Source organism: Pseudomonas sp. D(2018) (assembly GCF_005502555.1).
In the GTDB taxonomy this organism is placed as follows: domain Bacteria; phylum Pseudomonadota; class Gammaproteobacteria; order Pseudomonadales; family Pseudomonadaceae; genus Metapseudomonas; species Metapseudomonas resinovorans.
In genome coordinates, this window is the sequence record NZ_SCOK01000031.1 from 1 (window position 1) to 54,722 (window position 54,722).

At 60.9% G+C, this 54,722-nt stretch carries 57 protein-coding genes and 1 pseudogene (1 of these 58 running past the window's edge); 22 read left to right on the forward strand and 36 right to left on the reverse strand.

Going from position 1 to position 54,722, the window contains the following annotated elements; translation table 11 throughout:
- The 3 genes and pseudogenes from FFS60_RS18760 to folE all read left to right on the forward strand — a co-directional run.
- Positions 1-183: pseudogene (locus tag FFS60_RS18760) on the forward strand (hypothetical protein); the annotation flags it as partial.
- A 50-nt stretch (positions 184-233) separates the two neighbouring features.
- Positions 234-818, forward strand: a complete 585-nt coding sequence (locus FFS60_RS18765) for a Smr/MutS family protein (protein WP_028627818.1) — start codon at positions 234-236, stop codon at positions 816-818.
- 101 nt (positions 819-919) lie between these two features.
- A complete protein-coding gene (gene folE, locus FFS60_RS18770) occupies positions 920-1,468 on the forward strand; it encodes a GTP cyclohydrolase I FolE (protein ID WP_028627819.1) in 549 nt (182 codons plus the stop codon).
- Between the two features lie 72 nt (positions 1,469-1,540).
- Here folE and FFS60_RS18775 read toward each other — a convergent pair whose 3' ends face one another.
- From FFS60_RS18775 to FFS60_RS18785, 3 genes are all read right to left on the reverse strand, one after another.
- On the reverse strand, positions 1,541-1,888 hold the full coding sequence (locus tag FFS60_RS18775) for a GFA family protein (protein WP_028627820.1): 348 nt from the start codon (positions 1,886-1,888) through the stop codon (positions 1,541-1,543).
- Positions 1,889-2,007: 119 nt separating this feature from the next.
- Positions 2,008-2,610 carry a glutathione S-transferase family protein gene (locus FFS60_RS18780; protein WP_028627821.1) on the reverse strand — a complete coding sequence of 201 codons (603 nt, stop codon included), beginning with the start codon at positions 2,608-2,610 and terminating at the stop codon, positions 2,008-2,010.
- Between the two features lie 18 nt (positions 2,611-2,628).
- Positions 2,629-3,795 carry a PLP-dependent aminotransferase family protein gene (locus tag FFS60_RS18785; RefSeq protein ID WP_028627822.1) on the reverse strand — a complete coding sequence of 389 codons (1,167 nt, stop codon included), beginning with the start codon at positions 3,793-3,795 and terminating at the stop codon, positions 2,629-2,631.
- An 82-nt stretch (positions 3,796-3,877) separates the two neighbouring features.
- Between FFS60_RS18785 and FFS60_RS18790 the strand changes: the two genes are divergently transcribed.
- Positions 3,878-4,333, forward strand: a complete 456-nt coding sequence (locus tag FFS60_RS18790; protein ID WP_036997150.1) for a MarR family winged helix-turn-helix transcriptional regulator — start codon at positions 3,878-3,880, stop codon at positions 4,331-4,333.
- On the opposite strand, the gene FFS60_RS18795 is transcribed toward FFS60_RS18790, so the two are convergent.
- The gene (locus tag FFS60_RS18795) at positions 4,330-4,959 is read right to left on the reverse strand and encodes a hypothetical protein (protein WP_137822808.1); all 630 of its coding nucleotides are present in this window, start codon (positions 4,957-4,959) and stop codon (positions 4,330-4,332) included. The two genes, FFS60_RS18790 and FFS60_RS18795, sit on opposite strands and share 4 nt — an antisense overlap.
- A gap of 148 nt (positions 4,960-5,107) precedes the next feature.
- Here FFS60_RS18795 and FFS60_RS18800 point away from each other — a divergent pair, with 148 nt between their 5' ends.
- Entirely contained in the window at positions 5,108-5,725 is a 618-nt protein-coding gene (locus FFS60_RS18800; protein ID WP_028627824.1) for a LysE family translocator, read from the forward strand.
- Positions 5,725-6,939, forward strand: a complete 1,215-nt coding sequence (locus FFS60_RS18805) for a benzoate/H(+) symporter BenE family transporter (RefSeq protein ID WP_137822809.1) — start codon at positions 5,725-5,727, stop codon at positions 6,937-6,939. The genes FFS60_RS18800 and FFS60_RS18805 overlap by 1 nt, the downstream gene beginning before the upstream one ends.
- 69 nt (positions 6,940-7,008) lie before the next feature.
- On the opposite strand, the gene FFS60_RS18810 is transcribed toward FFS60_RS18805, so the two are convergent.
- Positions 7,009-7,770 (reverse strand): SDR family oxidoreductase, encoded by a 762-nt coding sequence (locus FFS60_RS18810; protein ID WP_137822810.1) that lies wholly within the window; start codon positions 7,768-7,770, stop codon positions 7,009-7,011.
- Between the two features lie 225 nt (positions 7,771-7,995).
- Here FFS60_RS18810 and FFS60_RS18815 point away from each other — a divergent pair, with 225 nt between their 5' ends.
- On the forward strand, positions 7,996-9,000 hold the full coding sequence (locus tag FFS60_RS18815; RefSeq protein ID WP_137822811.1) for an NADP-dependent oxidoreductase: 1,005 nt from the start codon (positions 7,996-7,998) through the stop codon (positions 8,998-9,000).
- A 46-nt stretch (positions 9,001-9,046) separates the two neighbouring features.
- Here FFS60_RS18815 and pyrF read toward each other — a convergent pair whose 3' ends face one another.
- The 3 genes from pyrF to FFS60_RS18830 all read right to left on the reverse strand — a co-directional run bounded on the left by pyrF (position 9,047) and on the right by FFS60_RS18830 (position 11,482).
- Complete coding sequence (gene pyrF / locus FFS60_RS18820) at positions 9,047-9,745, reverse strand: orotidine-5'-phosphate decarboxylase (protein WP_137822812.1); 699 nt, start codon at positions 9,743-9,745, stop codon at positions 9,047-9,049.
- 64 nt (positions 9,746-9,809) lie between these two features.
- Positions 9,810-10,553: a ZIP family metal transporter gene (locus FFS60_RS18825; RefSeq protein WP_028627829.1), complete on the reverse strand. Its 744-nt coding sequence runs from the start codon at positions 10,551-10,553 to the stop codon at positions 9,810-9,812.
- 53 nt (positions 10,554-10,606) lie between these two features.
- Entirely contained in the window at positions 10,607-11,482 is an 876-nt protein-coding gene (locus tag FFS60_RS18830) for a LysR family transcriptional regulator (protein ID WP_137822813.1), read from the reverse strand.
- A gap of 90 nt (positions 11,483-11,572) precedes the next feature.
- Between FFS60_RS18830 and FFS60_RS18835 the strand changes: the two genes are divergently transcribed.
- The 3 genes from FFS60_RS18835 to FFS60_RS18845 all read left to right on the forward strand — a co-directional run bounded on the left by FFS60_RS18835 (position 11,573) and on the right by FFS60_RS18845 (position 13,130).
- Positions 11,573-12,046, forward strand: a complete 474-nt coding sequence (locus FFS60_RS18835; protein WP_137822814.1) for a multidrug/biocide efflux PACE transporter — start codon at positions 11,573-11,575, stop codon at positions 12,044-12,046.
- Positions 12,047-12,154: 108 nt separating this feature from the next.
- Positions 12,155-12,322 (forward strand): DUF2897 family protein, encoded by a 168-nt coding sequence (locus FFS60_RS18840; protein WP_137822815.1) that lies wholly within the window; start codon positions 12,155-12,157, stop codon positions 12,320-12,322.
- A gap of 52 nt (positions 12,323-12,374) precedes the next feature.
- A complete protein-coding gene (locus FFS60_RS18845; protein ID WP_137822816.1) occupies positions 12,375-13,130 on the forward strand; it encodes a CPBP family intramembrane glutamic endopeptidase in 756 nt (251 codons plus the stop codon).
- Here the strand turns inward: FFS60_RS18845 and FFS60_RS18850 are convergent.
- Together FFS60_RS18850 and FFS60_RS18855 are read right to left on the reverse strand one after the other, a co-directional pair.
- On the reverse strand, positions 13,081-13,902 hold the full coding sequence (locus FFS60_RS18850; protein WP_137822817.1) for an ABC transporter substrate-binding protein: 822 nt from the start codon (positions 13,900-13,902) through the stop codon (positions 13,081-13,083). The genes FFS60_RS18845 and FFS60_RS18850 overlap by 50 nt on opposite strands.
- Before the next feature lie 108 nt (positions 13,903-14,010).
- Positions 14,011-14,640: a TetR/AcrR family transcriptional regulator gene (locus FFS60_RS18855; protein ID WP_218570605.1), complete on the reverse strand. Its 630-nt coding sequence runs from the start codon at positions 14,638-14,640 to the stop codon at positions 14,011-14,013.
- Positions 14,641-14,834: 194 nt separating this feature from the next.
- On the opposite strand from FFS60_RS18855, the gene FFS60_RS18860 reads away from it, so the two are divergent.
- The 8 genes from FFS60_RS18860 to FFS60_RS18895 all read left to right on the forward strand — a co-directional run bounded on the left by FFS60_RS18860 (position 14,835) and on the right by FFS60_RS18895 (position 26,167).
- A complete protein-coding gene (locus FFS60_RS18860; RefSeq protein ID WP_137822818.1) occupies positions 14,835-16,622 on the forward strand; it encodes an acyclic terpene utilization AtuA family protein in 1,788 nt (595 codons plus the stop codon).
- Positions 16,623-16,633: 11 nt separating this feature from the next.
- Entirely contained in the window at positions 16,634-17,509 is an 876-nt protein-coding gene (locus FFS60_RS18865; protein WP_137822819.1) for an SDR family oxidoreductase, read from the forward strand.
- Positions 17,509-19,125: a geranyl-CoA carboxylase subunit beta gene (atuC, locus tag FFS60_RS18870; protein WP_028627837.1), complete on the forward strand. Its 1,617-nt coding sequence runs from the start codon at positions 17,509-17,511 to the stop codon at positions 19,123-19,125. The genes FFS60_RS18865 and atuC overlap by 1 nt, the downstream gene beginning before the upstream one ends.
- A 23-nt stretch (positions 19,126-19,148) precedes the next feature.
- Positions 19,149-20,309, forward strand: a complete 1,161-nt coding sequence (gene atuD, locus FFS60_RS18875) for a citronellyl-CoA dehydrogenase (RefSeq protein WP_137822820.1) — start codon at positions 19,149-19,151, stop codon at positions 20,307-20,309.
- Between the two features lie 112 nt (positions 20,310-20,421).
- A complete protein-coding gene (locus FFS60_RS18880) occupies positions 20,422-21,219 on the forward strand; it encodes an enoyl-CoA hydratase/isomerase family protein (RefSeq protein WP_137822821.1) in 798 nt (265 codons plus the stop codon).
- Positions 21,220-21,283: 64 nt separating this feature from the next.
- The gene (atuF, locus tag FFS60_RS18885; protein ID WP_137822822.1) at positions 21,284-23,269 is read left to right on the forward strand and encodes a geranyl-CoA carboxylase subunit apha; all 1,986 of its coding nucleotides are present in this window, start codon (positions 21,284-21,286) and stop codon (positions 23,267-23,269) included.
- 64 nt (positions 23,270-23,333) lie between these two features.
- Positions 23,334-24,158 (forward strand): NAD(P)-dependent oxidoreductase, encoded by an 825-nt coding sequence (locus FFS60_RS18890; protein WP_137822823.1) that lies wholly within the window; start codon positions 23,334-23,336, stop codon positions 24,156-24,158.
- Positions 24,159-24,343: 185 nt separating this feature from the next.
- Complete coding sequence (locus FFS60_RS18895) at positions 24,344-26,167, forward strand: long-chain-acyl-CoA synthetase (protein WP_137822824.1); 1,824 nt, start codon at positions 24,344-24,346, stop codon at positions 26,165-26,167.
- A gap of 110 nt (positions 26,168-26,277) precedes the next feature.
- On the opposite strand, the gene FFS60_RS18900 is transcribed toward FFS60_RS18895, so the two are convergent.
- The 4 genes from FFS60_RS18900 to FFS60_RS18915 form a co-directional block, all read right to left on the reverse strand.
- On the reverse strand, positions 26,278-26,793 hold the full coding sequence (locus FFS60_RS18900) for a hypothetical protein (RefSeq protein ID WP_137822825.1): 516 nt from the start codon (positions 26,791-26,793) through the stop codon (positions 26,278-26,280).
- A 76-nt stretch (positions 26,794-26,869) separates the two neighbouring features.
- Positions 26,870-27,535, reverse strand: a complete 666-nt coding sequence (locus tag FFS60_RS18905) for a hypothetical protein (protein WP_137822826.1) — start codon at positions 27,533-27,535, stop codon at positions 26,870-26,872.
- A complete protein-coding gene (locus FFS60_RS18910; protein WP_137822827.1) occupies positions 27,532-28,122 on the reverse strand; it encodes an RNA polymerase sigma factor in 591 nt (196 codons plus the stop codon). The genes FFS60_RS18905 and FFS60_RS18910 overlap by 4 nt, the downstream gene beginning before the upstream one ends.
- Positions 28,123-28,899: 777 nt before the next feature.
- Positions 28,900-29,439, reverse strand: a complete 540-nt coding sequence (locus FFS60_RS18915; RefSeq protein ID WP_137822828.1) for a recombinase family protein — start codon at positions 29,437-29,439, stop codon at positions 28,900-28,902.
- A 434-nt stretch (positions 29,440-29,873) separates the two neighbouring features.
- Here FFS60_RS18915 and FFS60_RS18920 point away from each other — a divergent pair, with 434 nt between their 5' ends.
- Entirely contained in the window at positions 29,874-30,587 is a 714-nt protein-coding gene (locus FFS60_RS18920) for a hypothetical protein (protein WP_137822829.1), read from the forward strand.
- A gap of 195 nt (positions 30,588-30,782) precedes the next feature.
- Here FFS60_RS18920 and FFS60_RS18925 read toward each other — a convergent pair whose 3' ends face one another.
- The 15 genes from FFS60_RS18925 to FFS60_RS18995 all read right to left on the reverse strand — a co-directional run bounded on the left by FFS60_RS18925 (position 30,783) and on the right by FFS60_RS18995 (position 45,123).
- A complete protein-coding gene (locus tag FFS60_RS18925; protein ID WP_137822830.1) occupies positions 30,783-31,814 on the reverse strand; it encodes a hypothetical protein in 1,032 nt (343 codons plus the stop codon).
- A 105-nt stretch (positions 31,815-31,919) separates the two neighbouring features.
- Complete coding sequence (locus FFS60_RS18930) at positions 31,920-32,213, reverse strand: hypothetical protein (RefSeq protein ID WP_137822831.1); 294 nt, start codon at positions 32,211-32,213, stop codon at positions 31,920-31,922.
- An 87-nt stretch (positions 32,214-32,300) separates the two neighbouring features.
- Positions 32,301-34,676 carry a tape measure protein gene (locus FFS60_RS18935; RefSeq protein WP_137822832.1) on the reverse strand — a complete coding sequence of 792 codons (2,376 nt, stop codon included), beginning with the start codon at positions 34,674-34,676 and terminating at the stop codon, positions 32,301-32,303.
- A 3-nt stretch (positions 34,677-34,679) separates the two neighbouring features.
- Positions 34,680-34,916: a hypothetical protein gene (locus FFS60_RS18940; RefSeq protein ID WP_137822833.1), complete on the reverse strand. Its 237-nt coding sequence runs from the start codon at positions 34,914-34,916 to the stop codon at positions 34,680-34,682.
- Entirely contained in the window at positions 34,916-35,404 is a 489-nt protein-coding gene (locus tag FFS60_RS18945; RefSeq protein WP_137822834.1) for a hypothetical protein, read from the reverse strand. Before FFS60_RS18945 ends, FFS60_RS18940 begins: the two co-directional genes overlap by 1 nt.
- Before the next feature lie 216 nt (positions 35,405-35,620).
- The gene (locus FFS60_RS18950) at positions 35,621-35,893 is read right to left on the reverse strand and encodes a hypothetical protein (RefSeq protein WP_137822835.1); all 273 of its coding nucleotides are present in this window, start codon (positions 35,891-35,893) and stop codon (positions 35,621-35,623) included.
- Between the two features lie 142 nt (positions 35,894-36,035).
- Positions 36,036-36,446 (reverse strand): hypothetical protein, encoded by a 411-nt coding sequence (locus FFS60_RS18955; RefSeq protein WP_137822836.1) that lies wholly within the window; start codon positions 36,444-36,446, stop codon positions 36,036-36,038.
- A gap of 74 nt (positions 36,447-36,520) precedes the next feature.
- Complete coding sequence (locus tag FFS60_RS18960) at positions 36,521-36,742, reverse strand: hypothetical protein (RefSeq protein WP_137822837.1); 222 nt, start codon at positions 36,740-36,742, stop codon at positions 36,521-36,523.
- A 209-nt stretch (positions 36,743-36,951) separates the two neighbouring features.
- Positions 36,952-37,149 carry a hypothetical protein gene (locus FFS60_RS18965; RefSeq protein ID WP_137822838.1) on the reverse strand — a complete coding sequence of 66 codons (198 nt, stop codon included), beginning with the start codon at positions 37,147-37,149 and terminating at the stop codon, positions 36,952-36,954.
- A 1,042-nt stretch (positions 37,150-38,191) separates the two neighbouring features.
- The gene (locus tag FFS60_RS18970; RefSeq protein ID WP_137822839.1) at positions 38,192-39,688 is read right to left on the reverse strand and encodes a recombinase family protein; all 1,497 of its coding nucleotides are present in this window, start codon (positions 39,686-39,688) and stop codon (positions 38,192-38,194) included.
- 51 nt (positions 39,689-39,739) lie between these two features.
- On the reverse strand, positions 39,740-41,440 hold the full coding sequence (locus FFS60_RS18975) for a VWA domain-containing protein (RefSeq protein WP_137822840.1): 1,701 nt from the start codon (positions 41,438-41,440) through the stop codon (positions 39,740-39,742).
- Positions 41,441-41,539: 99 nt separating this feature from the next.
- Positions 41,540-42,973: a PLP-dependent aminotransferase family protein gene (locus FFS60_RS18980; RefSeq protein WP_028627847.1), complete on the reverse strand. Its 1,434-nt coding sequence runs from the start codon at positions 42,971-42,973 to the stop codon at positions 41,540-41,542.
- 154 nt (positions 42,974-43,127) lie between these two features.
- Positions 43,128-43,940, reverse strand: a complete 813-nt coding sequence (locus FFS60_RS18985; protein WP_137822841.1) for an OmpA family protein — start codon at positions 43,938-43,940, stop codon at positions 43,128-43,130.
- Positions 43,937-44,293: a DUF4398 domain-containing protein gene (locus FFS60_RS18990; protein WP_028627849.1), complete on the reverse strand. Its 357-nt coding sequence runs from the start codon at positions 44,291-44,293 to the stop codon at positions 43,937-43,939. The genes FFS60_RS18985 and FFS60_RS18990 overlap by 4 nt, the downstream gene beginning before the upstream one ends.
- Before the next feature lie 14 nt (positions 44,294-44,307).
- Complete coding sequence (locus tag FFS60_RS18995; RefSeq protein WP_137822842.1) at positions 44,308-45,123, reverse strand: ABC transporter substrate-binding protein; 816 nt, start codon at positions 45,121-45,123, stop codon at positions 44,308-44,310.
- A 115-nt stretch (positions 45,124-45,238) separates the two neighbouring features.
- Here FFS60_RS18995 and FFS60_RS19000 point away from each other — a divergent pair, with 115 nt between their 5' ends.
- The gene (locus FFS60_RS19000) at positions 45,239-46,168 is read left to right on the forward strand and encodes an alpha/beta fold hydrolase (protein WP_028627851.1); all 930 of its coding nucleotides are present in this window, start codon (positions 45,239-45,241) and stop codon (positions 46,166-46,168) included.
- A 59-nt stretch (positions 46,169-46,227) separates the two neighbouring features.
- Here the strand turns inward: FFS60_RS19000 and FFS60_RS19005 are convergent, their stop codons facing one another.
- Complete coding sequence (locus tag FFS60_RS19005; RefSeq protein ID WP_137822843.1) at positions 46,228-47,157, reverse strand: electron transfer flavoprotein subunit alpha/FixB family protein; 930 nt, start codon at positions 47,155-47,157, stop codon at positions 46,228-46,230.
- Positions 47,157-47,906 (reverse strand): electron transfer flavoprotein subunit beta/FixA family protein, encoded by a 750-nt coding sequence (locus tag FFS60_RS19010; protein ID WP_028627853.1) that lies wholly within the window; start codon positions 47,904-47,906, stop codon positions 47,157-47,159. Before FFS60_RS19010 ends, FFS60_RS19005 begins: the two co-directional genes overlap by 1 nt.
- Positions 47,907-48,225: 319 nt before the next feature.
- Between FFS60_RS19010 and FFS60_RS19015 the strand changes: the two genes are divergently transcribed.
- Entirely contained in the window at positions 48,226-49,890 is a 1,665-nt protein-coding gene (locus FFS60_RS19015; protein ID WP_028627854.1) for an electron transfer flavoprotein-ubiquinone oxidoreductase, read from the forward strand.
- Positions 49,891-49,942: 52 nt separating this feature from the next.
- Here FFS60_RS19015 and FFS60_RS19020 read toward each other — a convergent pair whose 3' ends face one another.
- The 4 genes from FFS60_RS19020 to FFS60_RS19035 form a co-directional block, all read right to left on the reverse strand.
- On the reverse strand, positions 49,943-50,512 hold the full coding sequence (locus FFS60_RS19020; protein ID WP_137822844.1) for a DUF1285 domain-containing protein: 570 nt from the start codon (positions 50,510-50,512) through the stop codon (positions 49,943-49,945).
- 10 nt (positions 50,513-50,522) lie between these two features.
- Positions 50,523-51,125 carry a DUF4823 domain-containing protein gene (locus tag FFS60_RS19025; RefSeq protein WP_028627856.1) on the reverse strand — a complete coding sequence of 201 codons (603 nt, stop codon included), beginning with the start codon at positions 51,123-51,125 and terminating at the stop codon, positions 50,523-50,525.
- Between the two features lie 66 nt (positions 51,126-51,191).
- Positions 51,192-52,160: a GTP 3',8-cyclase MoaA gene (locus FFS60_RS19030; protein ID WP_137822845.1), complete on the reverse strand. Its 969-nt coding sequence runs from the start codon at positions 52,158-52,160 to the stop codon at positions 51,192-51,194.
- An 89-nt stretch (positions 52,161-52,249) separates the two neighbouring features.
- On the reverse strand, positions 52,250-52,888 hold the full coding sequence (locus FFS60_RS19035; protein WP_028627858.1) for a TetR/AcrR family transcriptional regulator: 639 nt from the start codon (positions 52,886-52,888) through the stop codon (positions 52,250-52,252).
- Positions 52,889-52,962: 74 nt separating this feature from the next.
- On the opposite strand from FFS60_RS19035, the gene FFS60_RS19040 reads away from it, so the two are divergent.
- On the forward strand, positions 52,963-54,096 hold the full coding sequence (locus FFS60_RS19040) for an aminotransferase class V-fold PLP-dependent enzyme (protein WP_137822846.1): 1,134 nt from the start codon (positions 52,963-52,965) through the stop codon (positions 54,094-54,096).
- Positions 54,097-54,342: 246 nt separating this feature from the next.
- Here the strand turns inward: FFS60_RS19040 and FFS60_RS19045 are convergent, their stop codons facing one another.
- On the reverse strand, positions 54,343-54,722 hold the 3' portion of the coding sequence (locus tag FFS60_RS19045) for a TatD family hydrolase (RefSeq protein ID WP_137822847.1). Its footprint extends 403 nt past the window's final position; only the last 380 of its 783 coding nucleotides appear in the window; the start codon falls outside the window, past its right edge; it ends in the stop codon at positions 54,343-54,345.

Here is a 54,722-nt window from a genome sequence, read left to right on the forward strand (position 1 = left end):
CTCCTTGGCCGCCCGCCCGCCCTCGGCCCCCTCAACGACAGCACCGGTGCGGCGATCGTATTGCTGCTCTTCGGCCTGCTCTTTCTCTGGATCGGCGTACTCGCCTGGCGCCTCTGTCGACGGTGGTCCCGACGCCGCAACGGCCTGAGCATGTCACCTCACCTCATGAAGAAACGCGACTGAGCCCCACACGGGGTATTTGGGTAAACTAGCCGCCCTTCGCGGAGGCCAGTATGCAAGACGATACCCACGACAACGCCCAAGTAGACGACGATAGCTCCCTGTTTGCCGAACAGATGCGCGGCGTGAAGCGCATCCGGAATGATCGCGCCGATACCGGCAAGGTACGCGCCGACCACAAACAGCTGGCCAACCGCAGGCAGAACGCCACCCTGAGCGTCGCCAGCGTCAAGGTCGACGGCCTGTCCGATCAGTTCGTCATCGACGTCGGTGCCGAAGACGAGCTGCACTGGGCCCGCGACGGCGTTCAGGAAGGCCAGATGCGCAAACTCAAGCAGGGTCAGATCGGCTTCGACGGCAGTCTCGACCTGCACGGCATGACTGTGGAGAAGGCCCGCGAAACCCTTTGGGATTTCATCGCCGAAGCCACCCGATTCGAAGTGCGCTGCGTACGCGTAACCCACGGCAAGGCGGCACGCCTGGACGGCAAGCGCCCGCTGATCAAGAGCCACGTCAATACCTGGCTGCGCCAGCACCCGCAGGTGCTGGGCTTCACGTCCTGCCTGCCGAAGCACGGCGGAACTGGCGCGGTCTATGTGATGTTGCGCCGAACCATGCTGGACGGCCGCGACGAGTAAAACACCCGGCGTCAAGACAGGCCTTCAGCGCAACCCACCCTTGCCAGCCGCCCGTTCGCGCCCTACCCTGCGCTTTTGCGTAAATCCCCACAGGAATTTCCATGTCCCTGGAACAGCATTACACCGCGATCCTCGGCCAGCTCGGCGAAGACGTTTCCCGCGAAGGCCTGCTCGATACCCCGAAGCGTGCCGCAAAGGCGATGCAGTACCTCTGCCGCGGCTACCAGCAGACGCTGGAAGAAGTCACCAACGGCGCCCTGTTCAGCTCCGATAACAGCGAAATGGTGCTGGTGAAGAACATCGAGCTGTACTCGCTCTGCGAACACCACCTGCTGCCGTTCATCGGCAAGGCCCACGTGGCCTACATTCCTAACGGCAAGGTGCTGGGCCTGTCCAAGGTCGCCCGCATCGTCGACATGTTCGCGCGCCGCCTGCAGATCCAGGAAAACCTCAGCCGCGAGATCGCCGAAGCCGTTCAGCAGGTCACCGGCGCCCTCGGCGTGGCCGTGGTCATCGAGGCCCAGCACATGTGCATGATGATGCGCGGCGTGGAAAAGCAGAATTCCTCGATGGTCACTTCGGTGATGCTCGGCGAGTTCCGTGAAAACGCCGCCACCCGCAGCGAATTCCTCAGCCTGATCAACAACTGAGTTTCCATCCCCACGAAAGAGCCGGCGCCAGCCGGCTTTTTCGTTTCTGCGCTCTGCGCGAAGGCATCCGGGCTAGAAGCTCTTCCCGTCGACCTTCACCACCTTGAGATTGTCCAGCGGGACATCTTCCAGGCAGCGCACGTTCACGGCCGCCATGGCCTTACCCTTGGGATCGCTGGCTTCGCCATAGGGCGCGCAGCCGCAGTGGGCGCAAAAGTGATGGGCAATATGCATGCGGTTGAAGCGGTAGGTGGACAGGTCGGACTCCGGTGTAGAGAGCCTCAACTGTTCTCGCGGGACGAACCAGAGCAGGTAGCCGCGCCGGCTGCACAGCGAGCAATTGCACTCCATGGCCTGTTCCAGGGTGCCCTCGACCTCGAAGGCGATCTTCCCGCAATGGCAACTGCCTCGGTATTTCATGGGCGACACTCCGGATTGCGCTCGTTGGCGGGCTGAAGCGTCCAACTTAGTACAGGCCCGGAAGACCCGCCATCACGAAAAAGCCGGCTTACGCCGGCTTCGTCGCTGCTGAGAGGACCTCAATCGAACATGCCCACATGACGCGGATGGCTGGCCACGCGCTCCATCCAGGCAAGAATCGCCGGATAGCCGGACAGGTCGAAACCGCCTTCGTGGGCCACATGGGTGTATGCGTACAGCGCGATGTCGGCAATGGAGTAATGGTCACACACCAGATACGGCGTACGCTGCAGCTGCTTCTCCATCACCTTCAAGGCCTTATGCCCGCGCACCTGGCAAACCTTGTACTCCTCCAGGCGATCTTCCGGCATGCCCTGGTAGAGCTGGATGAAGCGCGCGACGGCCACGTATGGCTCGTGGCTGTACTGTTCGAAGAACTGCCACTGCAGCACCTGGGTGCGCAGACGTGGCTCGGCGGGCAGCAGGTCGCTGCCGTCGGCAAGGAAGTTCAGGATGGCATTGGACTCCCAGAGGGTGGTGCCGTCTTCCAGCTCCAGGACCGGGATCTTGCCGTTGGGGTTCTTTTCCAGGAACTCGGGGCTCTGGGTTTCACCCTTGAGGATGTCCACCGGCACCCACTGATACGGTAGGCCAAGCAGGTTGAGGGTCAGCTTGACCTTGTAGCAGTTGCCGGATTTGTAGTCGCCGTAAACCTTGTACATCGCTCTCCTCCCCTGTGATCAGGCAGCTTCGGCTGCCTGGGCCTGACGAATGACGCCAGCAAGACGCTTCAGACCTTCGCCGAGACGCTCAGGTGCCACGTGACTGAAGTTCAGGCGCAGATGGCCCGGGTGCTTGTCCGGATCGATGAAGAACGGCTCGCCCGGCATGAAGGCGACGTTCTGCTCCAGCGCCGGCTTGAGCAGGGTGCGGGTGTCCAGTGGTTGTTTCAGGGTCAGCCAGAAGAACAGTCCGCCCTGCGGGATTTCCCAGGTGGCCAGCTCGCCGAAGTGTTCCTCCAGCTCAGCCTGCATGGAGTCGCGACGCGCACGATAGAAATCACGCAGTTCGGCCAGATGCTGGCGGTACTGCTCGGTGCCGAACCATTGCAGCGCCTGCCACTGGCCGATGCGGTTGGTATGCAGGTCGGCAGACTGTTTCAGGCGCAGCAGGTGCGGGAACAGGTCCGGCGTTGCGATCAGGAAGCCCACACGCAGCCCAGGCAGCAGGGTCTTGGACACAGTACCGGTGTAGATCCAGCTGGCCTTCTTCAGGCGGCTGACGATGGGGGTGGCGCTGCTTTCGTCGAATACGAGCTCACGGTAGGGCTCGTCTTCGATCAGGGTCACGCCGAACTCGTCCAGCAGCGCGGCGACCGCGTCACGCTTGGCCTCGCTGTAGCGCGTGCCGGACGGATTCTGGAAAGTCGGGATCAGATACGCGAAGGACGGCTTGTGCCGCTCCAGGCGCTGGCGCAGGGCAGCGATCTCGGGACCGTCGGCTTCCTGGGGTACGGCGATGCAATCGGCACCGAACAGCTGGAATGCCTGCAGGGCCGCCAGGTAGGTCGGTGCTTCCAGCAGCACCTCGGTGCCCGGATCGATGAACAGCTTGGAGGCCAGGTCCAGGGTCTGCTGGGAGCCGCTGACAATCAGTACCTGACTCGCCTCGCAGGGCACGCCGAGAGCACGCGCTTCGGCGGCGATGGCTTCACGCAGCGCTGGCTCGCCTTCGCTCATGCCGTACTGGCCCATGCTCGCCGGCATCTCTGCCCAGTCGACCTTCGGCAGCATTGGCTCGGCTGGCAAGCCTCCGGCGAAGGACATCACTTCCGGACGCTGGGCGGCGGCAAGGATTTCGCGGATCAGGGAGCTTTTCAGGCGGGCGATGCGTTCAGAGAAGGCCATGGATTGTCACCGGGTGCGGAAGCGAGGAAATTAAGTCAAACTGCTTGACCGAAACTACGACGACCGCCACAGATACGTCAATATGCTTGACCTGAAAAACTCCGCCGTTCAGCAAGCAGCCATGGAAGCGTTCTTCTTCGGCTACCAGGCCTTCACCAGCAAGCCGGACGAAATTCTCGCCCGCCGCGGACTGTCGCGAGTGCATCACCGCATCCTGTTCTTCATCGCCAAGTATCCCGGCTTGAGCGTCAAGGAACTGCTCGGCTACCTGGGGGTAACCAAGCAGGCGCTGAACACCCCTTTGCGGCAGCTGATCGAGATGAAGCTGGTGGAGAGCGTCGCCGCCATCGATGACAAGCGTAAGCGCCAGCTGGGTTTCACCGTAGAAGGTGCGAAGCTGGAACAGGCCTTGCGCCGGGAACAGGCGCGCCTGTTGCAGCGCGCCTTTGGCGAAGCCGGGGAAGAAGCGGTGCGCGGCTGGCTGGAGGTCAACCAGGCGCTCTGCACCGCAAGGCAGAACGAAGACGCGGAAGGTTAGGCAGCAGGCTCCAGTTCCCGCGCACCGCGGAAAAACACCAGCATCAGTGCCACGTTGCTGGCGATCAGCGGCAGTAGGCCGAGCATCATCAAGACGATAGTGGCCATCATGATGCCGCCCACCAGGTCCAGCCATCCCATGACCCGCAACGCCGGATAGGCGTTCTGCACCTTGAGCAGGCGCACGCCCAACCAGGCGGTCAGGGCGCCGAGCATGGCCACCAGACCGAAGTAGAACAACATCGGCCAGCCCGGCTGGGTACTGGCATCGCCTATCAGAAAGCCCAGCGCCTCGATCACCAGGCTGCCGATGATCACTGCCCAGACCGGCGGCGCCAGCCCCTCGGCCGAGAATCGCGCCTCGGCGAACAGCTTGAAACGGATCAGCAGGTAACAGCCCAGCAGGGTCATGGCCACGCCGAACCAGTCGGACAGGTTGGTCATCAGCGGGTCTTCGGTAGCGCCGGCGGCCACAGCAAGTCCGGTCAGAATGAGCGTACTCACCGCACAGACCAGGCTCAGCCAGGCGAGCAGCCTGAGATGGCCGGGCGTCCAGCCGCTCATCTGCCGCGGTCCTGCTTCTTCCACCAGATCCACCCGCGGGGCGGCATAGGGGTTCTCATCCATGTGCATGGCTCCAGGCAGCAAAAGCATCACAGTAGCCGCTGATCTGCAGGGTGCCAATCGACTGTAATGCTCAACGCGCGCATTGCTGTATCGGGACGTTGCACAGTGCCTGGCTTTAGTCTGCGGACACAACGACAAGGTGACCGCCATGAGCCTGGAACTGATCTTCGCTTTCATCCTCTTTGCCTTCGTCACCTCCGTGACGCCCGGCCCCAACAACATGATGCTGCTCGCCTCGGGTGTGAACTTCGGCGTGCGCCGTAGCGTGCCGCACATGCTCGGTATCAGTATCGGCTTCATGATCCTGGTGATGGCCGTGGGCCTGGGCCTGTCCCAGGTCTTCCAGCAGGTTCCCGAGCTGTACATCGCACTGCGCTACATCGGCGCCGCCTACCTGCTTTACCTCGCCTGGAAAATCGCCGGCTCGGGCGCCCCGGATGCGGACAGCACTGAAAAACGACCGAAGCCGTTCACCTTCCTCCAGGCCGCCGCCTTCCAGTGGGTCAATCCCAAGGCCTGGGTCATGGCGATAGGCGCCATCACCACCTACACCCCGCAGGAGAACTTCGTCGTCAACGTGGTACTGATCGCCGCGCTATTCGCCCTGGTGAATTGCCCCAGCGTCGGACTCTGGACCGTGGCCGGCAGCCTGCTGCGCCGCTGGCTGGCCGAACCGCGCATACTGCGCCTGTTCAACATCGGCATGGCCCTGCTGCTGGTAGCCTCGCTCTACCCCATCCTGGCCGACGCGCACGGAAAGATCTGATGACCCCCACTTCGGAAACCCCGGCCAACCCGCCGCGCCTGCGTCCCCTGGCCGACTCGTCGCCCTCGGCCGTGGTGGCGGGCTTCATCGCCATGCTCACCGGCTACACCAGCTCCCTGGTGCTGATGTTCCAGGCTGGGCAGGCCGCGGGCCTGAGCAATGCGCAGATTTCCTCCTGGATCTGGGCCCTGTCCATCGGCATGGCCCTGACCACCATCGGCCTGTCGCTGCGCTACCGCACGCCCATAGTCGTCGCCTGGTCCACGCCTGGTGCAGCCCTGCTGATTACCAGCCTGCCCGGCGTGAGTTACGGCGAGGCGATCGGCGCCTTCATCGTCTGCGCCGCGCTGCTCGCGCTGGTGGGGCTGACCGGTGGTTTCGAGCGCCTGATGCGGCGCCTGCCCGCCTCGCTGGCCGCCGCCCTGCTGGCCGGCATCCTGTTCAAGATTGGCAGCGAAATCTTCATCGCAGCCCAACATCGCACCGCCCTGGTGCTGGCGATGTTCTTCAGCTACCTGGTGTTCAAGCGCCTGCAACCCCGCTATTCCGTGCTGGTGGCACTGCTGGTGGGCTGCGTGGTGGCGGCTGCGCTGGGCCTGCTGAATTTCAGCGGCTTCGAGTTCGCCCTGGCGGAACCTGTCTGGACGACGCCTGACTTCTCTGTCACGGCGGTGATCAGCATCGGCATTCCGCTGTTTGTCGTCGCCATGGCTTCGCAGAACATCCCCGGCATTGCCGTGCTGCGCGCCGACGGCTACCAGGTGCCGGCTTCGCCGCTGATCTCGATCACGGGGATCGCCTCACTGCTGCTGGCGCCCTTCGGTTCCCACGGCATCAACCTGGCGGCCATCAGTGCCGCCATCTGCACCGGCCCCCATGCCCACGAGGACCGCAGCAAGCGTTACACCGCCGCGGTCTGGTGCGGGATTTTCTACGGTATCGCCGGTACCTTTGGCGCGACCCTGGCAGCGCTGTTCGCCGCCCTGCCCAAGGAGTTGGTGCTATCCATCGCCGCCCTGGCGCTGTTCGGATCCATCAGCAACGGCCTGACTGCCGCCATGCAGGAACCCAAGGAGCGCGAGGCGGCGCTGATCACCTTCATGGTCACCGCCTCGGGCATGACCTTGCTGTCCATCGGCTCGGCCTTCTGGGGCCTGATCGCCGGCGTGCTGACGCTGTTGATCCTCAACGTGGACAGCGGCAAGGACAAATGAAGAAAGGCGCCGATTGGCGCCTTTCTCTTTTGCTCGTTGTGAGCGAATTGAAATTCCCCAACAGCTGCTTCAGATCGCGGTAGCTCCACCATCCACCGCGAGCGCGTGGCCAGTGGTGAAACCGGCCGCATCGCAGCAGAGGTAGAGCACCGCCGCAGCGATTTCCTCCACCTTGCCGATGCGTCCCACCGGGTGCATGGCCGCGGCGAACTCGCCTTTCTTCGGGTCTGCCTCGTAGGCGCGGCGGAACATATCGGTGTCGATCACTGCAGGGCACACGGCATTCACCCGCACTTTCTTCTTTGCATACTCGACGGCCGCCGACTTGGTCAGCCCGATCACGGCATGCTTGGAAGCCGCATAAATGCTCATCTTCGGCGCCGCGCCCAAGCCCGCCACCGACGCGGTGTTGACGATGGCGCCTCCCCCCTGGGCCAGCAACAGCGGGATCTGGTGCTTCATGCAGAGCCAGACGCCCTTCACGTTGACGCCCATGATGGCGTCGAACTCCGCCTCACTGCCCTCGGCCAACTTACCCTTCTCGATCTCGATGCCGGCGTTGTTGAAGGCGTAATCCAGACGGCCATAGGCGGCTACGGTGCCCTCCATCAGCGCCTGGACCTCCGCGTCGCGGGTCACGTCACAGCGGATGAACTGCGCGTCGCCACCGGCGGCACGAATCAACTCCACGGTGCCTTCACCACCGGCGACATCCACATCGGAAACCACCACCTTCAGGCCCTCGGCGGCGAACGCCAGGGCAGTGGCGCGACCGATACCGTTGGCAGCGCCGGTTACCAGGGCAACCTGGCCGGAGAACTTCATGCTCATCTGTGCATCCTCGACGGGAATGGAAACTGCAGCGCAGTCTAGTCATCCGCCATGGCACGGCGTCAGCATCATCAAGGCTCTGGTGGACACACCATCCAGCCCACTGATGAAAGCCAGACCACTGAATCATTGACATGGATGACGGCACATTCCGCCCCGCCACCGAACTTGCCACTGCCGCCCCGCGCGACTATCACCAGAGCTTTCCCTTTCGGAGTTCCTGCCATGTCCCAGCTCAACCGCCAGTTCCTCCTCGCCCAGCGACCGGTCGGCCCGGCCACCCGCGACACCTTTTCCTACGTGGAAACCCCGACAGGCGAACCCGCCCCCAGCCAGGTACTGGTGGAGAACCTCTACCTGTCCCTGGACCCGGCCATGCGTGGCTGGATGAATGACGCCCGCTCCTACATCCCCCCCGTCGCGATTGGCGAGGTGATGCGCGCCCTGGGCATAGGCAGGGTGGTGGCGTCTCAGCACCCCGATTACCAGGTAGGCGACCATGTCTGTGGCGTGGTGGGCGTGCAGGACTACTTCCTCGGCGAGCCGCGCGACTTCCACAAGGTGGACCCCAACCAGGCGCCGCTGCCCCTCTACCTGTCCGCTCTTGGCATGACCGGCATGACCGCTTACTTCGCCCTGCTCGACGTGGGCCAGCCCAAGGCTGGAGAAACCGTGGTGATTTCCGGTGCCGCCGGGGCGGTGGGCGGAGTGGCCGGGCAGATCGCTCGGATCAAGGGCTGCCGCGTTGTGGGTATTGCCGGCGGCGCCGACAAATGCCGTTATCTGGTGGAAGAACTGGGCTTCGACGGTGCCATCGACTACAAGGCCGAAAACCTCCACGCCGCGCTCAAGCGCGAATGCCCCAAGGGCGTGGATGTCTACTTCGACAACGTTGGCGGCGATATCCTCGATGCCGTGCTCACCCGCATCAACCGCAAGGCACGCATCGTCATTTGCGGCGCCATCAGCCAGTACAACAACAAGGAAGCAGTGAAAGGACCGGCCAACTACCTGGCGCTGCTGGTGAACCGCGCGCGCATGGAAGGCATGGTGGTGTTCGACTACGCACCGCGCTTCGGCGAGGCGGTCAAGGACATTGCCAGCTGGCTGGCCAGCGGCGAACTGAAGAGCAAGGAGGACGTGGTGAGCGGGCTGGAAACTTTCCCGGAAACCCTGGGCAAGCTGTTCAGCGGGGAGAACTTCGGGAAACTTGTGCTGAAAGTGCGTTGATCGGCGCAAATAGTGCGCTGCCTGCCAGGGCAGCGCACCAACGACGTCAGGCCAGTTCGGCCACGACAGCGGCCAGGGCCTTGGCCGGGTCGGCGGCCTGGCTGATCGGGCGGCCGATCACCAGATAGTCGGAACCGGCATCCAGGGCCTGGCGCGGCGTGAGGATGCGGCGCTGGTCGTCCTGGGCGCTGCCGGCCGGACGGATACCCGGAGTCACCAGTTGCAGGCGCGGATAGGCAGCCTTGAGGTCCGAGGCTTCCTGGGCCGAACACACCAGGCCGTCCATGCCGGCCTTGTCGGCCAGGCCTGCCAGGCGCAGCACCTGCTCCTTGGGCTCGATGTCCAGACCGATGCCGGCCAGGTCCTCGCGCTCCATGCTGGTCAGCACAGTCACACCGATCAGTAGCGGCTTGGGCCCGTTGAACTTGTCCAGGGTTTCACGGCAGGCCGCCATCATGCGCAGGCCACCTGAGCAATGGACGTTGACCATCCACACACCCATCTCGGCAGCAGCCTTCACCGCCATGGCAGTCGTGTTGGGAATGTCGTGGAATTTCAGGTCAAGGAAGACTTCGAAACCCCGATCACGCAACGTCGAGACGATTTCCGCAGCGCAGCTGGTAAACAGCTCCTTGCCCACCTTGACCCGGCACAGCCTGGGGTCCAACTGGTCGGCCAGCCGCAGGGCAGCGTCACGGGTGGGAAAGTCGAGGGCGACAATGATCGGCGTCTGACAGGCGGACATGGGGCAATCTCATACGAATCGGAAACGGCGCGCATTGTAGCGGAAGCCAACGCGCGCCGCTGCCTTACACGATGTGGTCCAGCGCGAAGGCTGTCATGAATCCGGCCAAGGTGATCAGCCCGGTCCAGGCGTGGGTACTCTCGAAGGCTTCGGGAAGCAGTGTGTCCACCAGCATGCAAAGCACGGCCCCCGCCGAGAATCCCAGGGCGAAAGCCAGCCAGGTCGGCGACAGCCCGGCGAATAGCCCCGGCCCGGCCATGGCAGCCAAACCCGACAAAAGCGCGATGACACCCCAGAGGCCGAACACCAGCCAGCCGCTACGCTTCTCCTCGCGCAGGCCAGCGGCGCTGGCCAACCCCTCGGGCAGGTTGGCAAGGAAAATGGCCACCAGCATCAGCAGGCTGACCTCACCACCGTCCAGCAGGCCCAGTCCCAGGCCAAAGGACTCGGGGATACCGTCCAGGAAGGCACCGACGGCTATCAGCAAGGCGACCATGCCGTTTCCACCATTCGCAGCCTTGCTGCGGTGATGTTGCTCCAGGTGATCGATGTACTGGTCGGCCAGGACGAACACGATGCCACCGGCCAGCAAACCGCCCAGAGTCGGCCAGAGTCCGCCAAGGCGTTCGGCCTCCGGGATCTGGCCGAAACACAGCGCGGCAATCAGCACCCCACTGCCGTAGGCCATGATCGAGGCAACCACCTTCTGCGGCAGCTTGGTGAAGAAACCAATGGCGGCTCCAATGAGCAGGCTGCTAGCGGCCAGCCAGCCCCACAAGCCGGCCTGGATAGTGACGGGTATCTGCACGAAGTCCTCCTTGATCGATGCGCCCGGTCCGGCGCGCCGTTTCCACGGCCAGCCTATCGGCCCAACAGCCGTTCCAGCAACCAGCTTGCCGCCGGGCCCAGTGGGCGCTGCCGGGACCAGACCACATCCACCGCCTGGCTGCGCGGCCAACCGGGTACCTGCAGCTCCTTCAGGCGCCCGTTGGCGTAGCCGCTGACCAGCCAGCGCGGCAACTCCGCCCAGCCGAATCCCTGGATGGCCATTTCCAGCAACATCAGGTAGCTCGGCGCCGACCAGCAGCGCCCGCTGCTGTCCGGCAGACCATCGTCAACCGCCACGGCATCACCCAGGGTGTTCAGGCGCAACAAGCGCCATCCGGACAGGTCGCTCACGCGCACATCCACCCGCTGCGCCAGGGGATGGTCAAGGGCCACGAACAGTCCGAAGTCAGCGCGCTCGGCCACCATCGCCGAGCCCAGCTCTGGCGGGTAGCTGCCCTGAGCGGCCAGCAACCCCAGCGTGGCGCGCCCCTGCGCAACCAGTTCGATCACATCGCGATCCTCGGCGATCAGGCATTCGAACTCGAGATCGGGGTAGCGCTGATCCAGCTCAGCCAGGCGTTCCTCGTACTGCGTCGACTGGTAGGCATCCGAAAGCGCGAGGCTGACGCGGGGCTCCAATCCTCCAGCGAGTTGAGCCGCCGCATGCTGCAAGCGATCTGACGCCGCAAGAATTGCCTCGACCCGCCCCAGCAGGGCGCGTCCAGCATCGGTCAGTTGGGCCTGGCGGCTGCTTCGGTCGAAGAGGGTCAGCCCCAGGTCGATTTCCAGCCGCGCAATGGCCTCACTGACGGTGGACTGGCTCTTGCCCAGCTTTCGCGCGGCGGCGCTGAACGAGCCAAGGGAGACGACCTGGGCAAAGGCTTCAAGTGATTCAGGCGAGTAGTTCATATCGGCTTTCCCGATGACATCTAACTTAACCCTATCCCAACAACCGATGAGAATACAGGCCATACCTTCATACGGAGCCTGGAGATCGTCATGCCTCGGACCACCACCACCGCCCTGAACAAGTCCTTCAAGGAGCGGGTACTCCACGCCCTGGCCTTCGAAGGCCTGGCCGTCCTGTTGACTGCCCCGGTGCTGTCCCTGGTGCTGGACAAGTCGCTGGCGCACATGGGCGCGCTGACCCTGATGTTCTCCACTGTGGCGATGCTCTGGAACATGCTCTTCAACAGCCTGTTCGACCGGGCCCAGCGGTGCCTTGGCTTCCAGCGCACCCTACCGGTGCGCCTGGCCCACGCCGTGCTGTTCGAACTGGGTCTGATCGTGGCTCTGGTTCCGTTGGCGGCCTGGTGGCTGTCGATCGGACTGGTGGAGGCCTTCCTGCTGGATATCGGCCTGTTGCTGTTCTTCCTGCCTTACACCCTGGCCTTCAACTGGACCTACGACACGCTCCGCGCGCGCCTGCTGGACACCCGGTCGAAGGCGACCACCGGCTGCGGCGCCCGCTGAACCAGCGGCGGCCTCCTTCAGTCGGCGCTGGCGAATCGATGATTCTCGGGAACGTGGAAAGGCGCGCACAATCGAATACAGTAACGCCCCTTTCCACTGGAGATGATCATGCCCTGGTATGCCTGGCTGATACTGGTCCTGGCCATCGGCTCCATAGTCGGTAGCCTGATGCTGTTGCGCGACACGGCGAAGAAACTGCCGCTGACGGAGGAGCAGCTCAAGCGCATCCGCGAGCGCAATGCCGAGATGGATGCCAAGGACGCCAAGGACCGCTGACCCCGTGCCCGCCCCCGAACAAAGGACCGCTGGATCAGCGCAAGGAAGCGTCATGCCGCTTCACCTGCAACTGCTGTTCCCGCTGATTGTCCTCGCGCTCGGCCAAGGACTGGGCGGCGTGCAGGTAAGCGCCCTGCTGGCGGGCGTCGCCTATGCGGGCTGGGTCCTCGCCGATCGCCAACTGCCAGCATGGATCTGGCTGCCAGTCACCCTGCTCTCCTCCGTAGCCCTGGCCGCCCACCTGGTGCCCGGCTTCAGCCCGTTGCCTCTGGGCGAACCGCAGCGCCTGAGCCCCGATGCAGCCCCCTACGCCCTGCGCCTGTCCTGGGACAAGCTGCTGGTGGGTATGACGTTACTCGCCTGGTGGCTGGGCCGCCCGACACCGCCGGCACCTTCCGCGCAGCGAGCGTGGCTCGCGATACTGGCAACCCTGCTGCTGGTACCCGCGCTGGCCATGGCAACTGGCCTGGTAGCTTGGCAACCGAAATGGCCGGCGATGCTCTGGGAATGGCTCGCAGTCAATCTGCTGGCCACGGTGCTGGCGGAGGAGCTGGTGTTTCGTGGACTGCTGCAACCGGCGCTGGTCGTCAGGCTGGGGGCTCGCAACGGCGTCCTGCTTAGCGCGGCAATTTTTGGCGCCGTCCACCTGCCCTTCAGTCCGCTGTTCGCCCTACTGGCGGCGGTAGCCGGCCTGGGATATGGCCTGGCCTTCCACTACAGCGGCCGGCTCGCGGTGGCCGTGGCGCTGCACCTCGGCGTCAATCTCTGCCATCTGCTGTTGCTGAGCTATCCGCTGCGACTGGCCTGACTACGATGCCATAGCGCCCGAAGATCTGCTGCAACTGTCCACCGGCGCGCAACCTTTCAAGCAAGGCGGAAAACTGCGCCGCCGTGATGGGGGCCCCAGGCCGCAGCAGGGCGTAATGGTGGTAGCGCTGGTCCAGCCGATCGCTGGCCAGGAAGCTGCCGGCCTGCTCCGGGTTCTGTTCCAGGTAGGCGTTGAAATAGGAACGGGTCACCAGGGCGATGTCTGCGCGCTCCTTCAGCAGCATTCTCAGATTGCTGTCGTGGGAATAGGTGAGCTTCGCGTTGAACTCGCGCTGGAGGAACTCAGGGTCGGGATTGAACCCCGCAAAACCGTAGTGATAACCGTTGTAGAGCGCCAGGCGTTTACCGGCCAGCTCGAAGAAGTAGTGCTGGCTGCGCTCCGGCTGGGCCTTGGCGACGAAGATTTCCGCATCTTCCAGCCCCATGTCGATCCGCGCCCCGGGAATGCCTTGCCAACCCCAGTCCGGATTCTCGAACACGGCCAGGTCGATCCGCCCGTCCTGGAAGTCCTTGAAGCGCCGTGGAATTGCAGTGGGGCGCACGACGAAACGGTAGTCCGCCTGCAACTCATTGAGCGCCGCGAGCATGTCCAGCAGCAAGCCACTGGCCTCGGCCGATTCCGGTTTGATTACGTAGGGTGGAAAGTGCGCGCCGGCGACCTGGACGGTCTGCGACGCCATCACGGGCGCTGAAACCAACAGAACTACGGAGTACCACAAGGCTTTCAGGGACAACCCCCTGCCAACTTCCATCTCTACCGCTGCTCCCTGCAGATACGGCCCTGCGCCGCAGAGTACGTGATTAAAGTTACAGCCACCCAGGTTCAGCCGCGCAGGCTGTGACAGAGTTCACGTTTGCCGTCAGGCGTCCTTGATCACCAGCGACAAGGCCTGCTCGGCCAGTTGGTCGAGGCTCATCGGTCCTTCCGGACGGAACCAGGTGGTGGTCCAGCTCAGGGCACCGGTGAGGAAACGCCGCAGGATGAACGGATCAGCGGTGAAGTAGCCCTCGGCCCGCGCCTCGCCCAGCACCTGCAGCCAGATCTGTTCGTAGCTGTCACGCAGTTGGAGGATGTATTCCTGGCTTTCTTCCGACAGCGAACGCCATTCGTACACCAGCACCCCCATGGCTTCGCCGGTACCGCCCATGATCGATTGCAGCTCGCAACGAATCAGCGCCAGCACCCGCTCGCGCAGGTCACTAGCGTCGGCCAGGGACGCGCGCATCAGCGCCGTGTTGTAGAGGACGGTTTCCTCCATGACCGAACGGAGGATCTCATCCTTGCTTTTGAAGTGATGGAAGATGCTGCCGGACTGGATGCCCACGGCACTCGCCAGGTCGCGCACCGTGGTGCGCTCGTAACCCTTGCTGCGGAACAGGTGGGCAGCGGTCTGCAACAGCTTGCCACGGGCGCTTTCGGGGTCGGTGATCTGGCCGCTGGCTACCAGCTCGTGCATCACCGCTTGGGCTTTTTCATCGTCAACGCTCATTGGCATCCCCGCTGCAGTCAGCCACTCCAACTTAAGAATGGTCTGCAAGTCTCTGTCTTGATTAACGAAATCTATGCTGGGCAATGCGCCCAAGCAAGCGCTCGGGCGAAAAAAGAACTGAACCGGGACTTTTCAACCAAGCGCTTGCTTGGTAGTGTTCGACCTATCACCCCACAGTGCTGCGGAATAATCCAATGACAAGAACCGTACGCATCGGCTGCGCCTCTGCCTTCTGGGGCGACACCTCCACTGCCGCCGCCCAACTGGTGCATGGCGCCACGCTGGATTACCTGGTCTTCGATTACCTGGCCGAGATCACCATGTCGATCATGGCTGGTGCTCGCCTGAAGGACCCGAATGCCGGCTTCGCCACCGACTTCGTCGAGGTCCTGGCCCCCCTGCTGCCAACAATCGCGGAGAAGAAAGTCCGCGTGATCAGTAACGCCGGCGGGGTCAACCCGGTGGCCTGCGCCAGCGCGCTGGCCGCCGCCTGCGAAAAGGCCGGTGTGTCCCTGAAGATCGCCGTGCTGCATGGCGACAACCTGCAGCCCAGGCTGGGCGAACTGGCCAAGTCCGGCATCCGCGAAATGTTCAGTGACGCACCGCTGCCGCCCATGTGCGTTTCGGTGAACGCCTACCTGGGCGCGCCCGGCATAGTGGCTGCCCTGGAACAGGGTGCCGACATCGTCATTACCGGCCGGGTGGTGGACAGCGCAGTGGTCAGTGCCGCCCTCGTTCATGAGTTCCGCTGGGCCTGGAGCGATCACGACAAGCTGGCCCAGGCCGCCCTCGCCGGTCACCTGATCGAGTGCGGTGCCCAGTGCACCGGCGGCAACTTCACCGATTGGGAGTCGGTACCGGATTACGAACACATCGGTTTCCCCATCATCGAAGTCGAGGCCGATGGCAGTTTCTGCGTGACCAAGCCGGATGGTTCCGGCGGCCTGGTCACGCCTTTCTCGGTCGGCGAGCAAATGCTCTACGAGATCGGCGACCCACGCGCCTACCTGCTCCCCGACGTGGTCTGCGACTTCACCCGGGTCACCCTGGAGCAGGCCGGCCCGAACCGTGTGCGTGTACTCGGCGCCCGCGGCCTGCCGCCGACACCGCAATACAAGGTGAGCGCCACCTACCCGGACGGTTTCCGTTGCACGGCCAGTTGCCTGCTGGCCGGCATTGATGCGGTGAAGAAGGCCGAGCGGGTCAGCCGCGCCATCATCGCCAAGACCGAGGAAATCTTCGCCGAACGCGGCTGGGGGCCCTACCGCGAGGTGAACATCGAGCTGCTGGGCAGTGAAGCCACCTACGGCCCCCATGGCCAGCGACAGGACAGCCGCGAGGTGGTGATCAAGATCGCCGTCAGTCACAGCCGCAAGGATGCCCTGGTGCTCTTCTCCCGCGAGATTGCCCAGGCTGCCACCGGCATGGCGCCGGGCCTGACCGGCATCGTTGGCGGCCGTCCCACCGTTTACCCGGTGATCCGTCTGTTCTCCTTCCTGGTGGACAAAGCCGCCTGCCACCTGGACGTGGAAATGGACGGCCAGCGCCGCCCCTGCGACCTGCCAAACCTGGAAGGCTTCGACGTCGCCGCCCTCGCCGACGACCTTCAACCGCCTGCCGCCGATGGCCTGGCCAGTGCCAGCGTGCCTCTAGTGAAACTGGCGGTGGCGCGCTCGGGCGACAAGGGCAACCACAGCAATATCGGCGTGATGGCGCGCAAGCCGGAGTACCTGCCCTGGATTGCCGAAGCCCTGACACCGGAAGCGCTGGTCGACTGGATGGGCCACGTGCTCGACCCACAGCTCGGGCGCGTCGCGCGCTGGTACCTGCCGGGCAGCCATAGCCTGAACTTCCTGCTGGAAAACGCCCTGGGTGGCGGCGGTGTCGCCAGCCTGCGCATCGACCCGCAAGGCAAGGCCTTTGCCCAGCAACTCCTGGAATTCCCGGTGCCGGTGCCCCAGGCCCTGGCCGACAGCCTCTGAGGACGCAATCCATGGCATACGATTCGGTATTCAAGCCCGGCCTGTTCAGCGACCAGACCATCATGGTCACCGGCGGCGGCAGCGGCATCGGCCGTTGCACCGCCCATGAGCTGGCGGCCCTCGGTGCCCACGTGGTGCTGGTCGGTCGCAAGCCGGAGAAGCTGGAGAAGACCGCTGGCGAGATCATCGAAGACGGCGGCAGCGCCAGTTGGCAGGCCTGCGATATTCGCGACGAAGAAGCCGTGAAGGCGATGGTCGCTACCGTGCTGGCGGAGCGCGGCGCCATTCACCACCTGGTCAACAACGCCGGCGGCCAATACCCCGCCCCACTCGCCTCGATCAGCCAGAAAGGCTTCGAGACCGTAGTGCGTACCAACCTGGTGGGCGGCTTCCTGGTAGCCCGCGAGGTGTTCAACCAGGCCATGAGCAAGGCCGGCGGCAGCATCGTCAACATGCTGGCCGACATGTGGGGTGGCATGCCCGGCATGGGCCATTCCGGCGCCGCCCGCGCCGGCATGGAGAACTTCACCAAGACCGCCTCCATCGAGTGGGGCTACGCCGGGGTGCGGGTCAACGCCGTGGCACCGGGCTGGATCGCCTCCAGCGGCATGGACACCTACGAAGGCGCCTTCAAGGCCATCATCCCCACCCTGCGCGAACACGTACCACTCAAGCGCATCGGCAGCGAATCGGAAGTGGCCGCTGCCATCGTCTTCCTGCTCTCCCCCGGCGCCGCCTTCATCAGTGGCAACACCATCCGCATCGACGGCGCCGCTAGCCAGGGCAGCCGCGCCTTCCCGCTGGCCAAGGCCAGGCCCGGCCAGAGCAAGGCCTACAACGGCTTCCACCGGGCCTATCTGCCCGACGTGCTGAAGGACCAGGAATGATGGCCGTGATCCAATCCGAACTCGACGCCCTGGGCGAAGACTTCGCCAGGAACCGCGAGGCCATGTTGGCCGCCATCGCCAGCTTCCGCGAGATCGAACAGAAGGTGCTGGACAAGGCGGCCGAGGCCAAGCCGAAGTTCGAAAAGCGCGGCCAACTCCTGCCCCGCGAGCGTCTGAACCTGCTGCTGGACCCGGGCAGCCCTTTCCTCGAACTCTGCTCCCTGGCCGGCTACAAGCTGCACGACGACAAGGACGGCACCCAAGCAGGTGGCGGCATCATCGCCGGCATCGGCTACATCGCCGGCACCCGCTGCCTGATCAGTGCCAGCAACAGCGCCATCAAGGGCGGCACCATCTCCCCCACCGGGCTCAAGAAGACGCTGCGTCTGCAGCAGATCGCCATGGAGAACAAGCTGCCGATGGTGGCCCTCACCGAAAGCGGCGGCGCCAACCTCAACTACGCGGCGGAAATCTTCGTCGAAGGTGCTCGCGGCTTCGCCAATCAGGCGCGAATCTCCGCCATGGGCATCCCCCAGGTCACGGTGGTGCATGGCTCCAGTACTGCCGGCGGCGCCTATCAGCCCGGACTGTCGGACTACGTCATCGTGGTGCGCGGCAAGGCCAAGATGTTCCTCGCCGGCCCTCCCCTGCTCAAGGCGGCTACGGGTGAAGTGGCCACAGACGAAGAACTGGGTGGCGCCGAGATGCACGCGCAAGTGGCCGGCACTGCCGAATACCTGGCGGAGAACGACGCCGATGGCCTGCGCCTGGCCCGCGACATCCTCGCCATGCTGCCCTGGAACGCCCAACTGCCAGTCCGCGCCAAGCCCGAATGGCACGAACCGCTGTACAGCACCGAGGAGCTGCTGGGCGTGGTTCCGGCCGACCCGAAGAAGCCTTACGACGTGCGCGAGATCATTGCCCGCATCGCCGATGGCTCGGAGTTCCTCGACTTCAAGAACGAGTTCGACAGCCAGACCGTCTGCGGCCACCTGCGCATCGAAGGCCGGCCCTGTGGCCTGATCGGTAACAACGGCCCGATTACGCCGCAAGGTGCGTCCAAGGCGGCGCAGTTCATCCAGTTGTGCGAACAGGCCAACGTGCCGCTGCTGTTCCTGCACAACACCACCGGTTTCATGGTCGGCACCGAATCCGAGCAGCTGGGCGTGATCAAGCACGGTTCGAAGATGATCCAGGCCGTTGCCAATGCCCGTGTACCCAAACTCACCCTGGTCGTGGGCGGTTCCTACGGAGCCGGCAACTACGCCATGTGTGGCCGGGGTCTGGACCCGCGCTTCATCTTCGCCTGGCCAAACAGCCGCACGGCCGTGATGGGCGGCGCCCAGGCCGGCAAGGTGCTGCGCATCGTCACCGAGGAGAAGCATGCCAAGGAGGGCAAGGAGCCCGACCCGAAGATGCTCGACATGCTCGAACAGATGACCGCGCAGAAGCTCGACAGCCAGTCCACCGCCCTCTACGGAACCGCCAACCTCTGGGATGACGGCCTGATCGACCCCCGTGACAGCCGACGGCTGCTGGGCTATCTGCTGGATATCTGCGCGGAGGCCGACGCCCGCCCGCTCAAGGCCAACAGCTTCGGCGTGGCCCGGTTCTGATGATTCGATAAGGAGAACAACACATGATCTTCACCCAGGAACACGAAGAACTCCGCCGCACGGTGCGCAATTTCGTCGACAGGGAGATCAACCCCCACGTCGACCAGTGGGAGAAAGAAGGCCGCTTCCCCATCCACGACATTTTCAGGAAGGCCGGCGAGCTGGGCCTGCTGGGCATTTCCAAGCAGGAAAAATTCGGTGGCATGGGCCTGGACTACAGCTACTCGATCGTCGCAGCCGAAGAGTTCGGCACCATCCATTGCGGTGGCATTCCCATGTCCATCGGCGTGCAGACCGACATGTGCACGCCGGCCCTGGCCCGTTTCGGCTCCGATGAGCTGCGCGAGGAGTTCCTGCGCCCGGCCATCACCGGTGAAATGGTCGGCTGCATCGGGGTCTCTGAAGTAGGCGCCGGCTCAGACGTGGCGGGCATGAAGACCACCGCCCGCAAGGACGGCGACGACTACGTGATCAACGGCAGCAAGATGTGGATCACCAACTCCCCCAGCGCCGACTTCATCTGCCTGCTGGCCAACACCTCGGACGACAAGCCCCACGTCAACAAGTCGCTGATCATGGTGCCGATGAACACCCCCGGCATCACCCTCAGCGCCCATCTGGACAAACTCGGCATGCGCAGCTCCGAGACCGCCCAGGTGTTCTTCGACAACGTCCGCGTGCCGCAGCGCTACCGCATCGGCCACGAGGGCGCCGGCTTCATGATGCAGATGCTGCAGTTCCAGGAAGAACGCATGTTCGGCGCGGCCAACATGATCAAGGGCCTGGAGCACTGCGTGGACGTCACCATCGACTACTGCAAGGAGCGCAAGACCTTCGGCAATCCGCTGATCGACAACCAGGTGATCCACTTCCGCCTGGCCGAGCTGATGACCGAGATCGAAGCCCTGCGCGCGCTGGTCTACCAGGCCGTGGAACTCTACGTCAGCGGCAAGGACGTCACCCGTCTCGCCTCCATGGCCAAGCTCAAGGCCGGCCGCCTCGGCCGCGAAGTCACCGACGCCTGCCTGCAGTACTGGGGCGGCATGGGCTTCATGTGGGACAACCACGTCTCCCGCGCCTACCGCGATACGCGACTGGTTTCCATCGGCGGCGGCGCCGACGAAATCATGCTCGGCATCATCTGCAAACTGATGGGCATTCTGCCCGGCAAGAAAAAGGGCTGAAGGCCTGCAGGATGGGTGGAGGCGCGTCGCGCCGATACCCATCGCCCCATGATGGGTATCGCTCCGCTCCACCCATCCTACAGCCCACGGACGAACCAACGAGGACAGCGGCATGAGTGGATTGCCGAACTGCGAAACCCTGCTGCTGGAACAGGCCGGTGGCGTGCTGCATGTCACCCTGAACCGGCCGGACAGCCGCAACGCCATGAGCCTGGCCATGGTCGAGGAACTGCGCGAGGTGCTGGCCGCCACGCGCAATGACGCCAATGTGCGTGCCTTGGTGCTGCGCGGTGCCGGTGGCCACTTCTGCGCCGGGGGCGACATCAAGGACATGGCCAGCGCGCGGGCGACCGGCAGTACCGCCTACCAGGCGTTGAACCGCGCCTTCGGCCGCCTGCTGGAGGAAGCCCAGGCACAACCCCAGGTGGTGATTGCGGTGTTGGAAGGCGCAGTGCTCGGTGGTGGATTCGGCCTGGCCTGCGTCTCGGATATCGCCATTGCCCTGCAAGGCGCCCAGTTCGGCCTGCCGGAAACCAGCCTCGGCGTGTTGCCGGCACAGATCGCACCGTTCGTGGTCAAGCGCATCGGCCTGACCCAAACCCGCCGTCTGGCCCTGACCGCCGCGCGATTTGACGGCTCCGAAGCCCTGCGCCTGGGCCTGGTGCACTTCGCCGAGGCCGATAGCGCCGCCCTGGAGCAGCGCCTGACTGAAAGCCTCGAGCAGGTTCGCCGCTGCGCCCCTGGCGCCAACGCCCGGACCAAGGCCCTGTTGCTGGCCACCGAAAGCGAGCCTATTGGCCCGCTGCTGGACAGCGCAGCAGAGCAGTTCGCCCTGGCCGTCACCGGCGCCGAAGGCACCGAGGGCACCCTGGCCTTCGTGCAAAAACGCAAACCCAGCTGGGCCGAGTAACCAGCGCCCATACCGAACAGCCCCCTCTTCCTTCGGGAAAGGGTTGGGGAGAGGGAAACAGTCCATGCCCAGCTTCAACAAGATCCTGATCGCCAACCGCGGCGAGATTGCCTGCAGAGTGATGCGCACCGCCCAAGCGCTCGGCTACCGCACGATCGCGGTCTACAGCGAGGCCGACGCTGATGCGCGCCATGTGCAGCTGGCGGACGAAGCGGTTTGCATTGGCCCGGCGCCGGTCGGTCAGTCGTACCTGTCGATCAACGCCATCATCGGTGCCGCACAGAAGACCGACGCCGACGCCATTCACCCCGGCTATGGCTTCCTCTCCGAAAACGCCGACTTCGCCCGTGCCTGCGAAGCTGCCGGTATCAGCTTCATCGGCCCGACGGTGGAAGCCATCCACCTGATGGGCAGCAAGCGCCTCTCCAAACTGGCCATGCTGGAGGCCGGCGTGCCCTGCATTCCCGGCTACGAAGGCGCCGAACAGGACGACAGCACCCTGGCACGCGAGGCCGAGCGCATCGGCTATCCGCTGATGATCAAGGCCAGCGCCGGTGGCGGCGGACGCGGCATGCGCCTGGTGAAGGGCCCTGGAGAACTGGCCACACAACTTCGTACCGCCCGCTCGGAGGCACAGAACGCCTTCGGCAGCGCCGAGCTGATTCTGGAGAAGGCCGTCCTGCAGCCTCGCCACGTGGAAATCCAGGTGTTCGGTGACCAGCAGGGCAACCTGGTCTATCTCGGCGAACGCGATTGCTCCGTGCAGCGCCGCCACCAGAAAGTCATCGAAGAAGCCCCCTGCCCGGTCATGACCCCCGAGTTGCGCCAGGCGATGGGCAAGGCTGCCGTCGAAGCCGCCCGCACCGTCAATTACGTCGGCGCGGGTACGGTGGAGTTCCTGCTGGATGCCAGCGGCGACTTCTACTTCCTGGAAATGAACACCCGCCTGCAGGTGGAGCACCCGGTCACCGAGCTGATCACCGGCCAGGACCTGGTCGCCTGGCAGATCCGCGTCGCCGAAGGCCAGCCGTTGCCACTGCAGCAGGATGAAATCCGCCTGGACGGCCACGCCATCGAGGTTCGTCTCTATGCCGAGGACCCCGCTGCTGGCTTCTTGCCCCAGACCGGCAATGTGCTGCGGTGGGAGCCGGCGGAGCTTCCCGGCATTCGCATCGATCACGGGCTGGAGGAAGGCCAGGCCGTTACGCCGTTCTACGACCCCATGCTGGCCAAGGTCGTCGCCTGGGGAGCCACCCGCGATGAAGCCCGACGCAAACTGGCGCGGGCGGTGGAGGACTGCGTATTGCTGGGGGTCAAGGCTAACCAGCGTTTCCTTGCCAACCTGCTCAAGCACCCAAGCTTTGCCGCCGGTAACGCCACCACGGCCTTCATCGGCGAAGAATTCAGCAACGATGCCAGCCTGAGCAGCCAACCCGCCTCGCCGGGCGAACTCGCCATCGCCGCTGCCCTGCTCTACCAAGCCTCGGCATCGGCCAGCGCCCACCAGGGCGGGCTGGCAGGCTGGCGCAGCTCCGGCAACGCACCCTGGCGCCTGGTGCTGCGTCACGGCGAGCAGAAGCACGAAGTGGAGCTGTCGGTACAGGAGTCCGGCGTGCAGCCACAACTGCTGGCCAACGTGGGCGAGGCTGAAATCGCCATCCGTCTGCTGCGAACCGATGGCCGCTGGGCGGTGGTGGAACTGGACGGTATCCGCCGCCGTGTTGCCTACCATCAACAGGCACAGCAACTCTGGCTCTTCGGCCACAACGGCAACCTGGAACTTCAGGACATCACCCACGAGCCGGCCGGTGGCCAGTCTGGTGCCGGCTCGGGCATGGTCAAGGCACCGATGGACGGCGCCATCGTCGAGGTGCTGGTGACCGAAGGCGAACGGGTCAGCAAGGGCCAGCTGTTGGTCGTCCTGGAAGCCATGAAGATGGAGCACCCGCTGAAAGCCGGCGTGGACGGGGTGATCCGCCGTGTCCAGGTCACCCGCGGCGATCAGGTCAAGAGCCGTCAGTTGCTGGTGGAAGTCGAAGAGGCCCTGTAAGGGCAAGTTCATTCGCCAAGGGCCGCATCGCGGCCCCATGACAACAAAAACCAGGAGCACTGCAATGTCACTGTCCGGCAAAACCCTGTTCATCACTGGCGCCAGCCGCGGTATAGGCCGCGAGATCGCGCTGCGCGCCGCCGTCGACGGCGCGAATATCGTCATCGCCTCCAAGAGCGCGGAAGCCCACCCCAAGCTCGCGGGTACCATCTTCAGCGTGGCAGATGAAGTGGAAGCCGCCGGCGGCAAAGCCCTGCCCCTGCAACTGGACGTGCGCGACGAGAACGCAGTGCGTGAGGCCATGGCCAAGGCCGCCGAGCACTTCGGTGGCATCGATGCCCTGGTCAACAACGCCGGGGCCATCCGCCTCACCGGCGTCGAGCATCTGGAACCCAAACGCTTCGACCTGATGTATCAGATCAACACCCGCGCGGTGATGGTCTGCAGCCAGGCCGCCCTGCCCTACCTGAAGCAAAGCGCCAGCGGCCACATTCTCAACCTTTCGCCGCCGCTCAACCTGGCACCAAGGTGGTTCGCCCAGCACGGCCCCTACACCATCACCAAGTACGGCATGAGCATGCTCAGCATCGGCATGAGCGATGAGTTCAAGAAGTACGGCATCAGCGTCAACTCGCTATGGCCCAGAACCATCATCGCCACCGCCGCCATCGAGTTCGAGCTGGGTGGCCGTGACGCCTTCAAGCGCGCCCGCACCCCCGCCATCATGGCAGACGCAGCCCACGCCATCCTCTCCAGCACCGACCGCAGCATTACCGGCCGCCTGCTGATCGACGAAGAGCTGCTGCGCGAACAGGGCCAGACCGAGTTCGAGCAATACCGCTACGACCCGCAAGGCGGCTCGCTGGTGCCGGACCTGTTCCTGGATTGAGAACACCCCCGGTTGGCGAAACACACCTGTGGGGGCGGATTCATTCGACCCCACAGAGATCTCTCCCCCTCCGCTGATTTGCCCATCTGCCTTCATCCCGCCGCGCCAGGGTCATGGTGGGGTTTGGCCGCCCGTTCTAGAGTCGGGAAAACGCCTGCGTACACCAACGACAACACGCGAGAATCATGAGCCAAGCCGAACTGATCTCCCCGCTGGGTTTCATCGCCCGCCTGCCGGCCAACCTGCCACGCCTGCCGCGCATGCTGCTGGGCCTCTACTACACCGGCATCCGTAACCGCGAGAAGGCGCTTTCCCTGGGCTGGGCCCTGGAGCGCGCAGCACGGTTGTATCCGCAGCGTCCGGCGGTAATCGACGAGCAGCGACGGCTCAGCTATGCCGAGTTCAATGCCTGGAGCAACCGCCTGGCCTATGCCCTGAAGGCCGAAGGTGTAGCCCATGGCAGCGTGGTGGCGGTAATGCTGGAGAACCGCATCGAAGTGCTGGCGGTGCTCGGGGCCCTGACCAAACTGGGGGCCATCGCCGCGATGGTGAACACCACCCAGCGTGGCAAGGTGCTGAGCCACAGCCTCACGCTGGTGAAGGCCCGGCATTTCGTAGTGGGCGAGGAGCTGCGTGGCGCCTTCGACGACGTTCGCGACGAGCTGGACGATGCCCGTCGCTGCTACTGGGTAGCCGACAGTGACAGCCTGACCGAACCCGGCGACGCTCCGCCTGGCTGGCAGAACCTGATGCGCCTTGCCCTGGGCCAGTCCAGCGACAACCCGGCGGAAACCGGCCAGGTGCGCCTCAAGGACGCCTGCTTCTACATTTACACCTCGGGCACCACCGGCATGCCCAAGGCCTCCATCCTCAGCCACGGCAAGTGGATCAAGGCCTACGGTGGCTTCGGTCACTCGGGCCTTGGCCTTGGTGAGAACGACGTTTTCTACCTGACGCTACCCTGCTACCACAACAACGCAGTCACCGTGAGTTGGGCCTCAGTGCTGGCCGGTGGCGCCGCCATCGCCCTACGCAGGAAGTTCTCCGCGAGCAATTTCTGGAAGGATGTGGCGCGCTACCAGGCCACCTGCTTCGGCTATATCGGCGAACTGTGCCGCTACCTGTTGAACCAGCCACCCTGCCCCGAGGAGCAGGGCAACAGCCTTTCCTGCATGATCGGCAATGGCCTGCGCCCATCGATCTGGGCCGAGTTCAAGGCGCGCTTCGGCATCGAGCGCGTAATGGAGTTCTACGCCTCCAGCGAAGGCAACATTGGTTTCACCAATGTGTTCAATTTCGACAATACGGTTGGCTTTTCCCCGGCGACCTTCGCCATCGTCCGCTACGACCTGGAAAACGACCGCCCCCTGCGCGACCGCCGAGGCTTCCTCCAGGAAGTAGCCAAGGGCGAGTCGGGCCTGCTGATCAGCGAGATCAGCCCGAAATGGCCGTTCGACGGCTACACCGACCCCGCCAAGAGCGAGGCGGTAATCCTGCGTGACGTGTTCAAGAAAGGCGATGCCTGGTTCAACACCGGCGACCTGATGCGCGGCATTGGCTGCAAGCACGCGCAATTCGTCGATCGCCTCGGCGATACCTTCCGCTGGAAAGGCGAGAACGTCTCGACCACCGAGGTGGAGAACGCACTGGGTGCCTTCCCCGGCGTGGAGGATGCTGTGGTCTATGGCGTGGAAATCCCCGGCACCAACGGACGCTGTGGCATGGCCGCGCTGCGCCTGGCCAGCGGCGCGCAGCTGGATGGCCAGGCCCTGGCCAAGCACCTGGACCGCGAGCTGCCGGCCTATGCCTCGCCGCTGTTCGTGCGCCTACTGGATGAGGTAGAGACCACGGGCACCTTCAAGTACAAGAAGACCGACCTGAAGAAGCAGGCATACGACCCGGAAGCGGTGAACGCCCCCCTCTTCGCGCGCCTGCCTGGCGACTCGGGATTCCGCCCGCTGGACGGCAGCTTGTACGAGGCCATTCAGCGTGGGGAGTATCGGTTCTGAAGTGGGTGCTGGGCGCTTGCACGGTGGCGGGAACGAATAGACCCCGCATGGGTATCGCTTCACTCAACCCGTCGTGTGGCCGTGCACACTGCCCGGCTTGCAAGCCCGCTCTAGCGCTTGAATTCGAACTGCAGTTCGGCGCCTTCCACGGAACGCCAGTAGTCGTCTTCCCGTTCGTTGGTGATCAGTTTGCCGTTGAGCTGGAACGGACTTTCCGGGGTGGGCTTCTCCACGAACATCTGCGGTAACAGCGGCTGTTCCGACAGAGCGTCGGTCACATCGCCCGGCTCCAACTGATCAACCAGATCCCTGGGCAGACTGAGATCGAGCTTGGCCTTGGGCAGCGGTGCCGCGGCAGTCGCGGCTTCTTGCGGCTTCTTGGGTTGTGCCGGCACGGGAGGCGGCGGCACGGGTTTCGGGGTCGGTACCGGCGGTGGCGGAACAGGCTTTTGCAGAGGTGCAGGCATGACCGGCGCAGCCGGCTCCGGAGTCGAGGGCGTCGACTCCGGGCTGGCAGAGATGGGCGGCGGCGCGGGAGGCGCCTTGGGCTGCGACGGCGCGTCCTTGTCGCACGCCGTGAGCAACGTCAGTGCCAGAGCGGCACAAAGCAGATGAATGGAACGCATGGAGGCTCTAGCAGAGGCAGTGATGGCGCCATGCTCCACCTTCGCCCCTACGCTGGCAAGCCTGGCGCGACCAATATCAGCGGTCACGCTCCAGCTCTCGCAGTTCGGCGGCGATGTCCCGTTGTGGATAGCGAATCTGCAGCTCATCCAGCAGTTTGTGCGCCTCCTCGCGTTTGCCTGCTGCATTGAGTTCCAGCACACGACGCAGACTCGCTTCCGGTTCGGGGAGCGGCGCGGCCTTTGCCAGTTCCTCTTTGGGGGCGGACTCATCCAGATGCCTAGGTTCTACCTGACGCGCCTCGACCTCGGCGCTGCTGTCCGCCATGGCAGAGGCTTTCTTTTCCGCCTGTGGAGGACTGGCCAGGGTGGCCGGTGCCGCCCGGGACATCGGCGCTGCCGCCGGAGCCGGCGTGGAATACGGCGCGGCAGCGGCAGGGGGCGCATCGAATCGCTGCTCAGCCTCATCCTGGGTGCGCAAGGTCAGGCTCAAACCAATGCCCAGTGTCGCGAAACCGGCCAGGGCGACCGCCCAGCGTTGCCGGCCTCCGGCACCGAACAACCAGCCGTGCAAGCGCTCACCAAAGGATGGGAGGGGCTCTGGCCGATTCTGCGCCGCCTGGGCGGCTGCCGCCGCGAGGATGCGCTGGTCCAGTGCCGCCGAGGGTTCGTCGTGGCTGTGGCAGCGGTAGTGTTCGAGCAGTTCCCGTTCCATGGCGTCCGGCTTGTGCGGGTCTTGGTTCATGCGGATACCTCCTCGGCCGCGGCCGGGTCGGCCAGCAGCCGACGCAACTTCTGCAGGGCGTAGCGCAGACGGCTCTTTACCGTCTCGGCCGACGTGCGGGTGAGTTCGGCGATCTCGGTCAGCTCGAGGTCACCATGGGCGCGCAGCAGGAACACCTCGCGCTGCTCGCCCGGCAGTTCGTCCAGGGCCGCGCGCAGACGCTGCTGGTCCTGGCTGAGGGAAAGCTCCCGCTCCGGATCAGGACTGCTGCCCGGCAAGGCGTCGCCGTGCAGGGCTTCGTCGAAGGCTTCCTCGCGGCCCTGCAAACGGCCGTGTTTGCGCCAATGATCGATCAGACGATTGCGGGCGATCTGGTAGAGCCAGGTCTTGAAACTGGCCTGGCCACGCTGCTCGGACTCGCTGCGGATCAGGTTCAGCCAGGTTTCCTGGAAGATCTCCTCGGCCAGGGCACCATCGCCGCAAAGCCCGCAGAGAAAACGGTAGAGACCGAGGCGATGGCGGGCATAGAGCACACCAAAGGCCTCGGCATCGCCGTTACGGTAACGCCGCAACAAGGCGGCGTCGTCATCCGTGAGAGTCGCGTTCACGTCATTCCTTCCGCGCGTGGGATGGGGCAGGAGTTTGCAACCAAAAGTCTCCTCTAGTCCCACCAGTCATTTTTCACCTCTGAGAAGGGCTTTCCCGGTAGACGAAGGAGGATAGCGAAACGGGTTACACCGGCAGAAAAATCCGCATTGGCACCGTCAAATCAGCAATGGCACACTGAAATCACTACACCATCGAGGGACCGAAATGGCACTAATCAAATGTCTGGAATGCAACCGGGAAGTCAGTTCATTCGCCACCGTATGCCCAAGCTGTGGGGCACCTGTGCTCGTCGAGCAAACCGCATCTAATGGGAACTGGACTGCTGCCAGCGGACAGGAAGCGTGGGGCACGATTCCCGCGAATGTCCACGCGGACAAAGTGACGAAAGAGAAAGACGAAAGAACCCACGCCAGATTGAACCTTGTCTTTGCACTACTGATCGCAGGCGGAATCGTATACGTCGGACACACTTACAGGGCTGAGATTGAAAATTTCATAGGGGAAATTAGAAAAGAACTGTCTGGCAACTGAACCCCAGCCGGGAGACGTTTTTCCCGGCAAATCCCCTGCCCCCCCGCCAGAAAAACGGCCCTCTCTCCTAGGGGCTTATCACACCGCAAAGGGGGTGAGCTGGCGTTTAGCTTTTTTCAAATATCGACGGCTTCCCGGCAGGCCACCAAGGAAGCTCCTACAGCGACGTTCTGTCGAAGGGCTACACGACACGCACAATGTACAAAGCCGCCCGTAGGCGGCTTGTGTGGGGCAGCTAGAAGGAATTACGCCTTCATTGCACGCTGTACTGTGGACAGGCTTACACCGAGTTGTTCAGCAGCTTTACGGAACGACAGGCCACCAGCGATAGCCGCCCGGATTGCATCATCGTCCACCATCTTAGTCCGGCCCTTGTACACGCCAGCTTCCTTGGCCTTGGCGATGCCTTCCCGCTGACGTTCACGAATCATTGAGCGTTCGAACTCAGCAAAGCTCCCCATCATCGACAGCATCAGCTTTTGCATGGGGCTGTTTTCCCCGGTGAACTCAAGCTGTTCTTTATGGAAGCGGATGTGGATGCCCTTGGCGTTCAGGGACTCCACCAGCGACAGCAGATCGGCCAGCGAGCGAGCTAGGCGGTCAATGCTGTGTACGTGGATAGTGTCCCCTTCCCTGACGAACTCAAGCATGGCCTGTAGCTGGGGGCGGATTACATCCTTCCCGGATGCCTTGTCCGTAAACACCTTGTCCAGCACTACACCATCAAGTTGACGCTCTGTGTTCTGGTCAACCGAGCTAACGCGAACATATCCAACCTGTGCCATTTCTCCGCCCTCTGTATTCATTTACTTCTAGATGTTGCGAGTATGTCTGTATTCATTACAAAAAGCAACTCTATTGAATACGAAATTCCGGGGCTGGCTGTATTCAGGGATTCGTAGTCGCTGGGGTACACGCTATTGAATACGTAAAAGGCTGCCCGCAGCTTGCCGGGGCTGGCCGTGGCCACGGCTATATACATCAATAGCCTGTAACTATCGATTAATAGCCATCCATAGCCATCACAGCATTGCACAACAGGCGCCGGAATTTCACTTTTCAATGCGTTCTGTGCAAACACGTGACAGGGAATCGAATTAGCTTAACCATCCGCTGGCTATGGCCTGTGAATGCTGGGCTGTGTACTAGCTCCCGGCTACTATGGCGAATGCTTACAGGGACATTAGAGACCTGATCTACGACTGATAAGGGATAGGGAATGAATAGGATATTAACTTGGCTGCTAGGCGGTATTACGGCATTAATCGTAACAACAGCAATAGCCATTTATCCGTGGTGGAAAACGTTTCATGACAGCCCGTTAAGTGGTGATCCGGCTGACTGGGGGGTGTTTGGCGACTACATCGGTGGCACGCTGGCCACTGTTCTTGCGGCTCTTAGCTTCCTCGGCCTGATGATTAGTGTGATTCAGCAAAACCAAGCCATGCGGAAGGAATGGCAACTACGGGACGATGAGAATTACGCCAAACAAGCTGTTGTTTGCTTAGAGCGAGCGTTTGCAAAAGTAAACCCTCCCAAAGAAAACCGTATCCCTATAAGGAATAGGCTGCTATGGCTAGAGTGCGCGAGGACGTTACTATCAGCGGATGAGCTAGCAGACAGGATTAAATCTGATGGCTTCAAAGCCTTCTATGCCAGCGAGAGGGAACATTGGCGAGGAAAATTCAGAGACTTATTTGAACCAGATGGATTGTTTGAAGATTCACAATCCCCCAAATACTACCGTGGCTTAGGGGAAGAACAGCTAGACAGCGATTCGGTTTACGTGATTTACAAGTTCATGACTTGGCAAGATGACCAACCCGACATTCTCGACATGGTGGAAGAGAACTGGGACTTGGACAAGGTCAGCACGCGTTACGTTGGGGCACGGGCCTATCTCAACGAGTTTAAGAAATTCCACAAACATTAACCCCAACTCAAGGCTGGGGCTATGTTTACGCAGCTTGTAACGGGCTGGCGATGGCCATCGCTATGTAATCGAGTAGAACCACGCCACAGAATGTACACATTGCAAATACGCTGGAAGCCCCGCCATTACTGGCGTTGAGGGTTGTATTTGGGAAGTTCTGTGATGGAGATTTCTACTACACCCTTCGCGTTTTTTTCACAGAGGCATGTATAGCTTGAGCAAGTCGCGTACATGGTCCAGGTCGGCCTGTTGTCCGTGCATTACCTTCCAGCCGTACAGGGCCACTTTATCAATGACTTTCTGAGGCACGATTTCAACCGAAGAAAGGAAATTCGCCGCTGTTCGTTCCTGCAATTGCTCCAGCAAGGGGACCAACTCCGCAATTCCATCAGGGCGGAATTCAGCATGACGCTGTAACTCATGAATCAGTACGCCGAATTGATCCTTGCCACCGGAAGTAATTACAAACGCTTCTTTCCCGGCCAACTGTGCTTGTAGCTGCCCAAGCTTTACAGTGCTGCAATCATGTAATTCATCGAGTGTCATGCCCAATTCATCTAGAAATAGCTCAAGATGGGAAATTCGTTTAATACGCTGGGCGGGCTGTACCTTCGCCTTTTTAGCGAACTCCACCACAACATCCTCCCCCAGATAACAAACAATCCGGCGAATGATGGTCTTGCGGGATTCATCCTCAGAAACGAAATTGGCGGGGGATGTGTGGGCACGATGGATGCACTTGCCGTAACCGAAATATTGATTACCGTGTTGCTTATTAGGAAGCTCCGGGCAGACAAACAGGTTTTCCGCAAACAGAACTCCTATGTAATCGCCATCGGCAGGCTTTACCGGATGAACGTGTGCCATTGCATACAGGCGGCTATCCTCGCCATATCCGTTAGCACGTAAGTAGTATTTATAAACATCGTACAAGGCCAGCAGACTTTCTACTGTGTGACCTTTGACGATTTCTAACCGCCCTGCCCGTTGGGCTTCCCCTGCCATCCAATAGGCAAAGGCACTTGTCATAAAACGTTCCAATCTAGACGCATCCAAGGCTTTACGCTTATCAGCGGTACTACGGGCAGTTTTGCACGCCTCTTGGCAATACGTCTGCCATGCAGTGGCTGGGCGGAATGTTTTACGACAAGCCTTACACTTTTTTGTTGTGTTTAATTTCTTACGTGGCTTAGCCGTTGTTTGTTTCTTTTTCTGTAGCCCCGACACGGTTGGCTCCTTTATCTTGATAATTCATGCGGCAAGTGCCCGAACAGAACGGGCGATTTTTGGTTACGTAAAACAGCGTTCCGCAAGTGCGGCAGGTGCAAAGTTTCATTTTTGTTCCTCAATTTGTTTATGGAGTTGGGCACGCCTAATGGACATTTCAATTCTGCGGTCAACTTCTTCCAAAATACGACCTTCATGGGCCACTAGCTGACTTTCAAGCTTTATAACGTTTGCCATACGGTTATGCTGTCTTTCGTCATACTGCGCCAACAACACTTCAACGGCCCTGTATGTGTCGTGGCTCTGCTCACTGAATGCCCACTTTGCCGTTTGCAATACAATCAAATTTGGGCAAAGCACTAACGCCGCCCACAATGCGGTTATTTTCAAATAGTTCATTTTTAATCCGGGGGAATGTTAGGGAAAGGAATACTAGACGTATCCCATCCCTTGGTTATTTACGATATGCTGACGGCCCGAAGGCCGTTATTCAACTTCTGGATTCCACGTTGCCAATCCTTGGAATTGACGCTGGAGAATACCGACAGTTTGTTTTTCAAATGCCTTAGCCAATTGGTCGGGGTTATCTGCATTCCCCTGAACCGTAACGTGTACACCGCCTAAATGGATGTTCTGAGTGGTGTTGTTCGTTGTTGGAGCTGGCGGAAGCAATGGCGTTGGTTGAGGCTGAATAGAGTACTGTAGCCACGTTGGAAGCTCTGCATTCGGCATGGGCTTAGACAGGGACTCAATACGCTGCATAAACTTCTTTGACAGCAAGTCTTTTTCTGTCTCTTCCATTTTCTGGATAACGAGATTACCGCCGAACATTTCCTGTGCCCATTCAGAGCGGCCCAAACGTTCCGCTAATGATGTACCGGGATTGGCTTTCGCCGCTTCTACGTGATTATTCACCAGATTAGCGGGAGACTCTTTAAACGCGTCCAGCGTCATTTTGAATCCGATTTCCCACTTACCTTCGGCAATCAAGTGGAGTCCTTCTAGAATCTTATTTACAGCGTTTAGGCTGTCTTGAAGATTCTTGGCCATCGTGTCGAAAACTCCGGCCTTTTCCATTTCGGTGAAGATCAGTTTCCAGCCGTTGGCAATATCTCCAACTAGGACGCCCAAATTACGCGCCAACGTGACTACTTCTGTCAGGATACCGCGTAGGCGTTCGGCATCTTCTGGCGATAGGAAATCGCTAAAGGCATTTTCCTTGCCGTTGAAATACGCCAGTAGCTCAGCGACGACGTTAACTGTCCCGTCCATACTGTCCAGCAACTTCGCACCAGCGGACCCCATCCGTTCAATAAACGGCGTGGCCTGCTTAATCAGCTCCAACATGCTCTTGTCAAGGCGTGTACGGGATTTGGCTAGCTCACCATCGTTATACTTGTACGCCTTCTCATAGGCCGCGTTTAACGCGTTTGTACGGCGATTCAGGAAGCTTTCATGACTATTACGGGCAGTGTCTAGTTTCCCGCCCCGATTCGCTTCTTTCTCAAGGCGTTTACCAAGAGCGTCCAAGAATTTCAGAAGTACATCGCCCTTGATTAACCCGTCTTCCATATCCTTACTGAGCTTGGCGGCGGCCTTCTGGCCCGACAGCTTCCCGCCGATGGCGTCTTGATATGCGAGCGCACCTAAACGGTTTGCACCGGGCAGGGATTCGGCAATCTGGGAACGCCATTCCTCGGCATACAATTGTCCCTTGCTGAGCGTCTGGCCAACGGCCCGCAGGATCAGGTTTTGGCTGTCCGTGGACACGTTATTACCCTTGGCGAACTTCAACAGGCCACCAAGAAAGTCTTGGCTCTTGTCGGCAGTCATACCGGCGTCTGTCATGTTCTGGAGACTGCTGGTGTAGCTCGGGCTAAGTTCCTGAGCGTTCATCCCAAGGAAGTCAGCTAGGCCCAGGAATCGGGAATCAGCCGCTTCAATCTTCGCCTTGTCGTTGTTAAAAATGGCGTTGTATTGGCTTTGACGGGCAGCGCCCTTTCCACCGGCTTCAACAGCCTTGTCTGTGAAACTTTTTAAACCGATTACGGCGGCCCCGAAGGCTGCTGCTAATCCCAATGCGGCCCCTTGTGCAGCGCTAAATCCCGACAGCATTCCGCCAATACCGGCCCCAATACCGCCACCAGCCCCAGCATGGCCAAATACGCCTAACCGTGTGGCGAGCGGCTGTAACTTGTGTTGAATACGTCTGTTACCACGTTCAAGGGCTTGTTCGGCCCGTAGGGCAGCTACACGGGCACGGCTGGCCGCTGCATGAGCTTGATGTTGGCGTGTCTGGAACTTCTGCGCTTCCTGAGCAATACGTAGACGTTGGGCTTCGGCCTGTAGGCTGAACCGCTGCTGTTGCTGGGAATTACGTTGCTCTTGAGCAAGGGCTTTATTGTGGGCCAATTGGGCACGGTGTAGGCGTTCCTGCAATTTGACTTGTAGTTCGTCCAGCTTTAACGACTGGCCCGACATACGCTGATTTTGGGCCGTTACTTTGGCACTCGCTAGCGCCGCTTTATGCTGGCGTTCGGCGGCTTTCGCCTGAGCTTCTGTTAACTTCGCGTGTAGGGCATCTATCTTTAAGGCGGTTTGCTGCTGTACGGCTTGGAGGCGGCTTTGTTGAAGAAGGGATTGGAATTGCTCCCGCGTAAGCTTCTGCTGTTGGGCAATCTGCTGGCGCATATTTAACTTGGGGGCAATTCCTAATTTCTTCTCCAATTCTTTAGCTTGCTGGCCTAGGGCGAGCATTCTTTGCTGTACTTGGTTAAGCAACACTTGGAAGCGTTGTAATCCAGACTGTTCTACCCGGAATGCTAACGTACCGTATAACCGACTAATTTCCTTTTCTAACATTCGTTACTCCTTCAAATACGCTTGGAGCGCCTGCTTGATGATGGCTTGACGCACGTTCAACGGCCAGCCACGCATGTCAGCTTCACAGGCTTCTATCCAATCCCCCACTTTGTCGAAGTCGAATAGATTAGGTAGGGTGGATTTATGAATGTCAGAAACATAAACGCCGGATTTCTCCGGCGTCTTGTTTAATGTGTCGGGAGCGTAGCGCTCCCTTAAAATACGTTCTGTTGCGTCCATTATTCAGTTTCCTGTAGTCCAAGGGCCGCCATCACTTCGCGGCGGGCTTCGGCTAGTTCTGCCTCTTCACGGGCAATACGTTCGGCGTCCTGTTCACGTTTACGGCGCTCTACAGTGCGGGCCGCTTCGATTTCAATAAGCTGCTTTAGCTGGGCGTCGATTTCAGCACGATAGGCGGCCTCTACATCAGCGGCGATAGCTAATTTCTCTTTGGCTTGGGTTCTCTCAGGCTTATACAAGTGGAATTCAATCCAAGGGAATGCACCTATTCCCGGATTGTAATCAAAGTAAAGCGGAGACACTTCTGACTGTAGATAGCCAGCCTTACGATGCTCGTGGTAAAGCTCCAGGGCGTGAGCAACGCTATTAGATTGAAACAATACAAGGGCCGTTTGACGGCCATGCTCAGGCGCGGCAAACTCATAATCGGAATGAGCGATTGCAATACGACTATCTAGTTCTGTTTGGGAAAATTCTGGGATATTCATGCTTTTTACTTCCTTAAATCAATGTTGGGGTGAATTCGCTAGTGGCAACCCATTGGAATTGCCTGCGTTCATGTAATTTTTCAAATTGGGCGGCTACAACAGCATTCACTGGCACGGCGGAGAAACCTTCTCTCATTACGTCTGGGGCATTCAGCAACCAAACCAATCCCGTGAAGTAAAGGCTCTTGTAGCAGATCAGATACGGCTTAAGGGTCATTAGGCCACCAGCCTTAACACTGGCCGTTTGTCTTCAATTTCCAGCTCATCCGCTGGCACTCCGTGGTCCGGGTAGTGGTGTTGCTTGAGCCAGACGTACATAGCCAGTTCCATAGAGTTGATGGGAACAACTTCCAGCTTCGTTCCGTAGGCAAGTCCAGCGGGCTTTACCATTTCGTGTATATCTTTAATGCTGTGATTGCCAGTCACGGACAACAACGTGACGTACCTATGTAGGGCTTGGCAATACAGCAAATAATGCGTTTTCTTCATTCTTACTCCAATAAGGCCGGGGATACGTCGAATTCCGGGAATAGAATCCGCGTCATACGTGGGGTGTAGAGGGTTAAAAGTTGCTGGTGGGGCGGCCCCCTTACCAGTAGTATTTTGAAGCTCTGGAGGCCAATAAATACGCTTAAACGTATTTGGCAATGTAAGCCCGTGCCGCAGTCATACCGCAGCCAAACTTATCATTTAGGTCGTAAGCGTCTTTAGCGGGGTTCAATTTAATCCATGCTGCAATCAGCGAAGCTCTGTCTTCAACTGGCGGCTCTGTCTGAACTGCCCGATAGTTACTCCGCTGTGGGCGAGCGTCCCCACTTTTACCATTCACAATCGAATCGTAAACGCTGGGGGATAAAGTCATAATTTCGCCAACATCGGGCATAAGACCGGGATGCTTGGCTAGCCACTTGTAGAACTTATCAAGGGCTTTGGCTGGGGCGGGAATGAACTTGTCAACCTTGCTATCGGTGGGGGTGTAGCGTGAAGCGATTACACCAACAATCAGATTCGAAGGCGTATTAATGTGGAACCAGTTGGGCATTTTTCAAATTTCCATAGTCGTTTAATCATTGTTTTCTCTCTCCTAATAAATGTGTGATTGATGGGGTTTATATGTTATCGGCGTTTCTTGGTGAACGTACCGGGAATCAGGTCATTGATTGCCACGGGGCCAGCTTGTCGCAGATTTTCGTAATCCTGCAAATTGTGAGTTTCTGCCACGATGTAGAAGTGATCGGCTGTCTCTACAGCTTCAAGGGCAGGGACATACAGCACATCGGCAACTAGCCCACTGGCTTTGCTGACTTTGAAATAGAAACTTACGTGATATGGATTCATAAAAGGTTGTCCTTAAATGTAATTGGGGATTAGTGAGTTCAGGTGGGGTTCAGGGTTTCCAGCTTCAACAGCATCGACGTAACGATGTAACAGCACGCTGTCAGCCAGCACATACAGCGTCGAGTCTGTGTTAAACGGTGGACTAGAACGCTGGATGCTTCTGAATACACGTCCTGTAGAACGCTCTACCACTAAATAATGCAGCGGGTTCATTCTGCGACTACTTCAACTGCGGCTAGCGACTGTTCAAATTGGCGGATGACTTCCGCCTCATCGGCTAGCTTGCGTTGGCGTTGTTCGTGGCGGAACATTTTTACTTGGCAATACGTGGAACAGTATTTCCGGGTACTACGTTTGGCGAGCATGGGTGTACCACAACACTCGCAGGTTTTAACTACGATGGCCATCGGGCCTCCTACATGAATTTATTAAGCTGAATTTGTATAAATCATGGGCGAACAAAAAGGGCACGTAATTCGTGCCCGATTTGCTATCCCGGAATTTACAGACTATCCGTGCCTGCGAACGGTTTGGAGGGTTTGCCAGTGGCGGCCCCAACTACTGGCGGGAGTTGGTGAAAGGATACAAAATACCCTTGACCTTCCCGTTTCCAACCAACACATACGGGCATGTGCCACTACGGCCAAACCGGGCCGCTGGTTTAATTCAATTTTAAGAAGATTGGCAGAACTGCCGGGGTGACGCTGAGGGAGTCTTGCTGGAGGAAATTAACATTTCCTTGCTTCATGTACGTATTATAACACGATAATCATAATAAGCAACTATTATGCCAACTTTTGTACATGAAACTTTTTAATTGAAAGTTGCATTTCCATAAGGGCGCGTAATTAATGATACGGCCCTAGGAATTACGGGCTTCGGGCACTAGTGGCCTAACCGAATTGGCGCAACCTGAGACGGGACTACACGCAGATTGTAAAGGGATTACTAATAAATCCCTCTTGGAAATGGGTTTGAAGAAACTCTGGATAAAGCTGTCCTAAGCCCGGCCATACACGTCGTGTCACCCTGCGGCAACTGTGCTTAGACCAAGCTTAGGCTCTACTCCAGATTTCAAACAAACCGAAGCCCGCAGGAACTCCCGTGGGAGCCTCTTGGAAATTGGGATGTGAGAATTTGGCCAATTGGCCTCCAACATCAGAGCGGGCGTCTGTGTCGGCTGGGATGGGGTTTAAGCAATATCACCCATCTTGGCGGCTTTCCGACGATTGCTGTCGGCCTGACCCGGTTCCGCCTTTCAAGCTCCGGCTGGGGCATATCTACCAGTCTTCCCCGTCCATCAGTGGCGGACCCGTTACTATCCCGAACACCACTGCGGCCAGCCCACGCACATTGTGGACCGGACTGCGGATTATACACGTCACCCCAAGATTCCTCAACACAAATCAATTGGTTACGTCAAGTGGTTTTATTTTAATTGTGAAAACGTCAGGACTGCGGAGCGTGCTTCTTAGATGCCCGATTCTTGAACTCCCGGCGCCCTTCTGGCGTGTCGAACACGTAGACGGCGGGCTTCGGTTCATAGCCCTGATACACGTAGCGAAGGCACTCACCAGCCCCGCCAATCGGGACAGTGACGGCGCCGTCTGGGAAGATTCTGATTTCGTAACCAACCGATTTCAAAAGTGCGTTCAATCGCTCCTGATCTTTCATCAGCATTTCATTACTGACCTTGAGCGCGGTTTTAACCTCAACCGGACGGCTATCGCTCTCCAGAAATCTGAGGCGGTCGGTCTTCTCGCTACGCTCTGCGATAACCGCTTGAATACGGGATTTCAATTCTTCTGTAAGGCCAAGCTCCGCAGTGGCGTACAGGTTGTCCAAGCGTTTCGTTAAAGCGTCCACCTCGCCACGAACGACAATCGCTTGCTTCTGACTCTCCGACAACTGCTGGCGCTGTAACGCAACCTGAAGGTAAGGGGCGGATGTCTCTGCCCGGATGGCGTTCAACGGTGAGTACGGAACCGTCTTGTTATTTTCACAACCGATTTCACCCAAGCGGTGGCGTTTGCCGCAAATGAAGAATGTCCCCTTCCCTTTCTGGTTTTTCACAGTGCAGTTCGAACCGCAGATGCCGCACTTCACCAGCCCCGAAAGCAGGTACTTCCTTGCAGCCGTTGGCTTGGGGGCGTCGTCTTTCGGTAGGAGTCGCTGCTGCACCCGGTAGAACAGCTCTTTATCCACCACAGCCGGGAACACGTCGGGAATATCGTCCCAATACCCGATGGCGACCTTCAAGCTCATCCATCGGCGAATTGTGGTGGGGTCCAGACTGGTCAACAAGGGATGCTTGTCAGCGATACGCCGGTGAATGCGTTTCTCACCGATGCCCGTGGCGAAGTCTTCGAACGCCTGCTGAATCAGTGGGGCCAATTCGGGGATTAGATGGCCGTTCTTGTCCAGCCATACGGGAGTGCGAACCTTCACTGCCTCCCCTGCCCTCGCCTTTGCCCGCCGACTTTCGTAACTGGCTTTCACGCGCCGCGACAGGGCGGCGGAATACTGGTGGGCCTGCTGTATCTTGGCAATCAGCAAGAACAAGTGCTGATTGTTTACGGACTCCCGGTCATACCGGACGCCATCGTCCAGCGTCACGATAGTCACGCCAGCCACAACGATTTCAGACAGGATGGGAAACATCTCCAAAGGCTCAAGGCGCCCTGCCCTGTCGATTGCCTCAACGAGAATCACATCTCCCGACTTGATTGCACCATCACGGACAGCCTGTTGTAACTTGCCAAAGCCATGTTCAAGGTGGGTTCCCTTGAAGCCGGAGCGGCCCAAGTCCTTGAACGTCTGCGTGAACAATGTGTAATCAGGATTCGCCGCCAACCAGCGGCCAACCATCTCTTCCTGCCGCTTGATGGTGGAGCCGCCACGCTGGGAAACATGACTGAAACGTAGATAGGGCACGGCATACGGCATGGGAAGCTACCACCAGACAGGGCCATAAAAATATGATGGTAGCACGGGCGATTATTGCAAGCTTTGCGCGAGTTCCACCAGTTGCACGAACTCGCCACGCAGGCCGAAGCGGTCGTCGCCCCGAGCGCTCCGAGCGAGACCGGCGCTGTCGGTCAGACCGAAAGACCCCGTGTACTGACCGCCCTTGAGCTGTTGGGCGAAGGCTGCCACTGCGGCGGCAAAGCGAAGATCCTCACTGGCCTCGTCCAGGTCGACGACGTTGTTGGCGCCAATGGGACGCTCCAGCAGTCGACTCTGCTCCACACCTGGCGCCTTGTAGCGTACCCGCAGCCAGGCCAGCTCACCGGCCTTGCCCTCGGTCTTGGCCGCCGGCTGGTAGCGCAGTGGTTCCAGCCAACCCTTGGAGCCGGTGGGTACGATCTCGTACAACGCTGTGATGGTGTGGCCGGCGCCAATCTCGCCAGCATCTACCTTGTCATTGCTGAAGTCTTCACGCTTGAGCGCGCGATTCTCGTAGCCCAGCAGGCGGTACTCGCTGACCTCAGCCGGGTTGAACTCCAGTTGCAGCTTCACGTCCTTGGCCACGACCGACAACGTGGAACCCAGCTGGTCCACCAGCACCTTGCGCGCTTCGCGCAGGTTGTCGATGTAGGCGTAGTTGCCGTCACCTGCATCGGCCAGTTGCTCCATCAGCCGCTCGTTGTAGTTGTCCATGCCGAAGCCCAGGGTCGTCAGTGACACCCCGCCCTTGCGCTTCTGCGCGGCGAGTTGCTTGAGGGTCTCGAAGTCGCTGATGCCGACGTTGAAGTCGCCGTCGGTCGCCAGCAGGATGCGGTTGATGCCATTCGGGATCAGGCCCTTGTGCGCTTCGGCATAGGCCAGCTGGATGCCTGATTCGCCAGCCGTGGAGCCACCCGCGCTGAGTTGCTCGATGGCGGCGCGAATCCTGGCTTTCTCGCTGCCTGGCGTAGATCCAAGCACCACGCTCGCCTCCCCGGCGTAGGTGACCAGGGATACGCGGTCCTGCGGACGCAACTGATCCACCAGCAGCTTGAGGGTGCCCTGCACCATGGGCAGCCCCTCGCGACGGTCCATCGAGCCGGAGACATCCACCAGGAACACCAGGTTGGCCGGCGGCAGTTGTTCGATGCTGCTGTCAGAGGCCTTGATCGCCACGCGCAACAGCCGGGTCTGCGGATTCCATGGGGTCTGTGTCAGTTCGATACCAATGCCGAAGGGCACGTCGCCCTCCGGCAGCGGATAGCTGTAGGGGAAGTAGTTGACCATCTCTTCCAGCCGCACGGCATCGGCCGGCGGTAGTTGGCCGCCATTGAGGAAGCGCCTTACGTTGGCGTAGCTGCCGGTGTCGACATCGATGCTGAAGGTGGAGACCGGCTCACTGGCGACGGCATGCACCGGGTTGTCGGCGAGGTGCTGGTACTGCTCGCGCGGCACATCGCGGTAGCCCGGTTGCAGTGCATCCGCCATGGGCGCTGGCGCGATCATGGGCATCTGCCGTGCCTCGGCGGCGTAGTCGGCACGTTTGGCCAGGGAAGCCGGCGCACGGCTATTCGCCTCCTCCTTGAGCACAAGCTCAGGCGTGGCCAGCACGGGCGGAGGTGGAACCTCATCGACCTTGCCGGTGGCCGGCGCCGACGCATCCTGGGCACTGCAGGCAGCCAGGGCCAGCAGCAGGCCGGCGGTGAAGCCCGCGGCCCAGGGTTGTTGCTGAAGGAAGTTACGGCTGGACATGGTCGCCTCCTGAGTACGAATGAGCCATTCGCACCAGTAGACGTAGGCGTCCTGCAGGAGGGGTTAAGCCTTCAAGAAAAATCAGTTTCAGAAGGCCGGTTACAGGCCGGCCTCCTGACAGAGCTGCTTGGCCAGCATCCCGAGGGTCATGATGGCGCGCTCGGCTTCACGGGTCCACGGGATGCCACAGTTCAGCCGTACACAGTGGTTGAACTGCTCGGTATTACTGAAGATCAGACCCGGCGCGATGCTGATGCCCTGCTGCAAGGCGCGCACGTGCAGGTCCTTGGTGTTCACCTTCGCCGGCAGGCTGATCCAGAGAATGAAGCCGCCGTTGGGGCGCGTAATCTGGGTGCCTTCGGGGAAATACTGCTGCACCCCCAGCTGGAAGGCCGTGAGGTTTTTCCGGTACTCCTGGCGGATGTAACGCAGGTGCCGATCGTATCCGCCGTTCTCGAGGTACGCCGCCACCCCCATCTGGGTGACGCTGCATGCCGAGTGGGTGCTGAACGTCTGCAGGCGCTGGATTTCCGCCTGGTACTTGCCGGCGATCATCCAGCCAATGCGCACGCCGGGCGACAGGGTCTTGGAGAAACTGGAGCAGTAGATCACCCGGTCGTCCAGGTCGTAGGCCTTGATCGCCTTGGAAGGCCCCTGGTCGAACATCAGTTCGCCGTAGATATCGTCTTCGATGATCTGGATGTCGAAATCAGAGGACAGGCGCAACAGTTGTTTCTGCCGCTCCTCGGGAATGGTGCCACCCAGTGGATTGCTCAGCCGCGCGGTCAGCACCAGGGCCTTGATCGGCCACTGGTTGGCGGCCAGTTGCAGGGCCTCCAGGCTGATGCCGGTGGTGGGGTCGCTGGGAATCTCGATCACTTTCAGGCCGAGCAGGTCAGCCAGTTGCAGCAGGCCGTAGTAGGTCGGAGACTCGGTGGCGATCAGGTCACCCGGCCGAGTCAGCACCCGCAGGCTCATCTGCAGCGCATCCACGCAACCGTGGGTGATCACCACTTCGCTCGGGTCTACCACGACACCGGCATCGCGCATGCGGATCGCCACCTGGCGCCGCAGCGGCTCGAAGCCCGGGCTGAACATGTAGCTGAAGGCCCGCGGGCTGTGGAAGCGGGTGACCTTGGCCAACTGCTGGTGCAGGGTGCGTACCGGCAAGTAGTCGACATGGGGAACCGCCGCCCCCAATGGGAACACGCCTTCGCGGCGGGATTCGGCCAGGACCTGCTGGATGATGCTGGCGCGAGTGACCAGGCCGGGGCGCTCAACGCGGGCGATATCGGGGGTGGATGCGGTCAGTGCGGGGGTCTGGTGTACATAGAAGCCGGATTGCGGACGCGCACGGATCAGCCCCTGATCCTCCAGGCTGGCATAGGCCTGCAACACCGTGGCGTGGCTGACACTGAGCTGAGAGCTGAGCTTGCGCACCGAAGGTACGCGTTCGCCCGGCTGGTAGACACCACGGCGAATATCATCGGCCAGTTGCTGGGCGATGCGTTGGTAGAGCAACAGATTGGTCATAACGGCGGCACCTGTATCACTGGACCGAAACACTATCCGAAGCCCTTAAAACTGCACCGGTACAGATCATGAAATTGTGTGCGATACAGTGAAATTGTCCAGGCAAGAAAAAGCCCCGGTGCCGAACGGTCACCGGGGCTTTCTATGTTGCGACTCAACGCGCCGGCCCGAGCTCACCCTTCTCGTTGGAGAAGACGATCTCCACGCGTCGGTTCTGCGCCCTGCCCCGATTGGAGGCGTTCTCCGCCACCGGGAAGGCCTCACCATATCCCTGGACCTGGATACGTTTGGCATCGATGCCGAGGTCAGCCAGGGCATCAGCCACGGCCTGGGCACGGTCGGTCGAGAGCTTCAGGTTGTCCTGCTTTTTGCCGCTGCTGTCGGTATAGCCTTCGATGCGCACGACACGCCGCGGATTGAGCTGGAGGAACTGCACCAGTTTGAGCACCGTGCGGTTGGCGGACGCCTTGAGATCGGCCCGGCCGGTGTCGAACAGCACATCGCCCAGGGTCATGACCAGGCCACGGTCGGTTTCGGTGGCGGCCAGGGCGATCATCTGATCTTCCAGCCATTTGCCCTGCTGCTGCACGCTGAGCAGTTTCGCTTCACGCAGCGCCAGTTGCAGACGCTCGCGCTCCAGCTGCAGCTTGGCGACGCGGGTCTGGTTCTGACTCTGCTCGCTATGCTGGCTGGCGATTTCGGCGTAGCGCTGGCTGAGGTAGGCGTAATGGACGACGTCGGCGTCATTGCCCCAGTAGCTGGACAGACGTTCGGCACGAGCCAGGGATTCGCCCGAGCGGATCACATCCTTCGGCGCCGCGCTGAGGACATTCTGGTCCTCCTTGACCTTCTGGAACATCTGCCGGGCCTGCTCCAGGCTCTGTTCGGTCTGCTGCTGGTTGGCGCACCCGCCGAGTAGTCCGAGGCTGAACAGCAGGCCGACGCTCAATGCATGATTCCGCTTCACTGAACCTCCCCCAACTGCTTGCGCAAGCGATTGATCCTCGACGTCAGCTCAGCCAGCTGGTCCTGGCTCTTCTTGGTCAGCACCTTGGCTTCAGCCAGGCGTGCATCGAGTTCGGCTTCCTCGGCCAGAATACGGGCGCGCTTGTAGTCCTCCTCGCCCATGTTCTTCTCGGCCAGGGCGAGCTTGTCCTGCGCAAGCTTCATTTCCTCGATCTGTTCGGTGGCGCCTACGGCCTTGGCCTGCTCCACCGCCTTCTGGGTCAGGCGCATCTGCTCGTTGGGCGCCGGGTCATTGGCGCAGCCGGCCAAGGTCAGCACCGCAAGGCCGACGGCAAACAGGGGTGTCTTGCTCACTAGAGGGTTCCTAATCATTCAGGCATGGCGGCGGGTTGCATCTGCAGGGCCTTCCACCGTTCCAGGTTGCGCTGCAGCAGGGTTTCCGGCACCCCGGCGGCGACCAATTCTGTCATTTTTCTTGCCAGCTGTCCGCGCAGCCAGGGGTCGTTGCAGGCCGAATTGTGGGACAGGGTCAGGTACAGACCTTCACTGGAAATGGGTGGTTCCAGAGCGACCAGGTCATCCGCCATGCCGAGTGTGTCGGCCAGCACCAGCCCGGGGTAACGCTCGTAGAGCACGTAGTCGGTTCGCTCCAGCAGGAGCTTCTGATAGGCCTGGGTCAGGCTGGGGACCTCTTCGAGCTTGAGGTTATCCCTGGCGAAGCGGTCGAAGGCCTCACCAAAACTGTTCTTCACCAGCGTGCCGCCAGTGTGGATGCGCAGGTCGTCCCAGCCACTGTAAGGAAACGCCCGGTCGCGCTTCACCCAGACGACACTCTCGGTTTCGAGGAAGGCTGGATGAACGTAGTCCATGGTTTCCAGGCGTGGCAGGGTAATGAAAGCGCCGGCGATCAGGTCGACCCGCCCCGTGCGCACCTCATCCTGGGCCCGGGACCAGGGCCCGGTGTAGAGGATCTCAACCTTCAACCCCAATTCCTTGGCGATCTGCTTGAGCAGGTCGGCATTGGCGCCTATCAGTTGTTTGGGGTTCTCAGGGTCGCGCCATAGGTAGGGCGGATACTCCGGATTACCGGTGGCCACCAGCCGCTCGCATTTCCCGGCAGCCTGCCCGAGTCCGGGTAGCAGGCATAGCGCTAGGAGCAGGCATGAGAGGCGGAGTCTTGGCATCTGAGGTTTCCCGGACTGGACATTCGATTGGCCGCAGCGTAGGCGGCATCGCCTGAAACGAGCTTCATGCTAGCGTACAGGCGGCTAAAAGAACCATTCGCGATAAGGACGGGTCATGAAGAAGTTCCTCATCACAGTCACCATTCTCCTGGCGGCTGCGGCGGCAACCCTCTATTTCTCCCCCGCCGCGCTGACAGGCAGCGTGCGTCTGGTGGAGCGCCAACTCGCCGGACTGTCGGAGCGACAGATCGCGCTGGGCGATCTTAACATCCATTACTACGAGGGCGGTCCGGCCAAGGGCGAAACCATCGTCATGATCCATGGTTTCGGCGCCAACAAGGACAACTGGCTGCGCTTCGCTCGTCACTTCACCGAGCGCTACCACGTCATCGCCCTCGACCTGCCCGGCTTCGGCGACAGCGACCGTCCCGCCGGCAGCTACGACATCGGCACCCAGGCCGAGCGTCTGGAGTCATTCATCAAGACCCTGGAGCTGGGCAAGGTGCATCTGGTGGGCAATTCCATGGGCGGCCATATCGCCGGAATCTTCGCCGCCCGCTACCCGCTGCAAGTGCATAGCCTGGCGCTGTTCGACAACGGCGGCATCACGGCACCGAACAAGAGCGAGCTGTTCCGCCTGATCGAAAGCGGCCAGCCCAACCCGCTGGTGGTCCGGAGCCCGGAGGACTTCCAACGGATGCTGGATTTCGTCTTCGTCGAGGCACCGCCCCTCCCCACCTCGGTAAAGGCCTACCTGGCTGAGCAATCCATGGCCAACGAGGCGCACTACGATGAGGTCTTCCGCCAGCTACGGGAGCGCTATATCCCGCTGGAGCCCGAGCTGCCGCGGATCAAGGCCCCTACCCTGCTGCTCTGGGGCGATCGCGACAGGGTGCTGGATGTGTCCAGCATCGAGGTCATGAAGCCGTTGCTGAAGAAACCCAGTGTGGTAATCATGGAAAACTGCGGTCACGCGCCCATGATCGAACGCCCCGAGGAAACCGCCCGGCACTATCAGGCATTCCTCGATGCCAGCCGAAGCTGAAGGACAAAAAAACCCGCTCCGAAGAGCGGGTTTTCTGCACGGCAGGCCGGGAAGCGCTATTACAGCAGCTTTTCCAGTTCCGGTACGGCTTCGAACAGGTCAGCCACCAGGCCGTAGTCAGCCACCTGGAAGATCGGGGCTTCTTCGTCCTTGTTGATCGCGACGATGACCTTGGAGTCCTTCATACCGGCCAGGTGCTGGATGGCACCGGAGATGCCCACGGCGATGTACAGCTGCGGCGCGACGATCTTGCCGGTCTGGCCGACCTGCATGTCGTTCGGCACGAAGCCGGCATCGACGGCGGCACGGGAAGCACCGACAGCCGCGCCCAGCTTGTCGGCCAGGGCGTACAGGTGCTTGAAGTTGTCGCCGTTCTGCATGCCACGGCCGCCAGATACGACGATCTTGGCAGCGGTCAGTTCCGGACGATCGGACTTGGCCAGCTCTTCACCGACGAAGGCGGACTTGCCGGCGTCGGAAACGGTGCCCACGGCTTCAACGGCAGCGGAACCGCCTTCAGCGGCAGCGGCGTCGAAACCGGTGGAACGCACGGTGATCACCTTCACGGCAGCCGAAGACTGCACGGTGGCGATGGCGTTACCGGCATAGATCGGACGCTTGAAGGTGTCGGCGCTCTCGACGCTGATGATCTCGGAGATCTGGTCGACGTCCAGCAGGGCAGCCACGCGCGGCAGGATGTTCTTGCCGTTGCTGGTGGCGGCGGCCAGCACGTGGCTGTAGCCCTTGCCCAGCTCGGCGATCAGCGGCGCGACGTTTTCCGGCAGTTGGTGGGCGTAGGCAGCATTGTCGGCTACCCACACTTTGGACACGCCAGCGATCTTGGCGGCGGCTTCGGCGGCAGCGCCTGCACCGGCACCCGCGACCAGGACGTGGATGTCGCCACCGATTTTCTGAGCGGCAGTCACGGTGTTGAGGGTGGCGGCTGCCAGCGCGGCGTTCGTGTGTTCAGCAACAACCAGGATAGCCATCAGATTACCTTCGCCTCGTTCTTCAGTTTGTCGACCAGTTCAGCCACGGACTTGACCTTGATACCAGCCTGGCGGGCGGCCGGTGCTTCAACTTTCAGGGTCTTGACGGTGGAAGCGGTGGAAACACCCAGGGCGTCCGGGGTGACCACGTCCAGCGGCTTCTTCTTGGCTTTCATGATGTTCGGCAGCGACGCGTAGCGCGGCTCGTTCAGGCGCAGGTCGGTGGTGACGATCGCCGGAAGGTTCAGCGCAACGGTCTGCAGGCCACCGTCGATCTCACGGGTGACGTTGACCTTGTCGCCAGCCACTTCAACCTTGGAAGCGAAGGTGCCTTGGGCGTAGCCGGTCAGGGCGCCCAGCATCTGGCCGGTCTGGTTGTTGTCGCTGTCGATGGCTTGCTTGCCGAGGATGACCAGCTGAGGCTGCTCCTTGTCGACCACAGCCTTCAGCAGCTTGGCCACGGCCAGGGAGTTCAGCTCGTCGGCGGACTCGACCAGAATGGCGCGATCAGCGCCCAGGGCCAGGGCAGTACGCAGCTGCTCTTGAGCGGTGTTCGGGCCGATGGTGACGACGACGATTTCACTCGCTACGCCTTTTTCTTTCAGACGGACGGCTTCTTCCACGGCGATTTCGCAGAAGGGGTTCATCGACATCTTCACGTTGGCGAGGTCGACGCCGGAGTTGTCCGCCTTGACGCGGACTTTGACGTTGTAGTCGACCACTCGTTTGACAGCTACAAGAACCTTCATGGATTCCTCGTTACTCTCCGGTTAATAAGAATGTCGCCAAGACGAGCCTGGCCAGTAATGCAGGTCGGCCGGAACCGACTCTCAGCCCAGACAGCGAGCGCAAAACCGCCCGTATCTTGACCGTATCGCCTATTCCGGTCAATACAGCAAAATGACCCGTCATAAGCCGCAGAGCCTTATCCTATCAGGGTTTCACAAAATTCAAACAAACGTTTGTATTGGACCGAACAAAGGGTCTGGATATAATGCGCCCGCTCAGGTCAGGGATCGAGCCTAGCCCTCCAACACAAAATATCGAAGAGCCTTGAGGAGATTGACTGTGGAACGCGAATACATGGAATTCGACGTCGTCATCGTCGGCGCTGGCCCTGCTGGCCTGTCCGCCGCGTGCCGACTGAAGCAGAAGGCCGCGGAAGCTGGTCAAGAGATCAGCGTATGCGTGGTCGAGAAGGGTTCCGAAGTCGGCGCCCACATCCTCTCTGGTGCCGTATTCGAACCGCGAGCCCTGAACGAGCTCTTCCCTGACTGGAAAGATCTGGGCGCCCCGCTGAACACCCCGGTAACCCGCGACGACATCTATATGCTCAAAGATGCCGACTCCGCCATCAAGGTTCCCGGCCTCTTCGTGCCCAAGACCATGCACAACGAGGGCAACTATATCATCTCCCTGGGCAATCTCTGCCGCTGGCTGGCCCAGCAGGCCGAAGGCCTGGGTGTTGAGATCTACCCGGGCTTCGCCGCCCAGGAAGCGCTGATCGACGAGAACGGCGTCGTTCGCGGCATCATCACCGGCGATCTCGGCGTAGACCGTGAAGGCCATCCGAAAGAGGGTTACTACACCCCCGGCATGGAACTGCGCGCCAAGTACACCCTGTTCGCCGAAGGCTGCCGTGGCCACATCGGCAAACAGCTGATCAAGAAGTACAACCTGGATTCCGAAGCCGACGCCCAGCACTACGGCATCGGCATCAAGGAAATCTGGGACATCGACCCGGCGAAGCACCAGCCCGGCCTGGTGGTCCACACCGCCGGCTGGCCTCTGTCCTTCGTCGACAACCAGAACACCGGTGGCTCCTTCCTCTATCACCTGGAAAACAACCAGGTCGTAGTAGGCCTGATCATCGACCTGTCCTACAGCAACCCCTTCCTCTCGCCGTTCGACGAATTCCAGCGCTACAAGCACCACCCAGTCGTCAAGCAGTACCTGGAAGGCGGCAAGCGCGTTGCCTATGGCGCTCGTGCCATCTGCAAAGGCGGCCTGAACTCGCTGCCGAAGATGGTCTTCCCGGGCGGCGCGCTCATCGGCTGCGACCTGGGCACCCTGAACTTCGCCAAGATCAAGGGCAGCCACACCGCGATGAAGTCCGGCATGCTGGCCGCCGAAGCTGTGGCCGCTGCGCTGGCCTCCGGCAAGGAAGGCGGTGACGAACTGACCGGCTACGTCGATGCCTTCAAGTCCAGCTGGCTGTACGACGAGCTGTTCCGCAGCCGCAACTTCGGCGCCGCTATCCACAAGTACGGCGTGCTCGCCGGTGCCGCGTTCAACTATGTCGACCAGAACCTCTTCGGCGGCAAGATCCCGGTCACCCTGCACGACAACAAGCCGGACTATGCCTGCCTGAAGCCCGCCGCCCAGTCCCAGCGCATCGAGTACCCGAAGCCGGACGGCAAGCTCAGCTTCGACAAACTCAGCTCGGTATTCCTCTCCAACACCAACCATGAAGAGGAACAGCCCTGCCACCTGAAGCTGGCTGACGCAGACATCCCGATCGCCAAGAACCTGCCGCTGTACGACGAGCCGGCGCAGCGCTACTGCCCGGCCGGCGTGTACGAGGTGGTGACCCAGGAAGACGGCGCCAAGCGCTTCCAGATCAACGCCCAGAACTGCGTCCACTGCAAAACCTGCGACATCAAGGACCCGGCCCAGAACATCACCTGGGTAGCCCCGGAAGGTACCGGCGGCCCGAACTACCCCAACATGTAAGCAGGCACGAAAAAGGCTCCCTCGGGAGCCTTTTTCATTTCCGCTGTCCCGGTTACTCGGGCAGCGGACCAATGGGAAAGAACTCCCCTCCGCTCCAGACACCAAGCCAGGTGACCCCATTGATCTCGCGCGGCTCGGCCAGCTCTACCAGTTGGTAAAAGACATTGCGGTGGATCAGCGCTTCCAGGTTAGTGCGCACCAGCACGTAGGGCGACGGCTCCTGGGTCTGCGGGTCCAGTTCGACGCGCATCGGATGGACCTCACCGGCCACCACCTCGTCTTCAACGTTGGTGATGAAGCGCAGCTGCTGTGCCTCCCCTACTCCTTCGACCTGCAACTCGACGGCGACAAAGGGAGCATCCTCAACCTGAATGCCGACTTTCTCCACCGGGGTGACCAGGAAGTAATCCTCGCCGTCCTTGCGGATCACGCTGGAGAACAGCTTGACCATGGGCTTGCGACCAATCGGCGTACCCAGATAGAACCAGGTGCCATCCCGAGCGATGCGCATGTCGATGTCACCACAGAACGACGGGTTCCACAGATGAACAGGCGCCCCACCCGGCTTGTCACCCTTGGGTATCTGCGCCAGCAAGTCGCCGGCCTTGCCGGGATCGCTCATTCCTATCTCCTCAACGACTCAAGCCGATCAGGCTGCGAGCATACTCCTCCAGCGGTGGTCCGATCAGGTCTTCCGGTTTGGAATCGTAGAACGTCAGAAAACCGCCACGATTGCGGATGCGAGCGGTGTCCACCAAATAGCGGGTATTGGTTTCGATCAACATCAGCTGGATTACGCCACGGTCGCGGCCGAGCCGATCCAGCGCCTCCTGATCCTCCCACTCCTCCACCGTACCGATACGGTCGTCAGCGCTGGCGAATCGGGCATAAAGCAGATAGTGCGCACCTACCGAACGGGCCTGGCCCATGGCCTCTTCCAGCCCAGCAGGCCCCTTGGCACGGCGCACCATGGGGAAGTACTCGACGAAGCCATCGAAAGCCTCTTCAGCGACTACATTGGGTCGCGGGTAGGCCGAGCCCGGCGGCACAAAGTAGCCTTGAGCGATGTAGATGAAGGAGTCCGCCTGCAGACGCCAGGGGCTGGCGCGGCGAGTCTCGCTGTGGTCCAGGAATCCGGCATCGCTCAGCTGTTCGCGAGTGCCATCCGCCATGTCACTGACCTTCATGCAGCCAACCAGGCCGAGAATCGCCAGCAACAGAATCATGCTACGCATCGTGTGTCCTCCAGGCGCCGGCGACGAAAAACCGGCGGATAGAGAACCAATGCAGCTTCCGCGCCATCAACCGCCAATGATCTTCATCACGGTGACGCCGCCGGAGAACGCAACATCCTGCTTGTCCGCCAGGGCTCTGACCAGCAAACGCTGTAGCGCTGGCAGCGCTTCGTGGCGGGGTTTCTCCAGCAGATCGCCGACATAGTGACGGTTGCTCGAAGAAAGGCAGCCGTGCAGCCATCCGGTGGAAGACAAGCGCAGGCGCGAGCAGGTCCGGCAAAACGGCACGCTCTCGTTGGCGATTACGCCGAAGCAACCCTCGCCGGGCACCCGGTAGCGCAGAGCCGTAGCATCCAGTGGTGCATCGGCCTGAACGAACTCATGGGCAGTGCGAATCAGCGCCAGTAGCTCCTCCAGCCCCACGAACTGCTGATGGAAGCTGTTGGGATCACGGGCCAGGTGCCCCATGCGCATCAGCTCGATGAAGCGCAGCTCGAATCCACGCTCCAGGCAGTAGTCCAGCAACGGCAGCACCTGATCGAGGTTCTTGCCACGCAGCGGGACCATGTTGACCTTGATCTTCAAGCCAGCAGCACTTGCCTCTTCGAGCCCCTGGAGCACGGTGGCCAGGTCACCGCCACGTGCGATGCCGCGGAATGCGTCGGCATCCAGGGTATCGAGGGATATGTTCAGACGGCGGATGCCGCAATCCAGCAACAGTGGCAACTTGCGGGACAGCAGTTGGCCGTTGCTGGTCAGGCTGATGTCTTCGAGCCCGAGCTTACTGACTTCACGAAGGAAAGGATCGAGCTTGGGACTCACCAACGGCTCGCCGCCGGTGATACGCAGACGCTCGATACCAGCCGCCTCAATGAGGTAGGCCACGCCGCGCACCATGGCCTCGGCCGAAAGTTCGTCCTGAGCCGCTACCAGCCGCTTGCCATCTGGCACGCAGTAGGTGCAGGCGTAATTGCAGGCGGCGGTCAGGCTGATACGCAAATTGCGGAAGCGCCTGCCTTGGCGGTCGACGATCATGGGACGCTCCGGCATGTGGTACGCCGGAGTATATCCCCGCGGCCGGCAAGGCACATATCCGGGACCGCGTTATAGGCGCACTGAATACGTCAGCTGGCTGGCGACTCGGTTTCACGCTTGCGCTTGTTACCCATGCGCACACCGATGTCCATGAGGAACTGGAAGAAACCTTCCTGATCTTCCAGCACGTTGCTCCAGAAAGGCGAGTGGTAAAGCGCGACGGCGCCATGTACCAAAGCCCAGGCGGCGCAGTAGTGGAAGTACGGCGGCACATCTTCCAACTTGCCTTCAGCGATACGCCCCTTGATCAGCAGGGTCAGACGCTCAAAGTTGGATGCACGAATCTTGTGCAGCTGCTCGACCATCTCGGGCACCTGGCTGTTCTTCACGACCTTCTCTTCCAGACGATCGAACAGGCGATAGCGCTGTGGGTCACGCATGCGGAACTCGAAGTAGGCCCGCGACAGCGCCTCCTTGTCACGGTCAACATCGGCGGAATGGAACAACGCGTTCAGGTCGCGCTCATAATCGAGCATCAGGCGCAGATAGATCTCCGCCTTCGACTTGAAGTGCTTGTAGATGGTGCCTTTGCCGATACCCACTGCGTCGGCGATCATCTCGACGGTAACGCTGTCTTCGCCCTCTTCCAGGAAGAGCTTGAGGGCGGTGTCGAGAATTTCCTGCTCGCGGCGGCGGAACTCACGGACTTTACGGGGTTCTTTCTGCATAAAGGGACTGTGGGGTCAAAAATCAAGCCGCGTATTATGCCTATCTGGCGTAAAAATGCACGGATCATCCGACTATGAGCTTATTGCAAGATGAGTTTGCCCACGCCGATGGGCTCCGATATCTCAACCATGCCGCGGTTGCTCCCTGGCCGAAACGCGCGACCCGTGCGGTCCAGAGCTTCGCCGAAGAGAACTGGCGCCTCGGCGCAAGAGATTATCCAGACTGGCTGACAGTAGAGCGTCGCCTGCGCGAACGCCTGGCCAAACTGCTGAACGCATCAACCACCGCTGATCTGGCGCTGGTCAAGAATACATCGGAAGCCCTGTCTTTCGTTGCCTTTGGTCTGGATTGGAGGGCAGGTGATCAGGTGGTCATCAGCAACCAGGAGTTCCCCTCCAACCGGGTCGTCTGGGAAGCGCTGAAACGCTACGACGTGGACACCGTCCAGGTATCACTGGACGGCAGCGATCCCGAAGGCGCCCTGCTCGCAGCCTGCGGACCACGCACCCGACTTCTGTCCGTCAGCGCCGTGCAGTACGCCAGCGGCCTGCGCCTGGACCTGCAACGCCTCGGCAAGGAATGCCGGCAGCGCGGCGTACTCTTCTGTGTCGACGCCATCCAGCAGTTGGGCGCCCTGCCCTTCGACGCCCAGGCCATCGATTGCGCCTTTGCCATGGCCGATGGTCACAAGTGGATGCTTGGCCCGGAAGGTCTGGGAGTCTTCTATTGCCGCATCGATCTGCGTGAGCAACTGAAACTCCATGAATACGGCTGGCATATGCTGGAACACCCAGGCGACTACGAACGCGCCGACTGGACACCGTCCCGCACGGCTCGACGCTTCGAGTGCGGCAGCCCGAACATGCTCGGTGCCATGGCGCTGGAGGCAAGCCTGTCGTTGCTGGAAGAGGTCGGCATGGAGCAAGTGGCGGTCGCGCTGGGGGAACGCGTGCAATGGCTGCAGGAGGGATTGGCGAAGATCCCCGGCACACAACTGTTGAGCCCACTGAATCCGGCGCGGCGTGCCGGCATCCTCAGTTTTCGGCTGGACGGTTGGGACAATCAGACGCTGTTCGAGCAGCTGCGAGCCAAGCAAGTGGTATGTGCCCAACGGGGCGGCGGCATCCGCTTTTCGCCGCACTTCTATACCGAACCCCGCGTGATAGACGAAACCCTTGCGCTACTGCGCCAGATGGCAGACGCATGAGGACTCAGCCGGTGCCGCCGTATTCCAAATAGGTTTAAGAATCGCCTTCGGGCTATCTGGACGCTTGGAGATATTGGCCAATACTTCTCTTACTGGCGTGTGGCATCTCCCCCCAAGTGCCCAGCCAGTCGAGGAACCGTGGATCGCGTTCCTTTGTTTTACTCCTAATGGTCTTGACCCGGATTCATCCCCCAGAACCCGGGTTTTTTTTGTGCGCAGCTTTTTCAGTTACTCGCTGCGCTCTTCTCAGCCGCGTTGCGCGAGTGGGAACAGGCGCAGGTAGTTCTCGCTGGTCTGCTCGGCAAAAGCTTCGAACGATACCCCACGCAAATCGGCAAGGAACTCCGCGACCTCACGCACGTACTGCGGCAGATTAGACTTGCCCCGGTAGGGTACGGGCGCGAGATAAGGCGAATCGGTCTCCACTAGCAGGCGATCGGACGGGACCTGACGTGCGACTTCACGCAGGGCGTCGGCATTGCGGAAGGTGACGATGCCGGAAAGGGAGATGTAGAAGCCGAGGTCCAGCGCAGCGCGGGCCATATCCCAGTCCTCGGTGAAGCAATGCAACACGCCGGCCTGAGGCAGCGCTGCTTCGCGCAGTAGCGCCAGCGTATCGGCGCGGG

Excerpts from the sequence above, each read along its gene's own strand:
- FFS60_RS18765 (WP_028627818.1), top strand. The coding sequence starts at position 234 with ATGCAAGACGATACCCACGACAACGCCCAAGTAGACGACGATAGCTCC.
- folE (WP_028627819.1), top strand. The coding sequence starts at position 920 with ATGTCCCTGGAACAGCATTACACCGCGATCCTCGGCCAGCTCGGCGAA.
- FFS60_RS18775 (WP_028627820.1), bottom strand. The coding sequence starts at position 1,888 with ATGAAATACCGAGGCAGTTGCCATTGCGGGAAGATCGCCTTCGAGGTC.
- FFS60_RS18780 (WP_028627821.1), bottom strand. The coding sequence starts at position 2,610 with ATGTACAAGGTTTACGGCGACTACAAATCCGGCAACTGCTACAAGGTC.
- FFS60_RS18785 (WP_028627822.1), bottom strand. The coding sequence starts at position 3,795 with ATGGCCTTCTCTGAACGCATCGCCCGCCTGAAAAGCTCCCTGATCCGC.
- FFS60_RS18790 (WP_036997150.1), top strand. The coding sequence starts at position 3,878 with ATGCTTGACCTGAAAAACTCCGCCGTTCAGCAAGCAGCCATGGAAGCG.
- FFS60_RS18795 (WP_137822808.1), bottom strand. The coding sequence starts at position 4,959 with ATGGATGAGAACCCCTATGCCGCCCCGCGGGTGGATCTGGTGGAAGAA.
- FFS60_RS18800 (WP_028627824.1), top strand. The coding sequence starts at position 5,108 with ATGAGCCTGGAACTGATCTTCGCTTTCATCCTCTTTGCCTTCGTCACC.
- FFS60_RS18805 (WP_137822809.1), top strand. The coding sequence starts at position 5,725 with ATGACCCCCACTTCGGAAACCCCGGCCAACCCGCCGCGCCTGCGTCCC.
- FFS60_RS18810 (WP_137822810.1), bottom strand. The coding sequence starts at position 7,770 with ATGAGCATGAAGTTCTCCGGCCAGGTTGCCCTGGTAACCGGCGCTGCC.
- FFS60_RS18815 (WP_137822811.1), top strand. The coding sequence starts at position 7,996 with ATGTCCCAGCTCAACCGCCAGTTCCTCCTCGCCCAGCGACCGGTCGGC.
- pyrF (WP_137822812.1), bottom strand. The coding sequence starts at position 9,745 with ATGTCCGCCTGTCAGACGCCGATCATTGTCGCCCTCGACTTTCCCACC.
- FFS60_RS18830 (WP_137822813.1), bottom strand. The coding sequence starts at position 11,482 with ATGAACTACTCGCCTGAATCACTTGAAGCCTTTGCCCAGGTCGTCTCC.
- FFS60_RS18835 (WP_137822814.1), top strand. The coding sequence starts at position 11,573 with ATGCCTCGGACCACCACCACCGCCCTGAACAAGTCCTTCAAGGAGCGG.
- FFS60_RS18840 (WP_137822815.1), top strand. The coding sequence starts at position 12,155 with ATGCCCTGGTATGCCTGGCTGATACTGGTCCTGGCCATCGGCTCCATA.
- FFS60_RS18845 (WP_137822816.1), top strand. The coding sequence starts at position 12,375 with ATGCCGCTTCACCTGCAACTGCTGTTCCCGCTGATTGTCCTCGCGCTC.
- FFS60_RS18850 (WP_137822817.1), bottom strand. The coding sequence starts at position 13,902 with ATGGAAGTTGGCAGGGGGTTGTCCCTGAAAGCCTTGTGGTACTCCGTA.
- FFS60_RS18855 (WP_218570605.1), bottom strand. The coding sequence starts at position 14,640 with ATGAGCGTTGACGATGAAAAAGCCCAAGCGGTGATGCACGAGCTGGTA.
- FFS60_RS18860 (WP_137822818.1), top strand. The coding sequence starts at position 14,835 with ATGACAAGAACCGTACGCATCGGCTGCGCCTCTGCCTTCTGGGGCGAC.
- FFS60_RS18865 (WP_137822819.1), top strand. The coding sequence starts at position 16,634 with ATGGCATACGATTCGGTATTCAAGCCCGGCCTGTTCAGCGACCAGACC.
- atuC (WP_028627837.1), top strand. The coding sequence starts at position 17,509 with ATGGCCGTGATCCAATCCGAACTCGACGCCCTGGGCGAAGACTTCGCC.
- atuD (WP_137822820.1), top strand. The coding sequence starts at position 19,149 with ATGATCTTCACCCAGGAACACGAAGAACTCCGCCGCACGGTGCGCAAT.
- FFS60_RS18880 (WP_137822821.1), top strand. The coding sequence starts at position 20,422 with ATGAGTGGATTGCCGAACTGCGAAACCCTGCTGCTGGAACAGGCCGGT.
- atuF (WP_137822822.1), top strand. The coding sequence starts at position 21,284 with ATGCCCAGCTTCAACAAGATCCTGATCGCCAACCGCGGCGAGATTGCC.
- FFS60_RS18890 (WP_137822823.1), top strand. The coding sequence starts at position 23,334 with ATGTCACTGTCCGGCAAAACCCTGTTCATCACTGGCGCCAGCCGCGGT.
- FFS60_RS18895 (WP_137822824.1), top strand. The coding sequence starts at position 24,344 with ATGAGCCAAGCCGAACTGATCTCCCCGCTGGGTTTCATCGCCCGCCTG.
- FFS60_RS18900 (WP_137822825.1), bottom strand. The coding sequence starts at position 26,793 with ATGCGTTCCATTCATCTGCTTTGTGCCGCTCTGGCACTGACGTTGCTC.
- FFS60_RS18905 (WP_137822826.1), bottom strand. The coding sequence starts at position 27,535 with ATGAACCAAGACCCGCACAAGCCGGACGCCATGGAACGGGAACTGCTC.
- FFS60_RS18915 (WP_137822828.1), bottom strand. The coding sequence starts at position 29,439 with ATGGCACAGGTTGGATATGTTCGCGTTAGCTCGGTTGACCAGAACACA.
- FFS60_RS18920 (WP_137822829.1), top strand. The coding sequence starts at position 29,874 with ATGAATAGGATATTAACTTGGCTGCTAGGCGGTATTACGGCATTAATC.
- FFS60_RS18930 (WP_137822831.1), bottom strand. The coding sequence starts at position 32,213 with ATGAACTATTTGAAAATAACCGCATTGTGGGCGGCGTTAGTGCTTTGC.
- FFS60_RS18935 (WP_137822832.1), bottom strand. The coding sequence starts at position 34,676 with ATGTTAGAAAAGGAAATTAGTCGGTTATACGGTACGTTAGCATTCCGG.
- FFS60_RS18940 (WP_137822833.1), bottom strand. The coding sequence starts at position 34,916 with ATGGACGCAACAGAACGTATTTTAAGGGAGCGCTACGCTCCCGACACA.
- FFS60_RS18945 (WP_137822834.1), bottom strand. The coding sequence starts at position 35,404 with ATGAATATCCCAGAATTTTCCCAAACAGAACTAGATAGTCGTATTGCA.
- FFS60_RS18950 (WP_137822835.1), bottom strand. The coding sequence starts at position 35,893 with ATGAAGAAAACGCATTATTTGCTGTATTGCCAAGCCCTACATAGGTAC.
- FFS60_RS18955 (WP_137822836.1), bottom strand. The coding sequence starts at position 36,446 with ATGCCCAACTGGTTCCACATTAATACGCCTTCGAATCTGATTGTTGGT.
- FFS60_RS18960 (WP_137822837.1), bottom strand. The coding sequence starts at position 36,742 with ATGAATCCATATCACGTAAGTTTCTATTTCAAAGTCAGCAAAGCCAGT.
- FFS60_RS18965 (WP_137822838.1), bottom strand. The coding sequence starts at position 37,149 with ATGGCCATCGTAGTTAAAACCTGCGAGTGTTGTGGTACACCCATGCTC.
- FFS60_RS18970 (WP_137822839.1), bottom strand. The coding sequence starts at position 39,688 with ATGCCGTATGCCGTGCCCTATCTACGTTTCAGTCATGTTTCCCAGCGT.
- FFS60_RS18975 (WP_137822840.1), bottom strand. The coding sequence starts at position 41,440 with ATGTCCAGCCGTAACTTCCTTCAGCAACAACCCTGGGCCGCGGGCTTC.
- FFS60_RS18980 (WP_028627847.1), bottom strand. The coding sequence starts at position 42,973 with ATGACCAATCTGTTGCTCTACCAACGCATCGCCCAGCAACTGGCCGAT.
- FFS60_RS18995 (WP_137822842.1), bottom strand. The coding sequence starts at position 45,123 with ATGCCAAGACTCCGCCTCTCATGCCTGCTCCTAGCGCTATGCCTGCTA.
- FFS60_RS19000 (WP_028627851.1), top strand. The coding sequence starts at position 45,239 with ATGAAGAAGTTCCTCATCACAGTCACCATTCTCCTGGCGGCTGCGGCG.
- FFS60_RS19005 (WP_137822843.1), bottom strand. The coding sequence starts at position 47,157 with ATGGCTATCCTGGTTGTTGCTGAACACACGAACGCCGCGCTGGCAGCC.
- FFS60_RS19010 (WP_028627853.1), bottom strand. The coding sequence starts at position 47,906 with ATGAAGGTTCTTGTAGCTGTCAAACGAGTGGTCGACTACAACGTCAAA.
- FFS60_RS19020 (WP_137822844.1), bottom strand. The coding sequence starts at position 50,512 with ATGAGCGATCCCGGCAAGGCCGGCGACTTGCTGGCGCAGATACCCAAG.
- FFS60_RS19025 (WP_028627856.1), bottom strand. The coding sequence starts at position 51,125 with ATGCGTAGCATGATTCTGTTGCTGGCGATTCTCGGCCTGGTTGGCTGC.
- FFS60_RS19030 (WP_137822845.1), bottom strand. The coding sequence starts at position 52,160 with ATGATCGTCGACCGCCAAGGCAGGCGCTTCCGCAATTTGCGTATCAGC.
- FFS60_RS19035 (WP_028627858.1), bottom strand. The coding sequence starts at position 52,888 with ATGCAGAAAGAACCCCGTAAAGTCCGTGAGTTCCGCCGCCGCGAGCAG.
- FFS60_RS19040 (WP_137822846.1), top strand. The coding sequence starts at position 52,963 with ATGAGCTTATTGCAAGATGAGTTTGCCCACGCCGATGGGCTCCGATAT.